Raw genomic sequence first — 57,671 nt, 5'->3', positions numbered from 1 at the left:
CCGGGTATTCTAGCTTTTCTTTTAGCCAAGCATAACGGATACTTTGCCAATTTCGTGGAAATGGACCGGATGTTGTTGATGGGAAAGAAGTCTCACCTGCTGATGTCGCTCGCCTTGGTCGCTACCCTGATCACTGGCTGTTCCAGCACCAAACCCAAGGTACCCGACGAACCGCCGGAGACCCTGTACCAGAAAGCACGCCTCAAGCTGGATGCCGGTAACTATGTGAATGCTATCGAGTTATTGGAAGCATTGGACTCTCGTTACCCCTTCGGCGCCTACTCTAATCAGGTGCAGCTCGACCTCATCTATGCCTATTACAAGCAGGATGATACCGCCCAGGCGACTGCCAATATCGACCGCTTTATCCGCCTCAATCCCGCGCACAAAAATATAGATTACGTCTTCTATATGCGTGGCTTGACCAACATGGCGGGCGATTACAATTTCTTCCAGGATCAGCTCGGCATAGCGCGGGATGACAAGGATCCCTCCTACGCCCGTCAGGCGTTCCAGGACTTCAAGACCCTGCTGCAGAACTATCCGAACAGCAGTTACGCCGCCGATGCCCGTGCGCGCATGATAGGCCTGAAAAACCGCCTCGCGCGCTACGATCTGAGCGTGGCCAAATATTATGTAAAGCGTGATGCGCTGATCGCCGCCGCCAACCGCGCCAAGCAGGTGGTTGAGACCTACCCGGACACACCGGAGACCGAAGAGGCACTGGAGATCATGATCGAGTCCTACGACACCCTCAAGATGCCAACTCTGGCCCAGCACGCCCGCGAAGTGCTTGGCAAGAACTACCCGGAAAACCGGCACGCCAAGGGCTGATCACCTCTACCCGAACAGAAACCGATGGCCCCGGCCATCGGTTTTTTTTTGCCTGTCGATCCGATGCTGCCCGGCAGTATCCTCTTCGAGTAGGGGCACAGCAGCCTACAACTCGCGCCCCGCCACACGACTGACTCAGTTGCGCTGCTTGGCTCGCATGATGTTGATGATCTCGATATCGGTATCCAGCATGCCCTTCCTGGATAGCTGACCCAGGTTGGCAATGGTCTGATCCACGTCGTCCGAGACGATGCCCTCGCTCTGAGGCACCCGCAGGTTGTTGATCGCCATCAGGGAGGATTTGACCGCCGCCGAGGTAGAGGTCGACACCTTCATGGAGCAGGCACTGCCGGCGCCGTCACAGATGATGCCGGAAACATCGCCAATCATGTTGTTGATGCAGTGGCTTATCTGTTCGAACTTGCCGCCCAGCAGCCAGGTGATGGCGGATCCCGCCCCCATGGCAGCGGTACTGGCCGCGCAGAGGGCGGAGAGCTTGTTCTGATGCATCTTGATGTAGATGGCCACCAGATGACTCATCACCAATGCCCGGATCAGCTGCTCCTCACTCGATGCGAGGAAGCGGGCGGCGGCGACCACCGGCATGGTGGCGGCAATGCCCTGGTTGCCCGAGCCCGAATTGGACATGGCGGGCAGCATGGCACCGTCCATGCGCGCATCGGAGGCGGCAGACGACAGTCGCATGGCCAGGGTCATCAGATCGTCGGAGAGCAGCTTGCGCTCCACCTGATCGGTCAGCATCTTGCCGATGCTCAGGCCATAGCCCTGCAACCCTTCGTCAGCCAGGGCCTGGTTCATGCTGGCCGCCTCGCCAATGAAGGTAATGTCGGCAAGCGGCACCTCGAGAGAAAACTCGACTATCTCCTTCAGGGTCAGGGCGGGTTTGGCCGATCTGGCTGGCTGGATCTGCACCCCGGGGGCGCTGGCTTGCTCCATCAACACCTCGCCATCCTTCTCCATCAGCACGATGCGGGTGTGATCCGTGCAAATCACCACCCGGGCACTGTGACCATCGGCCTCCGCCAGCACCTCGGCGTAGAGCACGTCCGGCACATCCTTCACATCGACCTTGATGAGAGGCAGCAACGCCTTGGCGGCTTCCACCTGGGCCGGAGTGAGTTGCTTGAGCACCTCCAGCCCACCATCGGGGTTACCCCCCGTGATGCCGACGGCGGCGGCGACCGGCAGACCTATCATGCCGGTGCCGGGTACCCCGACCCCCATGCCGTTCTTGAACAGATTGCCACTGACCCAGACGCTCAGGCGCTGCGGCGTCTGGCCCAGCAGACGGCGGCAATTGGCGGCGGCCAAGGCCACCGACATGGGTTCGGTGCAGCCCAGGGCCGGCACGACCTCACGCTTGAGCAGGGCAATAAATTCGATCCATTGTGACTTCATCTGCAAGTGCTCCATGGTCTGGCGCGGCGCCTCTTCTATGTCAGACATACTAAATATTGCGGGAAAACTAAAAATTAGTTGATAAACCCCGGCGTGATGGCAGGCATTATGCCCGACTTTTGAGCGATTACCACAACCAAGCCCAGGGAATAATGGCGGGATCAAATCTGAAGAATCGGCAGTGAGGGCCGAGTGGCTATCGCGTTTGGCCATCCACTTCAACGAGGCCACCACCTGGCGTCTGTCAGGCGATGAGACATGCTCAGGGCAAGGCACCACAGGGCCCGACGCCATCAGAACGCCAAACGGCAGGCACAGAAAAGGGGGCCTTGGCCCCCTTGAATACTCTTGCTGTGACCTGGATCAGAGCGCCTTGAGGATAGCCTCGACGCTGGCCTTGGCATCGCCAAACAGCATCTGGGTGTTCTCCTTGAAGAACAGCGGGTTCTGGACACCGGCATAGCCTGTGTTCATGGAGCGCTTGAAGCCGATGACGTTCTGCGCTTTCCACACTTCCAGCACCGGCATGCCGGCGATGGGGCTGCCCGGATCTTCCATGGCGGCCGGGTTGACGGTGTCGTTGGCACCGATCACCAGTACCACGTCGGTATCGGTGAAGTCGTCATTGATCTCGTCCATTTCCAGAACGATGTCATACGGCACCTTGGCTTCCGCCAACAGTACATTCATGTGGCCTGGCAGACGACCGGCAACCGGGTGGATGCCGAAGCGCACCTTGACGCCGCGATCCCGCAGCTTCTGGGTGATCTCGGCCACCGGGTACTGGGCCTGCGCCACCGCCATGCCGTAGCCCGGGGTGATGATGACGGAGCTGGCGTTCTTCAGCATGTCGGCCACATCTTCGGCGTTGGTTTCGCGGTATTCACCCATCTCCTGATCAGCCGTAGAGGCGACACCGTCGGAGCCGAAGCCACCGGCGATGACCGAGATGAAGGAGCGGTTCATCGCTTTGCACATGATGTAAGAGAGGATGGCACCGGAGGAGCCCACCAGGGCACCGACCACGATCAGCAGGTCGTTGGAGAGCATGAAGCCCGCCGCCGCCGCCGCCCAACCGGAGTAGGAGTTGAGCATGGAGACCACCACCGGCATGTCGGCGCCACCGATGGAGGCCACCAGATGCCAGCCGAACGCGAAGGCGATCAGGGTCATCAGCACCACCGCCATGGTGGAACCACCGGCGTTGACGAAGTGCACCATCAGCGCCAGCGAGACCAGCACGGCCAGCAGGTTCAGCTTGTGGCGATGGGGCAGCATCAGCGGCTTGGAGGAGATCAGGCCACGCAACTTGCCGAACGCCACGATGGAACCGGTGAAGGTCACGGCGCCGATGAAGATACCGAGGAAGACTTCCACCAGGTGGATGTTCAGCATGGCGCCGGTGAGGTGCTCGGCCTGAGCGGCACTGGCCGCCTGCTCGAACGCCGCCCGGGCCGCGGCCAGAGTCGCATCCAGATTGGAACCGACAGAGACCACGACAGCCGCCGGTGCGGAGGGGTGCAGATCGATGAAGCTGTTGAAGCCCACCAGCACCGCCGCCATGCCCACGAAGCTGTGCAGCACCGCCACCAGCTCGGGCATCTCGGTCATCTCGACCTTGAGTGCCAGCCGCACGCCGATGGCGCCGCCGATGACCATGGCCAGAATGATCCAGTGCACACCACTGGTTTCCGGGTTGAGTACGGTGGCGACGAGGGCGATGGCCATCCCCGCGATACCGAACAGGTTGCCATGCTTGGCCGTTTCTTGCTTCGACAGTCCGGCGAGACTGAGGATGAAGAGCACGGCGGCAACGATATAGGATGCTGTTACCAGTCCTTGAGACACGTTAAACCCCCTTAATCCTTACGGAACATCTTCAGCATGCGCTGAGTCACGGTGAAGCCACCGAAGATGTTGATACTGGCAATCAGCACGGCGACAAACGAGAGCGCGGTGACGAGTGTCGAACCCTGACCAATCTGCAGCAAGGCACCGACCACGATAATGCCGGAGATGGCATTGGTGACCGACATCAGCGGCGTGTGCAAGGAGTGAGATACGTTCCACACCACGTAGTAACCGACCACACAGGCCAGGATAAATACGGTGAAGTGGGACAAGAAGGCGGCAGGTGCCACGGCGGCGACCCAACCGAAGGCGGCGATGCCGAGGGCACCAAACACATACTTCTTGTTGGATGGCTTCTTGGCTTCGGCCTTCTTGAGCGGGGCGGCTGCCGGTTTTTGCGGCGCGGCAGAGACGGCAATGGCGGGGGGCGGGAAGGTCACGTCACCGGCCTGGATCACCGTCATGTTGCGCTGAACCACGTCCTCGAAGTCGATGGCAACCTGGCCGTCCTTCTCCTTGCACATCAGCTTCATCAGGTTGACCAGGTTGGTACCGTAGAGCTGGGAGGATTGGGCAGGCAGGCGGCCAGGCAGGTCGGTGTAACCTATCACCTTGACGCCGTTCGGGGTCACGAACAACTCGGTCGGCTTGGTGTATTCACAGTTGCCACCGGTGGCCGCTGCCAAGTCCACGATCACCGAACCCGGCTTCATGCTGTCGACCATCTCTTTGGTGATCAGCTTGGGAGCGGGACGACCCGGGATCAGGGCGGTGGTGATGATGATGTCCACTTCCTTGGCCTGCTGGGCAAACAGCTCCATCTCGGCCTTGATGAACTCATCGGACATGACCTTGGCGTAACCATCGCTGGAGGCACCATCTTCGCCGCCGAAGTCGAGCTTGAGGAAACTGCCCCCCATGGACTCAATCTGCTCGGCCACTTCCAGACGGGTATCGAAGGCACGCACTATGGCGCCCAGGGAACCGGCGGTGCCGATGGCAGCCAGACCGGCCACACCGGCGCCGATCACCAATACCTTGGCAGGGGGTACCTTGCCAGCTGCGGTGATTTGACCGGTGAAGAAGCGACCAAACTGGTGCGCCGCTTCGACCACGGCGCGATAGCCACCGATGTTGGCCATGGAAGAGAGGGCGTCGAGGGACTGGGCACGGGAGATCCGCGGCACCATGTCCATCGCCATCACATTGATGTTGCGTGTCGACAGCTTCTTGACCAGCTCGGGGTTCTGAGCGGGCCAGATGAAGCTCACCAGGGTGGCACCATCTTTAATTTCGGCGATCTCGGCGTCGGTCGGGGCGTTGACCTTGAAGATAAGGTCGGCTTGCCAGACGTTCGGCACCACGCTGGCACCGGCAGCCTCGAAGGCGGCGTCATCGAAGCTGGCCAGCTGGCCGGCGCCAGTCTCGACAGCAACCTCGAAGCCGAGCTTTTTCAGCTGCTCAACGGTGGCCGGGGTCGCTGCGACCCGGGTCTCACCGGCGAGACTCTCTCTCGGTATTCCAATCTGCATGACTATTCCCTGATGGTTAATAAATAATCGCGACCTAGTGTCTCATCTCTCGCGAAACAAGGCGCGGCCAAATTGCAGGCCAAGGACTCTTTGTTATGAAAATCAGCAGGCTCTTCCGCAACCTCCTGTCATGGTCAGGCCCCCGCTTTTCAGGTGCGAAGGTGATTAGTATCAAATTTTGGAGTTTTATTACAACCGCCGTCCGGATGGTACGCGTACAGAAATCAGCCCATCCAGGACCGTGATTTAAAAAAACAAACCAAATTAGCGACTTATACCAGTAAAAAGCACTGGAAAAAGTGATCCAACCAGTCAAAAAAAATGTTTTGCTGGCCCTCTATCTTAGCGCTTTTTGTTCTTACGAAATTCACTCCAATCGCAGATATCGGAGTGAACAGGGTAAAAGTAACGGTTTCGTAACAAGGAAGGGGCCGATCCCCCGCCAAAATGGCAGGATCCGGCCCCTACTGTCAGTCGTTTAGTGCGGTGGTAAGGTGAATGCTCCCCTTACCAGGCGGCTTCATAAATATGCCGGCTCTGCACCAGGTCGATGTCGCCGTGTTCCCCGAGCGCCGTCATGCCGTGCTCTTCGAGCTTGGCCAGCAGGGTGTCGATATTGGCGTCGGCCAGGCCGTAGTCCCGCAGCCGGGTCTTGACCCCCATCCGCTCGAAGAAGTCGCGGGTGGCTTTGATGGCGCCGTCGATGCGCTCTTCTTCGCTGCCGCTGCGCAGATCCCAGACCCGCTCGGCGTATTGCAGCAGCTTGGCGTGCTTCTGTTCACGCTTGGCAGCGAGCAGGGCGGGCAGCACCACCGCCAGGGTCTGGGCGTGGTCGAGGCCGTGCAGGGCGGTCAGCTCATGGCCCAGCATGTGGGTGGCCCAGTCCTGGGGCACGCCGGCCCCGATCAGGCCGTTGAGCGCCAGGGTGGCACTCCACATGATGTTGGCGCGCACCTCGTAATTTTCCGGCTCCACCAGCGCCTTGGGGCCATCCTCAGCCAGGGTCAGCAGCAGGCCTTCGGCAAAGCGATCCTGCACCTTGGCGTTGACCGGGTAGGTGAGGTACTGCTCCAGGGTGTGGATGAAGGCATCCACCACGCCGTTCGCCACCTGGCGGGCCGGCAGGGTATAGGTGAGCACGGGATCCAGCACGGCGAAGCGCGGCATCACCAACGGCGAGAAGAAGTGCTGCTTGTCGCCGCTGCTCCTGCGAGTGATGACGGCCCCCATGTTCATCTCGGAGCCGGTGGCCGGCAGGGTCAGCACGGCGCCCAGGGGAATGGCGGAAGCCACCTCGCCACCGACCGTCTCGAGGATGTGCCAGGGCTCCCTGGCCAGATCGTAGTGAGCGGCGGCGGCGATGAACTTGGTGCCATCGAGCACCGAGCCGCCGCCGACGGCGAGCAGAAAGTCGATCTGCTCGGCACGGGCCAGCTCGACCGCCCCCATCAGGGTCTCGTAAGCCGGGTTGGGCTCTATGCCGCCGAACTCGAACAGGGTCAGGCCCGCCAGCTCGCTGCGGATCTGCGCCAGCAGGCCGCTGCGCACCACGCTGCCGCCACCGTAGGTGATGAGGACACGGGCGTCGGCCGGGATCTGGCCGCGCAGCTGGGCCACCTGGCCCTTGCCGAACAGCACCTTGGTGGGGGTATGGAGAGTAAAATTGTTCATCGACATTGCCTTCTTCTGATAGTCCGGCGGCCTGGCCGCAAAATGTTGATTGCATTTTTCTACAGGCAACGCCTACCATCAAGGCAACATTCTGCACATTGCTTGCCTATTTCTACAAATCATCAGAATCCACCCGGAGCGACCATGTCCAACCGTTACGCCGATCTCGCCGCCAGGCTGGCCCGCCACGTCACCACCCCGGGCATCACCCCCTCCCCGGTGGATCAGGTGAACCTCATCTACACCACCGAGTATCACGGCCGCACGCCCGTGCTCTACCAACCCCGGATGATCGTCATACTGCAGGGACACAAGGTGGGCTATCTGGCGGATCAGGTGTTTCGCTACGACCCCAGCCACTACCTGCTGATGACACTGCCGCTACCCTGCGAGTGCGAGTGCTTCGCCTCCCCCGAGCAGCCCCTCATCGGCTTCTCCCTGGAGATCAACGTCGCCACCCTGCAGGAACTGCTGCTGGAACTGGGGGATGCCCTGCCCGCCCCGGCTGTGCAAAAGAGCGGTGTGCACTCTGTCCCCCTGTCCGAAGAAATGTTCTGTGCCGCCGAGCGATTGATCGATCTGATGGACAAGCCCCACCACGCCCGGGTGCTGGGGCCGCAGACGGTGCGGGAGATGCTGTTCTACGCCCTGCACGAGGGGGGTGGCCCGGCGCTGCAGGCGCTGGCCAATCGTCACAACCATGTGGGCCAGATAGCCCGGGTGCTGCGTATGATAGAGGCGCGCTACGCCGACACCCTGACCATGGAGGAGCTGGCCCGGGAGGTGAACATGAGCGTCTCCGCCTTCCACCACCACTTCAAGGCGGTCACCGCCACCTCGCCCCTGCAGTACATCAAGTCGTTTCGCCTGCACAAGGCGCGCATGATGATGCTGCACGACGGCATCAAGGCGGGGGCGGCGGCGGCCAGGGTCGGCTACGAGAGCAACTCCCAGTTCAGCCGGGAGTACAAGCGCTTCTTCGGCAGCACGCCGACGGATCAGGCCTCCCGCTTCCGGGAAGGCCAGTTGCACATCATCGAAGGCTAACAGAGAGGGATCCCCCATGCGTTCACTGCTTTGTCTGCTCACCGCCTGGCTACTGACGGCCTGTACCGGCCTCGCCGACGGCATCCGCCCCGTCACCGGCTTCCAGCTCGATCGCTACCTCGGCACCTGGTACGAAATCGCCCGTCTCGACCACAGCTTCGAGCGGGGGCTGGAGCGGGTGAGCGCCACCTACAGCCTGCGTGACGACGGCGGCGTCAAGGTGCTCAACCGCGGCCTGCAGAGCGATGGCAGCTGGCGCGAGGCCGAAGGCAAGGCCTACTTCGTGGACAAGCCTACCGAGGCGCGGCTCAAGGTGAGCTTCTTCGGCCCCTTCTACGGCGGCTACAACGTCATCGATCTGGACCCCGACTACCAGCTCTCCCTGGTGACCAGCTACAACCACGACTACCTGTGGATCCTCTCCCGCTCCCCCCAGCCGCCCAAGGCCAAGGTGGATGCGCTGATCGCCAAGGCCAGGGGGCTGGGCTTTGCCACCGACCAGCTTATTTGGGTCAGGCAGGCCCCTGCCCCGACGCCGAAATAGAACAGGGCAGCCCGCGGGCTGCCCTGTTTCTTGCTTGCCGGTTTAGAGCCGGAAGCGCCCCAACTCCTCGGCCAGGCGCTCGGTCAACGACTTGAGCTCGGCGGCCTGAGCCGCCTCTTCCTGCGCCTGCTCGGCCAGCTCCTGGGAGACATGGCGGATATTTTCGGTGTTGCGGCTGATCTCGCCGGTGACCGAGGTCTGCTCCTCCGCTGCCGCCGCTATCTGGGTCGCCATGTCGCTGATGGTGCCGATGGCCTCGTTGATCCGGCTCAGGCTCTGGTTGGCCGATTCCGCATCCTCGACGCTGGTGCCCGCCAGCTGACGACTGGTCTCCATGCCGCTCACCGCTCGGCGAGTGGTCTGCTGCAGTGTCTCTATCATCTGCTGGATCTCGTCGGTGGAGTCATGGGTCCGCTTGGAGAGTACCCGTACCTCGTCGGCGACCACGGCGAAGCCACGGCCCTGCTCACCGGCCCTGGCCGCCTCGATGGCGGCGTTCAACGCCAGCAGGTTGGTCTGCTCGGCGATGCCGCTGATGGTCGCCAATATGCCGCTGATCTTCTGGGCGTGGGCATCGAGCTCGTGGATGATCTGGCTGGCATCGGCCACCTCGTCCGCCAGCCCGGTGATGCTGCGCTGACTCTGACCGACTTGGGACTGACCGGCGACGGCCAGCTTGACCGCCTCCCCCGAGGTGGTGGCAGCAAATTCGGCATTACCCGCTATCTCCTGGGTGGCTGACGCCATCTCGGTCACGGCCGTGGCCACCATGACGATCTCGTCCTGCTGTTGACGCACCTGCTGGCTGCGGGCCTGGGCACCGGCTGCCTGACTGCGAGACTGTTCGGCCAGTTGCTGACCCACCTCCCGCAGCCGGCTGACGATACCGTGCAACCGGGCCACAAACTGGTTGAAGCTGCGGGCAAGCTGGCCCACCTCATCCTGGCTGCGAGTCTGGATCTGGACAGTGAGATCGCCCTCGCCATGGGCGATGTCATTGAGGGCGCTCGCCACCCGACCCAGATCCTGGAACAGGTACTTGAAGGTGCTGGTCAGGATCAGGCCAAACAGCAGCAAGAGGCCGCCGCCTATCATCACCAACTGCCAGAGCAGGCTGTCGAGGGGGGCCAGCAATACATCCCGCTTCATGACCATGGTCAGCAGCCAGTCGGTATTGGGAATAGCCCGCACCAGCACCATGCTGGCCTGGCCACCTATCTCGACCTCCTGCAGTGACCCCTGCTGACTCATGGCCTGCAGATGGGCGACATCCAGATTGGCATCCAGATCCTGGCTCCGCTTCAGGGTCAGCGCCTGGTCGGGATGGGCGACGATGAGGCCGCTCTTGTCCAGCAACATGGCGTAGCCATCTCCGTGCACCTGCATGGCCAGCACGTCCTTGATCAGCTTGTCCAATGCCAGGTTGGCACCGACCACGCCAGCCAGCCTGCCTTGCTGCATCACGGGCGCGGCCAAAGTGACCACCAGTTGCTGCATGGTGACGCTGACATAGGGCTCGGTGATGATGAGCCCGCCCACCTTGACCGCATCCTGATACCAGGGTCGCTCCCTGGGGTCGTAGTCCCCCTTGTTGAGGGCTGGGTCGTTGCGGGTCATCACCCCCTCGGTCGAACCATAGTAAGCCAGGCCGAAGCCACCGGAGCGCAGGGTCTGCTGCAGATGAGACACCAGATCCGCCTCCGGATAGCGGGCTATCACATCCACCTGGGCACTGAGGCTCTCCCGCCTGTCCTGCATCCAGTTGCCTATCCCTTCCGCGTAGGCGCCAGCGTAGTTGCGTGCCTCGCTGTCGATGGCATTCAGGGTCTGGCTCTTCAGGCTGAAGTAGACGATCGAGCCCAGCAGGCAGACAGTCAGCACTACGACCCCCAAACTGGTCGCCAGCAACTTGCCGCGAAGGGAAAGGTTCATGGAAACTCCTCATAACGGTAGAGAGGGTGTCAAATAAAAACTGCACACCTTATGTGGTCTATATCGACCGGAAACACCCGACCATGAACCGCCACTGCTTAATTTTTGATAGGTCAATAGGCGGTGCCCGCCACCACGCCCACCGAAGAGCAAAACGCACAATGAGGCCGCCCGCCCGCCTGCGGCTGGAGCAGCCAGGCCGACGAACCGCTCACGCAACCTCCCGGCACTGGGTGGCACAGTCCATGTGGTGTCGCGCAAGGAAACGGATGGCACCATTGCCGGAAACGGCAGGGTAGAAAACGGCAACAAGGACGAGCGAAGGGCGACCTGGCCTGAAAAGCAGGGGACACCGGGGGTGAGCAGCAGGCGTCAGGGGAGACAAACGAGCAAGGTCGCCCTGGAGAGCAGGAAACGCAGAAATGCGAAAGGCCAGCTCAATGAGCTGGCCTTTCTAAAAATGGCAGGGGCGGCAGGACTCGAACCCGCAACCATCGGTTTTGGAGACCGCTGTTCTACCAATTGGAACTACGCCCCTGCAACAAACGAGGCGAATTATACAAAGCCGGGATCAAAGGTAAAGGCTTTTTTTCTCACTTTCGATGCGATTGCACAAATGACGAGCAACTCAGGGTTATTTGCACAACTTCACCGGGTAACTTGCTGTATTTGCAGCCTTGCCAGGGTAGGAAAGGCCCACTAATGGGGGTAGGGTGGATCTTGGCAAGAGGAGGCTACTCATGCTCAATTACCGATTACTTCAACAACTTGCACCGCTCAACTTCAGGGATGAACGCAACACCGAGTCCTTGCCCGACTATCTCGATCGGGTCGCCCCACTGGTGCCCTTCATTCCCCAAAATGTGCTGGCCCAGTGGATTTACCGTCATTGGCGCGGTTTTGAGTCCAACTGGAGCTTTATCGACCTCGCCCAGCACCGATTCGAGTGTGAAGCCTGGCCCACGGCGCAGATTGTCACCCAGGTCGGCTCCCGCCACATGGAGGCGATCGCACGTTGGCAGGAGCTGCTCAACCACAACAGTTACGTGCGCCGCTCCTGGCTCGGTGACTACATGTTGAGTCAAGGCAGCTGGCCCGAGCCCATCATAGTGTTGGCGACCGATGAGCAGAGCCGGTACCCGGATGGCCGAGCCATGCCTGCCCCCTATTGTCTGCTGGAGGGACATCACCGGCTCGCCTATTTACGGGCCATGGCCTTCGAGGGGGCCTCGCAGCAGCCTCTGCACCAGATCTGGCTTTGTCGCCCCATTCGCAACAGTTAAACGTTTTTTTGCCGTAAAAGTGCCTCTGAAATAAATTTTTGACAATTCAAAAAGCGACTCTATAATCTGTCCGGTTTTGAAAAAGGTCGGGACATGACGATGCAGTTTTTGAACAAGAAAACAGCCTTGCAGACGGGTGGAGCGCACCAGAGCGGCCCCGTTGTTTCCGGTTCCCGACCCACAGATCCCCAACTTATTTTGAGAAGAGCCCCTGTTTCAGGGGCTTTTTTTTGTGCCAGAAAAACCTTCATAGATGCCAAAGGGAATGCAGACGATGACCAATCCACTCTATAACAAACACGTCATCTCTATCTCGGATCTGACCCGCGCCGAGATGGAACTGGTGGTCGAGACCGCTCAGCGGTTGAAGGCCGAACCCAACACCCAGCTGTTGCACAACAAGTTGGTCGCCAGCTGCTTCTTCGAAGCCTCCACCCGTACTCGACTCTCCTTCGAGACCGCTGTACAGCGCCTGGGCGGCAACATCATCGGTTTCGCCGACGGCGGCAACACCAGCGCCAAGAAGGGCGAGACCCTGGCCGACTCCATCAAGATCATCGGCTCCTACTCCGATGCCGTGGTGATGCGTCACCCCAAGGAAGGGGCTGCCCGCCTCGCCTCCGAGTTCTCCCGGGTGCCTGTCATCAACGGCGGTGACGGCTCCAATCAACATCCGACCCAGACCCTGCTCGATCTCTTCTCCATCCGGGAGACCCAAGGCAAGCTGGACGGCCTCAACGTCGCCTTCGTCGGCGACCTCAAGTACGGCCGCACCGTGCACTCCCTGGCCCAGGCCCTGAGCCTGTTCAACTGCCGCTTCTTCTTCATCTCTCCCGAGGCCCTGGCGATGCCGGACTACCTGTGCGAAGAGCTGGAAGAGAAGGGCATCCAGTTCAGCGTGCACGAGACCATGGAAGAGGTGATGCCGGAGCTGGACATCCTCTACATGACCCGGGTCCAGAAAGAGCGCTTCGACGAGACCGAATACAAGCACATGGCCGCCAAGTTCGTGCTGGATCTCAGTACCCTGGCCGGCGCCAAGCCGGGCATGAAGATACTGCACCCCCTGCCCCGGGTTGACGAAATAGACGTCGCCGTCGACAAGACCCCTCACGCCTACTACTTCCAGCAGGCGGAAAATGGGGTCTATGCGCGCCAGGCACTGCTTGCTCTGGTGCTGAACGAAACCGTTTAAGGAGCGCTTCCTGGCCCGGCCAGCGGCAATCCGTCACTCTATTGCGCGCCAGACACTGGTGCTGAATGAATTCGTCTGAGGGGAATATCATGCCTGACAAGAACCAACTGCAAGTCGAAGCCATCCGTCACGGCTCCGTCATCGACCACGTCCCTGCCGGTCAGGGCATCAAGATCCTGAAACTGTTCCAGCTGATCGAGACCCAGGAGCGGATCACCGTCGGCTTCAACCTCAAATCCGGTGCCCTCGGCAAGAAGGATCTCATCAAGATTGAGAACACCCGCCTGACCGAGCAGCAGGCCAACCAGCTGGCGCTGTTCGCCCCCAATGCGACCGTCAACATCATCGAAAACTTCAACGTGGTGAAGAAGCACCAGCTGGCCCTGCCGGAGTTCATCACCGGGGTGTTCCACTGCCCCAACTCCAACTGCATCTCCCACAACGAGCCGGTGGATAGCTACTTCAGCGTGCGCGAGGTCAAGGGTGCTGTACGCATGAAGTGCAAATACTGCGAGAAGTCCTTCACCCAGGATATCGTCAGCGAGCGTTACTGATATCCGGGCCACTGGGCCTGGCAAGAGGAATGTTCCATCTTCGACTGGGCCCCAAGGGGCCCATTTTTGATACGGGTCACAGCCCGCAGCTGTCGTTTAGCTATAATTTGCCATCTCAGCCATGGTTAGCCCCATGGATCCACTACCCGATACTTTCTTGTCAGTCGATCCCACCAGTGTTGTCACGCCCTGGCATAGATCTCACTGATGACAAGGGCAAAGGACATCCATCTTGGTCAAGACCCATTTCCACCCGTTGGAGCAGGAAACAGACACGGCTCAGCTCGATGCTTGCCGCCGCATCATAGGCCAACACTGCTTCAGCACCCAGGAAGAGATCCGCCACGAGCTTGCCAAACAGGGCTTCACCGACATCAGCCAGTCCACCATCTCCCGGCTGCTGCGCCGTCTCGGCGTGGCCAAGGCCCAGAATGCCAGCGGCAAGAAGATTTACACGCTAGTGGAGGATCAACTGGAGCCTGCCGGTTGCAGCCGTTCTGTGCACGACATGGTGCGCTCCGTCGACCATAACCGCCAGCTGGTGCTGATCCACACCACCCCGGGCGCCGCCACCGTGGTGGCTCGACTGCTGGATCGTCATGCGAATCCCGAGATCCTGGGCGCCGTCGCGGGCAATGATGTGGTGCTGGTCGCCCCGCGCCACATCAGTCGCACCCATCAGGCTCATGAAGCCGTGCTGCGCACCCTGGCCCAGGCGCGCTAAACCAGCCCCGAATGCAGCAAGGCGACCTCTGGGTCGCCTTTTTCTTGCCTGAGCGCCGCTCGTATCATCATCCGCCGCTGCCGTTTTCCCCCACGCCGTCCAAATTGCTCCACGGCAAATGGCCAGCCACTTTTTCCAGCCATAAAAAACGGGAGCCAGCGGCTCCCGTTTCATCACAAGGGTAAGGCTTAGGACAGCAGGGCCCCCAGGCTCAGGCAGACCACGATCAGCACAGTCAGTATGCCGAGCAGCGGTGCCACCCACTTCAGCCAGCGCACATAAGGCACCTTGGCGATGGCCAGGCCACCCATGACCACGGCGGAGGTCGGGGTCACCAGGTTCACCAGGCCGGAGGCGGACTGGTAGGCGGTCACCACCAGCTCGCGGCCCACGTTGGCGAAGTCGGCAAGGGGCGCCATGATCGGCATGGTCAGCACCGCCAGACCGGAGGAGGACGGCACCAGGAAGGAGAGCACCACTTCCAGCACGAACATCACGTTGATGAACACCACTGTGGAGAGGCCGGTCACTATGCCTTCCGCGCTGTTCAAGATGGTGTGGGTGATCATGCCATTGTCCATCACCACCACTATACCGCGGGCGATACCAATGATCAGAGCCACGCCGAGCAGGTCACGGGCACCGTCGATGAAGTTGGAAGTCAGCTCCTCCTCGCTCATGCGGGAGATGAGGCCGACTATGATGGCGGCGGCCAGGAAGACACCGGAGATCTGCGCCATCCACCAGCCGAGCACGGCCACCCCGTAGATCATCACGGCGAAGGCGGCCACAAAGATACCCAGCACTATCTTGCGGGTCAGGGTGAACTCCAGCATCTGGTCGCTCTTGTTGCCGAGGAAGTGGGCACGGTTCTCATCCCACTTGTCGGCCACCAGGGACTTGCTGGGGTCGTTGCGCACCATCTTGGCGTAACGCATCACATAGGCCACGCACAGCAGCCAGCCGGCCACCAGCATGGCGACCCGCAGCCAGATGCCGTCGGTGAAGGAGATGCCGGCCGCGTTGGCGGCAATCACGGTGGCGAACGGGTTGATGGTGGAACCCAGCGTCCCTATACCGGCGCCGAGCAATACGGTCGCGGCGGCGACCACGGGGTCGAAGCGGGCGGCCATCATCACCGGCACCAGCAGGGTGTAGAAGGGCAGCGACTCTTCGGCCATGCCGTAGATGGTGCCCCCTGCGGCGAACAACGCCATCAGGATAGGGATCATCCACTCCTCGCGGCCACGCAGACGATCGGTGACGCGCTCGATACCGGCATCGATGGCGCCAGTCTTGGTCACAATGCCAAGGAAGCCGCCGATGATCAGGATGAAGAGGGAGACGTCGATGGCGCCTGCCTCATAGGTGTCGTGGTTGTAGAGGCCATCGATGGGTGCCAGCAGCACGTCGACGATCCCCTGGGGATTGGCCTCTACCAGCTTGTAGGTGCCAGCCACCGGCACTTCCTTGCCGAGGGCTTCATTCATTACCATGTCGTATTTGCCGGCCGGCACTATCCAGCTCAGGGCGGCCACCAGGGCGATCAGCACAAACAATATGGTGTAGGCTGACGGGAACTTGAATTTGGTCATGGTCCAGCTTCCTTCTGTGGTGTGGTATCCATGTATCTGCGGGTCGTAGGGTTAGAGGTGTTATGCCGCCGTCACATGGTCGAAAAGCCGGGGGTCACCCCCCGGCACCACTACTGCGACCTTAGTCGCCCAGCGTAGCCACCATCACTGCCTTGATGGTGTGCATCCGGTTTTCGGCCTCGTCGAAGACTATGCTGTGCTCGGATTCGAACACGTCCTCGGTCACTTCCAGACCCTTCATGCCATATTTGTCAGCCACTTCCTTGCCCATGGTGGTCTCATCGTTGTGGAACGCCGGCAGGCAGTGCATGAACTTCACATCCGGGTTCTTGGTGGCGTTGATGACGTCCATGTTGATCTGATAGGGGGTCATCAGTTTCACCCGTTGATCCCAGGCTTCCTTCGCTTCACCCATGGAAACCCAGACGTCGGTGTAGAGGAAGTCGGTACCCAGCACGCCCTCTTTCACATCTTCGGTCAGGTGAATACGCGCACCTGTCTCTTCGGCGATCTGGCGGCACTTGGCGACCAGCTCCTCTTCCGGCCAGAAGGCCTTGGGAGCAACCAGACGAATGTCCATGCCCATCTTGGCGGCACCGACCATCAGGGAGTTGCCCATGTTGTTGCGAGCGTCACCCAGGTAGGCGAACTTGATCTGATCCAGACGCTTGCCCTTGCCGTGCTCCAGCATGGTCATGAAGTCCGCCAGGATCTGGGTCGGGTGGAATTCGTTGGTCAGGCCGTTCCAGACCGGGACGCCGGCATGGGCGCCCAGCTCTTCGACTATCTCCTGGCCGTAGCCACGGTATTCGATGCCGTCATACATGCGGCCCAGCACCCGGGCGGTGTCCTTCATGGACTCCTTGTGACCGATCTGGGAACCGCTTGGGCCAAGGTAGGAGACCTGGGCGCCCTGGTCGAAGGCCGCCACTTCAAAGGCGCAGCGGGTGCGGGTGGAGGTCTTCTCGAAGATGAGGGCAATATTTTTTCCGCTTAGATGCTTGCGCTCATAGCCACCGTATTTGGCTTTTTTCAGGTCGATGGCCAGATCGATCATGTATTGGATTTCGCGCGGGGTGAAGTCCAGCAGTTTCAGGAAGTTACGGTTACGCAGATTAAAAGCCATGATGAGTTCTCTCTATATTTGTTCAGACCAATTTGGGCAGTGTTATTGACTACGCATACACATTACAAAGTTGTTCAGGCCGCATTCGGGCGGTGTTACTGACTACGCAGTACACAGTTCAAAGTTGTTCGGTTACTCAGGCATTCACGGTATGGGTGGCGACTATATTGGTGCCCGCCTCGCCCCTGAGAATGGCCAGACCATCTTCCAGGGAACCGATCCCGACCATGCCGCCGGTCGCTTTGACAAATTCACAGGACGCCTCGATCTTCGGCCCCATGGAGCCTGCATCGAACTGGACGCCCGCCAGCTCGGCCGGGCTGGTGACCCGCAGCGGGTGCTGGGTCGGCTTGCCCCAATCCAGGTAGACGGCATCGGCGTCGGTCAGGATCAGCAGGGCGTCGGCCTTGATCTGTCTGGCCAGGTAGGCGGCAGACATGTCTTTGTCGATGACGGCTTCGATGCCGGTCAGGCACTGGCCATCCCAGGTCACCGGAATGCCGCCACCACCGGTACAGATGATGAGGTGACCCTGGGCGATCAGGGTTTCGATGGCGTCGCCTTCGACGATGCGCTGGGGCAGCGGGGACGGCACCACGCGGCGGAAGAACTTGCCGTCGGCCTTGACGCTCCACTGCTTCTCGGCCGCCAGGGCGCGGGCTTCGGCTTCTTCATAGACGGGACCGATGAACTTGGTCGGATTGGCGAAGGCCGGATCTTGCGGGTCGACCTGCACCTGGGTCAGCAGCGCGGTGACGTTGCGACTCGGCATCAGGTTTTTCAGCTCCTGGATCAGCATGTAGCCGATCATGCCCTGGGTCTCGGCGCCCAGCACATCCAGCGGATAGGGGGAGACCTTGGTATAGGCGCTGTTTTGCAGGGCCAGCAGACCGACCTGCGGGCCGTTGCCGTGCACCAGTACCACGTTGTACTCCTCGGCGATCCGGGCGATGGTCTTGGCGGCGGTGGCGATGTTCTTGCGCTGGATATCCGCTTCAAGTGGCTCACCGCGACGGAGCAGGGCATTGCCCCCCAGGGCGACGACGACAGTTGGTTTTTTCATGAGTGTTACTCTCGAATCTTGGGGTAGGTGGCGCCAGCCTCTGCCGGCGCCACGCCGTCTTGTTAGATGCCGTCACGTTCCATCGGGCAGCTCATGCAGCGGGCGCCGCCGCGGCCACGTCCCAGCTCTTCACCCGGGATGGACAGCACAGTGATGCCGGCCTTGTCGTATTTCTCGTTGGTGTAGGTGTTGCGCTCGTAACCCACGACCACGCCAGGACGCACGGTCAGCACGTTGTTGGCGTCGTTCCACTGCTCGCGCTCGGCCTCGAAGCTGTCACCACCTGTGGTGATGAGCTTGAGCTGATCCACGCCCAGTGCCTTCTCGATGGCGGTCACGAAGTAACCCTCTTCCTTGATGTTCATGCCGGTGGCGCCGCCAGGAGTCAGGCTCCAGCAGTTCACATCCTTGCGGATGACTTCCGGATAGACGGAGAAGGTGTCTATGTCCATGTGGGTCATGACGGTATCCAGGTGCATGCAGCTGCGGTGTTTCGGCAGTTGCATGGCGATGACCTGTTTGGCCTGACCGTGCTTGAACAGGCCGCGGGCCAGGTGCTCCACCCCTTGCGGCGTGGTGCGCTCGGACATGCCGATGAGCACGGCGCCACGGCCGATGACCAGCACGTCACCGCCTTCGATGGTGGAGTTGTCGTAGTCACGATCCTCGTCACCGAAGTACTTGATGAAGTCCTGACCGGCAAACTGCGGGTGCCAGCGGTAGATGGCCTTCACATGGTTGGTCTCGCGGCGACGGGCGGCCTTGGCCATGGGGTTGATGGAGACGCCACCGTAAACCCAGCAGGAGGTATCACGGGTGAAAAGGTGGTTGGGCAGCGGCTCTATGATGAAGTCGGTCGGAGCGTGCATGCCCACTACCATGTTGACGCCGCTGAAGGGCATCTCGGCGTAGGTCAGGCCGCCGGAGAGGATGCGGGCCAGCTCGCGGTGCGGCATGTCAGCCAGGAAGCAGCGCACGTCATTGGCCAAGGCGGTGCCGAGGCGATAATCGGAGACCTGATGTTGCAGCAGCCAGGCTTTGGCTTCTGGCACATCCAGGGTTTCGGCCAGCAGGTTGGTCAGCAGGAAGACTTCGACATTCTGATCGCGCAGCACTTGGGCGAACTTGTCATGCTCCTCGCCAGCCCGCTCAACAGAGAGGACATCGTCAAACAGCAGGTCCTGACAGTTGGAAGGGGTCAGACGCTTGAGACTGAGATTGGGGCGATGCAACATGACACGACGCAGTTGGCCAACTTCAGAACCTACATAAAATTTGCTCATGGTTATATTCCGTCTTTCTGGGGTCCATGCGAGTGATTGAATAGACTCCTTCTATTCTTTCTCATGGCCAAGGCGGGATATTCTTTTTGTAGGGTACTCGGCTTGTGTTCTATCCTGCCTCTGCCTTTCGAGGTAGAGATTAGGTCTGTGAAAACATGAAAAACCAGACTTAGATCACATCGAGCTATAGCTGAATAAAATGCAGCGCATTTATTTGACCCCACCGACATAACCAGCAATTAATCCCCTGGATGCATCGCATAATCATTCATTTCCATACGCTTTTATTCCTTTTCTCGGCCAGGTTGCCATGGGGTAAACTCATATTACATAAGTACCAAATACAATTTTAATTAAATTAATACAACAACTTAAATGTGACGCTCAGCCATGCCTGGCTTTATATGCAAGAGTTTGAATTTTTCACTCGCCATTGCGGGGAGCTCAGCGAGATAAAAAGTCATCTCCCTACGATTTCGTGCATAGATATTTTATTGTTCTGGATCAAAGCAAGGGACTCAGGATAGTGGGGGAAGGGCTGCTGGCCCCAAGAGAAATGGGGCTGTCCGGCTGACTATGCAATAAAACCGCATCTTGCGGCTTGTCCCTCCCATGACATCGACTTCCACTATTTTGAAACTTTTTTCATTAGTTGAATTTATGACAAATCCTTGCAGTGGGGGTTTGCTCAACTTAACTAGAAAAGTGATCCGGATCACAACGGTATCCATATGACGTTAACGCTTCCGTCATAAATGTCATCAAGGAGAGCTCCATGAACATCAAACCCCTGCTTCTGCTTGCCGCGCTGGTTCTGCCCATGACGCCAACCCTGGCTCAGGCAGACGGTGCCCCCGCCATGCCGCTGGTGGTATGCCATGTCGACAACATGCCGCAAATGCTGGTACCCGAATATGTCTGCATCTGGCGCGGTGGCACTCAACACTACTAAGCTGCAATGCAAGGGAAGGCGAGCCTTCCCTTGCATCTTCTCCCCATCCCCCAATAGCCATATCCGATCGTTACGCGCCTGCCCTGCCATTTGCTGCCAGAGCGCCCTGCGTCCCCCGACGGCTACCCCTCGCCTCCTGTCGCCATGGTGACCGGCATGGCACGGGCTGCATCGCTCGCCGTCCCCGTCTTGAGAGGCACTTTGCTGAAACTTGCCTGGCGGTTCACCCCGGTATCCTGAACAAGAACCCGGGCGCCAAGCCCCACAACCCATGTCGCCATGGCAGCTGCTCCCGACGTCATCACCCGCACCAACAGATGCAGATCCTGTGGCTTAATCCATTCGAGTGAGCCCGACTGAGACTGGCTTGAAGAGATTGTGAGATATTCGCCATTGAATGAGTGAGCAATACGCCCATTTCTGGACAGGTATAATCGGATTGATAGATCTTATAAACAGCACAAGTAAACTTTAATCGATTGATTTGTAATAAAAAAAACACAACAAAACATGAATGACAAGGCAACCAACTAAAACGTTTTTCAAGATGGCGTTGTGAGCCAGTCGAAAATCCTTATAGTTACTCCTGCACGGACGCAGTCGAAGTCAATCAGGAAGATTGGCTGCCAGGGTTGGGCAAATGGACTCACCACAGGATGTGGTAAAGGACACCTCCCAGGATGGAGAAAGTGCGACGGGAATGGATGACTCGTCAGGCCATGATGGCTAAAGGACACCCCAAAGGATTGGGAAGGGGAAACCTAAAGGAAGAGGTATAGTCAGGGATTGCAGGGAGCAACTTCGTTCACGGATATGAACGATAAGACTATCGGGGGCGACGCAAGTCGCCCCCATCTTTTTTGGATTTTTGCCATAAGCTCCCCGCATCAATAGTAAAGGGCGGCTTTCGCCACCCCGCTCATCACTCCGTGATGCCTACTCACTCTTCTGCTTATCTCCCCTCTGGCTACGCCAGACGAAAGTGCGCCACTATCCGGCCCAGCCGGTCATAAGTCTGCTTCATGGCCCCCGAGCTTGCCACCGTCGCCTCACCATTACCCTTCAGTTGGCGGATCACCTCGGCGATGGCACTCATGTTGCGATTGATCTCCTCAGCGACGGCACTCTGCTGCTCAGCGGCAGTGGCGATATGAGTGATGAGGCCATTGATCTCCACCACCTCGCCCATCATCGTATCCAGAGACTCATTGACCCGTGTCGTGTTCTCGGCGGCGCTCTGGCAGCGTTGCCTTGTCATGGACATGGCCTCAACCACCCCACTGCTGCCGCGCTGCAAACGGGTCAGCATGGCCTGTATCTCTGCCGTGCTCTGTTGAGTGCGTGCCGCCAGGGAGCGAACCTCATCGGCCACCACCGCAAATCCCCGCCCCTGCTCGCCGGCACGCGCCGCTTCAATGGCGGCATTGAGCGCCAATAAATTCGTCTGCTCGGCAATGCTGCCGATGACGCCCAAGACAGAGCCAATCTGCTGCACCTCTTGCTGCATGGCTTGTACCGAACCCGAGGTCGCTTCCACCTCGTCCACCAGGGCCATGACGCTGCGCATGGCATCATCCACCACCGCCCGTGAGGCATTGGCAAGCTGCTCGCTCTGGCGAGTGAGCGTGGCAGTATCGGCGGCGCTACGGGAGACTGAGACGGCGGTGGCGCTCATCTCGTTGACTGCCGTGACGACCTGTTCCGTCTCGCTGACATGGGTTGCCAGCAGCCGTTGAGCTGCCTGGGTTTGCCCGGTCAGTCCCCCTATCTCGCTATGCAACTGACCGCTGGCCTGGCTCACCTCCTGCATCATCTCCTGCAGCTGGGCGATGAAGCGATTGATGCCCGCCGAGATCTGACCGAGATCATCATGGCTTGTCACCTGTAAACGCCGGGTCAGATCCCCATTCCCCTCGGAGAGGGCCAGCACCAATCCCTTCAAGGACAAAATAGGTCTATAAGCCAGGTTGAACGCCACCATAGCCAGCACCATCACCACCAGAGCCACCCCCAGCAGAGCCAGGGTGATCTTGCCGTTGATGGCCTGGGTCATGGCCCGGATGTAGGCCTGGTCGACGAAGCCGGTCAGTCGCCATGGCTGACCGCGAATGTCCAGCTCATGCAGCTTGGGGAGGGACTCGCCATCCGGTTTGTCGCTATAGAGCAGCTGCCCCTGGCTATCGGCCAGTTCGAAGTGACGTCCTTCGCCACTCATCTTCTGCAGCAGGGCGCTGAATTCACTCATGTCGAGGTAATAGATGTAGGCAGAATCATCACCGCGCGGCACCAGGATGGAGATGGCAGGCTTGCCCTCTATCTGTTGCAAACCGCTCACCTGGATCTGATTGCGGGCCTGGGGGATCAGCTGGCGCAGCGCCTCGACCCGGGCCGGCTCCTTGATGACGCCGTTGGTGTCGAAGGCCATGTCCCCAATCACCTTGACGATGTTGAGGAACCCCGTCTCCTCCAAGGTCTTCTTGACGTTGGTCACCCCGAAGTTGAGGTTGGCCGCCAGCACTATCTTCTGATTGATGTCCCCCGCCAGCTTCTCTTTGACCAGGGTTATCTGCTCATCGATGTTGTGGCTTGCCTGGTCACGGATGTAACCGCTGATGAAGTGATTGACGCTCACCCAGGAGGTGGCGACCGTGATCAAAATGGCCAGAAGCAGGAGCGCATATATCTTGATCTTAAAAGCCATCGTACCTCCAAAAGAAAACGCAGGGCGAACCTGCGTTTTCTAGCTGCCAATCTGCTTACTTCTTCTTGGCGTACTTCATCGAGTCCAGCGCCACCGCCAAGATGATGATGCCGCCCTTGATGATGAACTGCCAATAAGGGCTGACGCCGATATAGGTCAGGCCGTAGTTGATCAGGGTGAAGATGAGCACCCCGGTGATCACCCCGGCAACCGTGCCCACACCACCGGCAAACGACACCCCGCCCACCACGCAGGCCGCGATGGCATCGAGCTCATACATGAAGCCGAGGTTGTTGGTGGCGCTGCCGACCCGACCCGCTTCCAGCATGCCGCCGAAGGCGTAGAAGACACCGGCCAGGGCATAGATCATCACCAGGTTGACGGCCACGTTGACGCCGGACACCTTGGCGGCTTCGGGGTTGCCGCCGATGGCGAAGATGTTTTTGCCAAAGCGGGTCTTGTTCCACAACACCCAGACGAAGACGCTGGCGATGGCCGCATAGAAGGTGAGATAGGAGAGCTTGAAGCTGCCTATCCTGATGAACCCCTGGGCGAAACTGGAGAAGCGGGGGTCAAAGCCCGCCACCGGAGAGGCGCCCACGGAATCGAAGTACAGCGAGTTGATGCCGTAGACGATGATCATGGTGCCCAGGGTGGTGATGAAGGGCGTCACGTTCAGGTAGGCCACGATCAGGCCATTGACGAGGCCTATCAGGGCACCCACGGCACAGACCAGCAGGATCACCATGGGAATGGGCACCTCCCCCAAGGCGGGGAACACCTTGTTGACGTTGGTCAGCGACTGCAGCATGGTGGCCGCGATCAGCGCCGCCAGGCCAACTTGACGACCCGCCGACAAGTCGGTGCCCTGGGTGATGATGATACCTGCCACACCCAACGCTATGATGACCCGCACCGAAGACTGGGTCAGGATGTTGCTGAGGTTGGTGAGGCTCAGGAAGGATGGCTCCTGGATCACGATGATCATGAGCAGCACCAGCAGCACCAAGTAGATGGCGTTCTCTTTGAGCGCCTGCATCAGATTGAAATTTTTAGCCGACTCCATAAATATCTTCCTGTCTCTAGAGGTACAGAGAGGCCAGGCGCAATATCTCGCTCTGGTCAGTCTCTTTGGTATTGACGATCCCGGCGACCCGGCCATTGCTCATGACAATGATGCGGTCTGTGATCCCCAGCAGCTCAGGCATCTCTGACGAGATAATGATGATGCCCTTGTCCTTCTTGGCCAGCTCCAGGATGAGTTGGTAGATCTCGAACTTGGCGCCCACATCAATGCCGCGAGTCGGCTCATCCAGCATCAGAATTTCCGGTTGAGTCAGCAGCCAGCGGCCGATGATGACCTTCTGCTGGTTGCCGCCGGACAGGGAGCCGATCTGCGTCTGTTGGGTCGGGGTCTTGACCCGCATGGAGTCGATGACCCATTGGGTGTCGCTCTTCATCTTGTTGTTGCTGAGCAGCCCCATGGAGCCCTTGTAGCTGTCCATGTTGGCGATCAGGGAATTGAAGGCGATATCGAGGCGCGAATAGATACCGGTGGAGCGGCGCTCCTCCGTCACCAGGGCGAAACCGTTCAAGATGGCCTCGTGGGCCGTATGGTTCGCCACTTGCTTGCCATGAAGCTTGATGACCCCTTCGCTGTGGTCGCGGATCCCGAACAGGGTCTCGACGATGTCGGTGCGCTTGGCCCCCACCAGCCCGGCGATACCGAGGATCTCGCCCTTGTGCAGGTTGAAGGTCACGTCTTGAATGGAGGGTTGGTTCTTGGCCGTCAGGTGCTCGACCTCGAGGATCACCTCTTTCGGCTGGTTGGTTTTTTCCGGGAAGCGCTGAGTCAATTCACGGCCAACCATCATGCCGATGATCTGATCCATGGTCATGCCCTTGAGCGGTTGAGTCGCCACCCATTGGCCATCCCGCAATATGGTGATCTCGTCACATAGCTGGAAGATCTCCTCCATCTTGTGGGAGATGTAGACGATGCCGCAGCCCTTCTCTTTCAGCTTGTTGATGATCTTGAAGAGGTGGTTGACCTCTTTCTCGGTCAGGGAGGAGGTGGGCTCATCCATGATGACAATCTTGGCATCGTAGGAGAATGCCTTGGCGATCTCGATCATCTGCATCTGGGACACCGACAGGGTGCCCACTTTGACCCGGGGATCGATGTCGATATCCAGCTCGTCAAAAATGTGTTTGGTGTCCTGGTACATCTTGTTGTGATCGACGAACCAACCCTTGGTGGGGTAGCGGCCGAGCCACATGTTGTCCATCACGGTGCGTTGCAATACCAGGTTCAACTCCTGGTGCACCATGGAGACGCCGTTCTCCAGCGCCTCTTTGGAGGAGGTGAAGTTGATCTCTTGTCCCTTGAAGAAGATCTTGCCCTGATCTTTCTCATAGATGCCGAACAGGCATTTGAGCAGCGTGGATTTACCTGCCCCGTTCTCGCCCATCAACGCATGCACAGAATGAGGACGGACCCGTAAATTGACATTATCGAGTGCCTTGACGCCAGGAAAACTCTTACTGACGTCAATCATCTCCAACAGCCATTCTGATTGTTGCTGTGTTGTCATATCAGCCATCACATCTGGTTGAAAAAAGGGCAAGGGGATCTCCCTTGCCCTGGAGGGGGGATTACTCGAATTGAGATAGGTTGTCTTTATCTACACCCACGTAGGCAACACGGACGACCTTGTCGACGATGTTCCACTTGGTACCTTCCCCGGCCGGTTTGCCTTCAGCCAGATTCTTGGTCAGATCGAAGGTGGCTTTCGCCTGGTTGGCCGCATCGTTCAGCACTGTACCTGCCATGGCACCGCTCTTGACCATAGCCAGCGCCTCGGGCAGCGCATCGACACCGAATACCGGAATCGCTGACTTGCCTTGCGCCTTCAGCGACTCGACGGCGCCCATTGCCATGCCATCGTTGTTGGCGATGACGACTTCAATCTTGTTGGCGTTGGGGCCGGAGATCCAGGCATCCATCTTGTCTTTGGCCATGGCGGTATCCCACATACCGGTATCCATGTGCAGTTGATCGGTCTTGAGGCCGCCATCGTTCAGGGTCTTGATGACGTAGGTGGTACGGGCTTCCGCATCCGGGTGGCCCGGCTCGCCCTTGAGCAGTACGAACTGGATGACGCCATCTTTGTTCAAGTCCCACTCAGGGTGAGCTTTCCAGTGTTTGGCGATCAGCTGACCCTGGATGATGCCTGACTCCTTGGAGTCGGTGCCCACGTAGTAGGCCTTGTCATAGCTGGCCAGATCGGCGGCACTCGGTTCCTTGTTGTAGAACACAACCGGGATCTCTTCGCCACGGGCCTTCTCAATCACGACAGGGGCTGCGGCCGGATCGACCAGGTTGATCGCCAGGGCCTTGACGCCCTTGGCCAGCAGCACGTCGATCTGGTCGTTCTGCTTGGACTGGTCATTCTGGGAGTCATTCATCAGCAGTTCCACACTCGGGGTCGCCGCCGCTTCCTTCTCGATCGCCTTGCGAACAACTGCCATGAAGTTATCGTCGTACTTATAGACGGTAACCCCGATACGGGTTTCAGCGTGGGCGGTGGCGCCTGCCGTCAGTCCCATCAGCAGGGCGGCAACTGTCGTGATTTTTCTCATTGTTATGCTCCGGTGTGTCTATCTGTTTTGTAGGAAAGCTGTACACCAATCGAGCTGGTGTAACTCTAATGTAATCAGGTTGTTGTCATTTAATCTGTGATCCTGACGACAAAATGAAAACGTTTACACTCTGTTACATTGTGATTTGTTTGATATAAAACAAATGGTTATATTAACTTGAGGCCTGTTTGAACCTTTCTGTCACTGGGGTAAATGTCAGCTTCTGTCGCCGAAGTCAGCTTAGTACAGAGTTCCAATAGTATCTCCCCGGTGTCAGCCAATATTCAGGGCGCACGCTCTGGCTCCAGGAGTCATCCCCCCCGATCCCCATATAGAAACCATCGAGGCACAGGTGCAGACCCCCCTCTGCAATCAGGTCGGTCTGATGGCGGGCCTCGGTCAGCTGCGACTGACGGTAGGGACTGATGCTGAAGTGAAACTCCCCCTCGACCCTGAGGTCGGCGAGCTGCAACTCCCGAACCTGAGTACGCAGGCCATTGTCGGTGGGGAAAATATAGGGGGTGTGCAACGCGGCAATGGGCAGTTGCCAACGACCGAGGTCCGCGCTCAGACAGCGATCCGGATAGTTCTCATGAGGGCCACGGCCTAGCCACTCGATACTGTCGACTGTCTCCGCCAGCCAGAGGCTGGCGCCAATCCGGGGCAAGGAGGGGAAGTCATCACTCACCAGGGCGTCGATGGCAAGCCTCATGGCGCCGCCTGCCTCGAAGTCGTGGCGCCAGTGAGTCAGGATCTTCAGTTGCTCGCCGACGAAGTAGCCATGTTCCACCTGCAAGCTGGCCTCCCCCACTCGCGTTATCCCCAGGCAACGGTGGCTCAGCTCGCCGAGCCCGGCCTGCTGCCAGCGAGCAATCCAGGAGTGGGGATCCTGATGATCCGCCTCGCTGGTGCCGATGTCGTTATCCAGTGGCGCACGGTAGAAGTGATCCGCCAGCTCCCCGAGGAGACGCTCACGGCCACCCTTGCGCCAGCCCGTGATGCGGCCACTCTCCTTGTCCAGACACCATTGGCTCTCACCGGCCAGCACGTGCCAACTCTCGGCCTGCTCCATCAATCGAGCCGATGTCCGGGGTTGAGGGAGTGCGAGAGGGGTCGGCAGGGAAAACTGCTGGCGCCCTACGTCATGATCCGGGGCTGACCAGGGGGTGGCATTCACTTGCTCGATGCAGAGATCCAGCCAGGCCAGCGTGCCGGCAGCGAAAGCAGGCAGAGTGGGCAGCAGGGTCAGGGTCAGCGCCGCCTGAGGCGCCAAGGTGAGTGGGCACTCACCCTCTTGCAGCACCACCCCTTGCTCGCACAACCGCCAACGTAGCCGCTCGTTATCCGTCACGCGAAACAGCAGATCGCTCTCGATGCGCACCACCAGAGGGCTGTGTGACAGCAGCTCGAAGCGGAATGGCTGCTGGGCCCGCTTGGCCTCGAACAATGCGGGATGGGGCGTCCTGTCCGGGAACAGCAAGCCGTTGATGCAGAACTGGCGATCGTTCTGCAGATCGCCAAAATCACCGCCATAGGCCCAGAAATGGCGGCCATCCTCGGTCAACTTGTCGAGTCCCTGATCGACCCAATCCCAGACAAAGCCACCCTGCAGGCGAGGATGGTCACGAAATGCCCGCCAATATTCGGCGAAGCCACCCAGGCTGTTGCCCATGGCGTGAGCGTATTCGCACAGGATCAGCGGCCGCTGCTCGCCAGGCAGGCCGATCCACTTGGTCAGCGCCCACTTGGGCACCGCCGGGAAGGGTTGATCCTGATGGGTACGGGCATACATGGGGCAGATGATGTCGGTGGCCGGGGTGTCGGCACCGCCCCCCTCGTACTGGACCGGTCGGCTCGGGTCTGCCCGCTTGACCCAGGCATACATGGCATCGTGGGCCGCCCCATAGCCGGACTCATTGCCCAGGGACCAGATGATGATGCTGGGGTGGTTGAAATCGCGAGCGACCAGCCGGGTGACCCGTTCCAAAAAGGCCCCGTTCCAGTCAGGATCCTGCGCCAGGCGCCCCATGGGACTCATGCCGTGGGTCTCCAGATTGGCCTCATCCACCACATAGAGACCCAGCCTGTCACAGAGCCGGTAGAATTCGGGATGGTTGGGGTAATGGGCACAGCGCACCGCGTTGAAGTTGTGCTGCTTCATCAGGGTCAGATCCCGCGCCATGCTGGCCACATCGATGGCATGACCCCGGGCGGGATCATGCTCATGACGATTGGCGCCACGGATCAGCAAGGGCTGACCGTTGAGCCGCAGCAGGCCGCCCTGGATCTCCACCGCCCGAAAGCCCACATCATGGGCCTCGCTCTCTATGGGGGTACCCCGCTCATCGAGCAGGGTCAGGGTCAGACGATAGAGATGCGGGGTCTCGGCGCTCCACTTGGCGGGATTGTCCACCTTCAGGATCAGTTCGGCACGGTCCTCAAAGCTCCCTTTCTCATCGATGATGGCCGTGCCCACTCCCTGCTCCAGGCTGGTCAACGGCTGATCACCCTGATAGAGGGTGGCTCTCAGACTCAGTCCGGCGCCACCCGCCACCCGCACCGCCAGCGTGAGCCGCGCATCCCGGTAGCAGGCATCGAGCAGCGGGGTGATGCGCAGATCGGCGATGTGGCGCTCAGGCTTATGGAGCAGCGTGACCGAGCGGAAGATGCCGGAAAGCCACCACATGTCCTGATCCTCGAGATAAGAACCATCGGACCAGCGCAGCACCAACAGGGCTATCCGGTTCTCCCCCTCGCGCAGACAAGGAGTCAGGTCGAACTCGGCGGGCAGGCGGCTGTCCTGGGAATAACCGACCCAGTGGCCGTTGCAAAACAGATGGCAGGCGCTGCTGACGCCATCCAGGATGATGCGCGTCTGTCCCGAGGCCAGCCAATTGGCGGGTAAATGCAGGTTGCGAGAGTAGCAACCGGTCGGATTCTGGCTTGGCACCCGAGGGGGATCACAGGGGAAGGGGTACTTGATATTGGTGTAGATGGGGCCATCGGTCTGCGGCCGTGTGCCCGGATAGGCACCATCTAGCTGCCAGTTGCCGGGCACCCGGATGAGGCAGGCATCGGCCAGATCCTGCTGAACCCACTGTTCGGGCACCAGCTCGGGAGTCTCGAAGAAGGAGAAGTACCAGTCGCCGTCGAGCAGCAAGCGGGAGTCGGAGGGCAGATCGGCACGTGCCGCCTCTTCGTCGCGCCAACTGGCGAGGGGGGTATGCGCCGCCAGGCGATTGACCGAGGTTACCCCTTGGTTCTGCCAGTCTCGGCGCGCCAGAATCTCCCTGAGCATGTTTCCTCTCCCTGATTATTCGGAAAACAGCTGCAGTGTAGTGAAGTTTTTATGGGGAAACGGCGATCTGCCTCACAAAGATGTAAACGATTACACTTCGATAGATAAGGCCAGAATAATGCGGGGTGAGAGTCACAATAGTCATCATGCGAGCAACCCGCATTGTCCTATCGATCGGGGGAGCTGACCGCAGATCCCTCAACCTCCTGCCACGGTGGCATCGCTGAATATGCCAGAAACAGCAGACCCGCCTGATGGCGGGTCTGCTGTCTAAACGAGGCCAAGGTCGGGATTTAACTGCGCAGGGGGGCGACCGAGTGACGATTGATCAGGGTCGGTGTATAGATGCGGCTCTGTTGCGCCTCACCTTCACCTGCGGCCAGCTGCAGCGCCAACTTGGCCGCCTGGGCCGCCATGAGCTCGATGGGGTAGCGCATGGTAGAGAGTTTGGGTCTCAGGTATCTGGCGTAGATGATGTCATCGAAGCCGACCACGGACACCTCCTCCGGCACCTTGAAGCCGTTATCGGCCAACACGGAGATGGCGCCGGCCGCCATGGCGTCGTTGTAGGCCACCAGAGCGGTCACCTTCAGCCCCTTGGCGAGCAGATTGAGCATGGCGCGCTCTCCCCCCTCTTCATTGGGGGTGCCACACTCCACCAGTTCGGCATCTGCCACCACCCCCGCATCGCTCAGGGCGTCGCGATAGCCCTGCAACCGGGAGCTGGCATCTTCGATGGCGTGATCCGAGCCGAGGAAGCCAATACGGCGATGACCCAGCTCCAGCAGATGGCGCGTGGCGGTGGCGGCCCCCAAGCTGTTGTTGAGGGAGATACAGCGCCCCTTCAAGGCGGGAATATCTCTATTAATCAATACCATGCCTGGTACTCGCATGGCGTAATCAATCAGCACTTCGTCACTGAGCACCTTGCTGTGAACCACCAGGGCCTCACAGCGTTTGCCGATCAGCAGCTCGATGGCGCCCCGCTCCTGCTCCGCATTGTGAAAACCATTACCCATCAGCAGGTGCAAGCCCCGCTCCACGGCGACCCCGGACACCCCCTTGATCAGGGCGCCGAAGAAGGGATCGGCCACATCATTGACCACCACTCCCATGGTGTCACAGGTACGGCTGACCAGGGCCCGCGCGTTGGCGTTGGGGGTGTAACCCAGCTCTGCCATGGCCTGCTGGACCAGGGCGCGCGAGGTGGCACTCGCCTTGGGAGAGTTGTTCATCACCCGTGAAACCGTTGCCACCGAGACATTGGCAAGACGGGCGACATCCTTGATGGTGCTCATGCTGTTTTCACTCTTTTCACTGACCGCGACCGGGCCATTATAACCAGCAATCCCTTTGATAACAGGGGAAAAGCGCACTGCCCCCGAGTCGGCTATAAACAAAAGAGTGTAATCGTTTACACGATATTGTTAACCCGCTCACAGTTTAGCCATCAGAGGCTCGGCTAGACTCCTGATCCACACCCCCTTTACCGGAGACAAGGGATGAAGGTATTGGTCACAGGCGGTTGCGGCTACATAGGCAGCCACACTTGCCTCGCACTGCAGGCCGCGGGTATCACACCGCTGATCCTGGATAATCTCTGCAACAGCAAGCTGGCCGTGCTGGATCGCATCGCCACCATTTCTGGTCAGAAGCCTGTTTTTTATCAAGGGGATATCAGGGATTCCGCCCTGCTGGCTCGCATCTTCACCGAGCATGAGATTGACGCCGTCATCCACTTTGCCGCACTCAAGGCAGTGGGAGAATCGACCCGGATCCCGCTGGCCTATTACCAGAACAATGTCGCCGGTACCTTGGATTTGCTACAGGCCATGGCGCAGGCCCAGGTGCACAACCTGGTATTCAGCTCCTCGGCTACTGTCTATGGCGATCCGGCCAGCGTGCCGATCCGCGAGGAGTTCCCCCGCTCGGCCACCAACCCCTATGGCAGATCCAAGCTGATCATCGAGCAGATCCTCGAGGATCTGCAGGCCGCCGAACCCCAGTGGAGCATGACGCAACTGCGTTATTTCAATCCGGTTGGTGCCCATGCATCCGGCACCATGGGGGAGGATCCCCAGGGCATACCCAACAATCTCATGCCCTTTTTGACTCAGGTGGCCATCGGCAGACGCCCGCAATTATCGGTATTTGGTAACGATTACCCCACCCTGGATGGCACAGGTGTTCGCGACTATATCCATGTGATGGATCTCGCAGAGGGCCACGTCAAGGCGCTGCAACACTGCGTCAGTCGCCCCGGCGTTCATGCCTATAACCTGGGAACGGGCCAGCCCCAGAGCGTATTGCAAATGGTTCAGGCATTCGAGCAGGCATGCGGCCGACCTGTTCCCTACGCCTTGGAACCAAGGCGCCCGGGAGACATCGCCGAGTGCTGGGCCGATCCCGCCAAGGCCGAACGTGAGCTGGGCTGGCATGCCACCCGGGATCTCCCGGCCATGTGCGCCGACAGCTGGCGCTGGCAATCCCTCAACCCCCAGGGTTATGACCAATGAGCCGCTTGCTGACCGCCGCTACCCGCTCGCTACGGCCCGGTGCCATAGCCTCCCTTTCCATGACAGACAGTCACGAGGTGTGATGATGTTCGATCCCCTGGATCACCCCCACCGCCGCTTCAATCCCCTGACCGGCCAGTATGTGCTGGTCTCCCCCCACAGGGCCAAGCGCCCCTGGCAGGGCCAGATTGAGAAGATAAGCGAGGCGCCGGGCCACGCCCATGATCCCGACTGTTTTCTCTGCGCCGGCAATACCCGTGTCAGTGGCGACAAGAACCCCGACTACAGCCACACCTTCGTCTTCACCAACGACTTCGCCGCCCTGATGCAGGACACCCCGGCTGCGCAGGAGGGCCAGGATCAGCTGCTGCAACTGGAGGCTGCCCGTGGCACCAGCCGGGTCATCTGCTTCTCGCCGGATCACGGCAAGACCCTGCCCGAGCTGGCCCTGCCCGAGATAGAGGCGGTGATCCAGACCTGGCGCGACCAGGTGGCCGAGCTCTCCCAGCAGTGGGATTGGGTGCAAGTCTTTGAAAACAAGGGCGCCGTCATGGGCTGCTCCAACCCTCATCCCCATGGTCAGATCTGGGGCAGCGATTTTCTGCCCAACGAGATAGCCAGGGAGCAGGAGCGCCAGCAGCAGTGGCTGGCCGAGCATGGCCGCCCCCTGCTGCTCGACTATGTGGAACGGGAACTGAAAGATAGATCCCGCATCGTGGTGGAGAGCGAACACTGGCTGGCGGTGGTGCCCTTCTGGGCCGCCTGGCCGTTCGAAACCCTGTTGCTGCCCAAGGCCCATGTGCCCTCCCTGCTGGATCTCACCCGGGAGCAGCAAGAGGATCTGGCGGTGGCGCTCAAGGAGCTCACCAGCCGCTACGACAACCTGTTCGAATGCAGTTTTCCCTACTCCATGGGCTGGCACTTCGCGCCGCCACACTCGACTTGCCCAGAGGCCTGGCAGCTTCATGCCCACTTCTACCCGCCCCTGCTGCGCTCTGCCACTGTGCGCAAGTTCATGGTGGGCTTCGAGATGCTGGCCGAGACCCAGCGCGATCTCACCCCGGAGCAGGCCGCCGAGCGACTGCGTACCTTGAGCCCCATCCACTACAAGATGCGAGGATCCACCCCATGAATCACCCCAGCCACAGGGCCAGCACCCTCTTCCACAAGGTGTTTGGCCGGGCCGCCGACCTGATGATACGCGCGCCCGGTCGGGTCAACCTCATCGGCGAGCACACCGACTATAACGGCGGCTTCGTGCTGCCCTGCGCCATCGATTACGAGACCTGCGTCGCCATCGGCCTGCGCCAGGATGCCAGGGTGAGGGTCATCGCCGCCGACTACGGGGAGGAGCACGACGAGTTCTCCCTGGATGCTCCCATCGAGCACCACCCGGACCAGCGCTGGAGCGACTATATCCGTGGCGTGGTGAAGTACCTGCAAGCGCGGGGCCAGCCCCTGCGCGGCCTGGATCTGGTGGTCTCCGGCAATGTGCCCCAGGGGGCCGGGCTCTCCTCCTCCGCCTCCCTGGAGGTGGCCATCGGCCAGGCCTTCAAGGAGGCGCTGAACCTCGACATCAGCCAGGCCGAGATAGCCCTCAACGGTCAGCAGGCGGAGAACCAGTTTGTCGGCTGCAACTGCGGCATCATGGATCAGATGATCTCGGCCTGCGCCAAGCCGGACCATGCCCTGCTGCTCGATTGCCGCAGCCTGGAGAGTCGGCTCATCCCCATGCCGATGGATCTCGCTGTGCTCATCATCAACTCCAACGTGCGCCGTGGCCTGGTGGACAGCGAATACAACCTGCGCCGCCAGCAGTGCGAGGCCGCGGCCCGTCACTACGGCGTCAAGGCGCTGCGCGACCTCGATGCCGCCACCCTGGAGGCGAATAAAACCGGGCTGGACGAGGCCTGCTATCGCCGTGCCCGCCACATCGTCGGCGAGAATGGCCGCACCCTGGCCGCCGCCGAGGCGCTCGCCTCAGGGGATCTGGTACGCCTCGGCGAACTGATGGCGCAGTCCCATGCCGCCATGCGCGATGACTTCGAAATCACAGTGCCCCCCATCGATGGCCTGGTGGAGATCATCAAGGCAAAGATTGGCAGCGAAGGCGGGGTGCGCATGACCGGCGGTGGCTTCGGGGGTTGCGTGGTCGCCCTGCTGCGCCCGGAGCGCTTGAATGAGGTGATCGCCGCCATCGACGTCGAATATCCCGCCCGTTTTGGCCTGCAGGCCGACAGCTATGTCTGCCGCGCCAGCGCCGGAGCGGGTCGGCTGTGAGATCCTTCGAGCTGGAAAATGAGTGCGGGCTGCGGCTACGCGGCCTCGATGTTGGTGCCACCCTGAGCTCCCTGAGCCTGCCGGTTGGTGGGATGAGGCGAGAGCTGCTGCTCGGCTGCTCCGACGCCGACTATCCGACCCAGCAGGTGTGGCTGGGGGCGGTGGCGGGACGTTTTGCCAACCGTATCGGGGGCGCAACCCTTGCGCGAGACGGCCAATGCTGGCCATTGGATGCCAATCAGCCTCCCCACACCCTCCATGGGGGGGCGGGGGGTTTTCATCGCCAACCCTGGCAGATTGAAACCCTGGAGGCCAGCCGGGTGCGGCTCAGCCTGTTCTCCCCGGATGGGGATCAGGGCTTTCCCGGCAACCTCAGGGTAGCGCTGGAATACCGGCTCGAGGAGCGGGATCTGGTGGTGGAGTGCTGGGCCAGTACCGATGCGCCGACCCCGGTCAGCCTGACCAGCCACGCCTACTTCAACCTCGATGGGGGGGGAGATGTGCGTCATCACAAGCTCACCCTGAAGGCGGACCGCTTCCTCGCCACGGATGCCAGCGGCCTGCCCTTGGCGCCCCACGCTGTCGAGGGCCCCTTCGATCTTCGTGGCGGTCGCCTCCTTGGGGATGAGTGGCTGAGCCACCCCCAGCAACGTCAGGCCAAGGGCTACGATCACGCCTTCCTGCTCAATGGGCCACCATCGGAATGGGCCGCCCTGCTGGTCTCGGGTGACGGACAGCTGGCGATGGAGGTGCATACCAATCAGCCCTCGCTGCAGCTCTACACCGGCAACTGGCTGGCCAAGACCCAGGGTCGTGACGGGCAGCGCTATCAGGATTACGACGGCCTCTGCCTGGAGGCCCAGCAGCTGCCGGACAGCCCGAACAGACCCGAGCTGGGGGATCCCTGGCTGCTGCCGGGTCAGCGCTATCACCACCTCACCCGCTACCGCTTTGAGCCTCGCTGAACCAGCACGGGTTTGAGCGGTCAGCGAGAGGCGCTGACCCTGAGCGAGCAGGAGAGGTCTGCCATGTCGGGCATGACTGGCCCGAGCCACTGAAATCGATGACATTGATATTCAAAAGGAACTTGTATGGATCAGCCCTATCAGGCCAACCCGGCTCGCTACCAGCAGCAGCCCTATCGCGCCGTCGGTCGCCACGGCTTGCGCCTGCCCGCCATCGCCCTCGGGCTCTGGCATAACTTCGGGGCAGAGGCTGCCCCCCAGCAGATGAGCGCCATGGTGCGTCAGGCATTCGACCTGGGTATCACTCACTTCGATCTGGCCAACAACTACGGGCCGCCGCCGGGCAGTGCCGAGACAAGCTTCGGTCGCCTGCTCAAGCAGGATCTGGCCGCCCATCGCGATGAGCTGATCATCAGTACCAAGGCGGGCTACGTGATGTGGGATGGCCCCTATGGCGATGGCGGCAGTGCCAAGTATCTGTTTGCCAGCCTGCACCAGAGCCTGCGCCGCCTCGGCCTCGACTATGTGGACATCTTCTATCACCACAGGCCGGACTCGCACACGCCCCTGGAAGAGACTTGTCAGGCCCTGGCACTCATGGTGCGTCAGGGCAAGGCGCTCTATGTCGGTCTCTCCAACTATCCCGCCGAGCTGGCCCGTCAGGCCGCGATCCGGCTGGCAGAGCTGGGCACTCCCTGCCTGGTCAATCAGCTCAAATACTCCCTGTTTCAGCGGGAGATTGAAGAGCAGACCCTGCCGGTCTGCCGTGAACAAGGCATGGGCGTGGTGGCCTTCTCGCCCCTGGCGGGAGGCCTGCTCAGCGACCGCTACCTGGCGGGCATTCCTGCCGATTCCCGCGCCGCCAGCCCTAGCCCCTTCCTCAAGCCGGACCAGCTCACGGCGGAAAAACTGGCCCGGATACGTGCCCTGCACACCCTGGCCGAGGAGCGCGGACAGAGCCTGTCACAGCTGGCGCTGCAGTGGGTGCTGCGCGATGCAGTGGTCAGCAGCGCCCTCATTGGCGCCAGCAGGCCAGAACAGATCGTCAGCGCCGTTCAGGCCCTGGCTCAGCCCCCTCTGGATACAGCCTGGCAGCAGCGGATCCTGACCGCCCTCGACTGAGCCAGCGGCAATATTCTCTGGTTGCCTGCGTGGTTTTCCGCCATCATTGGCGCGCCCCCGCTTGCGGGGGCGCATCATATCCAGACAACCAAGAGATCCGATCCATGACAGAGTACTACACCCTGTTTGTCGCATTCGTGTTAGGCGTAGTGGAAGGCCTGACCGAGTTTCTGCCCGTTTCCTCCACCGGCCATCTGATCATCGTCGGCCATCTGCTGGGCTTCGAAGGCCCCAAGGCCGCCACCTTCGAGGTGGTGATCCAGCTGGGCTCCATCCTGGCAGTCGTCGTCGTGTTCTGGCGCCGACTGTTCGGCCTCATCGGCATTCATTTTGGCCAGAAGCCCCCTCAGGATCACGCCACCCTCTCTCTGGTGCACATCATCCTCGGTATGTTGCCCGCCGTGGTGATAGGCCTCGCCATTCATAGCTGGATCAAGGCAAATCTGTTCGGCCCCCAGACGGTGATGTATGCCCTGGTCGCCGGCGGCATACTGCTGTTGATCGCCGAATGGAAACGCCCTGCGGTGCGCTCCGAAACCCTGGATGACATCAGCTACCAGCAAGCCTTTGGCATAGGTCTGTTCCAGTGTCTGGCACTCTGGCCCGGTTTCTCCCGCTCGGGAGCCACCATCAGTGGCGGCATGCTGATGGGGATCAGTCGCCAGGCGGCGGCCGAGTTCTCCTTCATACTGGCGGTCCCCATGATGATCGCGGCGAGCGGCCTGGATCTCTACAAGAGCCGGGACTTCCTCTCCATGACCGATTTCCCCATGTTTGCGGTCGGTTTTGTCACCGCCTTCGTGGTGGCCATGTTCGCCATCCGCACCTTCCTGGCGCTGATCCGTCGCCTCGATTTCGTGCCTTTTGCCATCTATCGCTTCGTCGTCGCCTTCGCCGTCTACATGGTGTTCGTGCATTAATCTGCCGTGACGAATCAGGCTTGAATGTGAAAAGGGACCCCAGGGTCCCTTTTTTGATGCGTGAATGGCGGTGCTGCCCCGCCGAGCCCTTGGCCTCAATAGAGATGCCCAGAGATACCATTGAGCAAGCGCGACAGCCCCTTGGTGAACTGGATGGGGGCATCCTGCACCGTGTAGCAGAGACAGCCATCGACCGTGTGCGGACTGTGTGCATGGCGACTATCTCGCCAGATGAAATCACCGGCCCCGTAGCGCTGATCGCCATCCTGCATGCTGCCCGCCAGCAGCAAGGTCAGTTCATAGCCCTGATGGGTATGCTCGGGAATGGCACCGCCCGCATCGATGTGCAACAGGCTGGCCCGCACCCCCAACTCCCCCAGGGGCAGGCTATGTTGGCGAACGGGTCCAAAATGCCGCCACTTGGGGGAGCGGTAACGGGCCAGCACCCTCGGCAACCGATAACACCGACCCGCTACCTCAAGCTGGGTGTCGGTGTGAGACACAGGGATGAGTTCGGGCAGGGGTTGCTGCACTATCATGGCCAGCATGGCGTCCAGCTCGGGGGCGACCTGATCCGGCAGGGGGGCGGCCTCGAGTGCCTCGGCCAGCTGCGCCTCCCACAACGTCACCCGGGCGGCACATTCGGGGCAGAGCTCGCAATGGGCCGATACCCCGACCGCCAGGGGCAGGGGGAGCTCGTTGGCCGCGAAGGCACGCAGCATCTGCTCGGTCGGATGGGATTTAATCATGATACTGCTCCATAAATATGTGCGATCGATATGAGCCTGGCCCCGGGGCACCACCCATCACAGGGTCGCTCCTGGTCATGACGAGGCTATGCATCATGACGTTCCACCTGCTCTTTGAGTTTCTGCAGGGCCAGTCGCAGCCGGGACTTGATGGTGCCAAGCGGTACGCCGAGTCGCTCGGCCAGCTCCTGCTGGGAGAGTTCCTGCAGGTAGATGCCACGCACTACCTGCTGCTGCGGCTCAGGCAGCACGCTGACGTAATGGGCCATCTGCCGTGTCAGCACCGCATCCTCGCCACCGGGTCCCTGGGGCAAGTCGGCCCCAAACTCCAGCAGGGGCCAGATCTCTTCGGCGCACAGATCTTCACGACTGGCACGGCGGCGGCGCAACATGTCGAAGCATTGGTTGCGCATGACGGTGTAGATCCAGGTGCTGGGCGCCCCTTTCTCAGGGTGATAGAGCCGTGCCTTCTGCCAGACCAGCAGCATGGTCTCCTGAACCAGTTCCATGGCATTGGCGTCACTGCCAAGATGGCGCAAACCATAGTTGCGAATACGCGGCGCGAAGTGACGAAACAGGGCGGCAAAGGCTACCTTGTCGGCAGACTCGGCGACCCTTATCAGCTGGGTTTTCAGGTCGGGAACGCCTATGACTGTGTCCATCTGGGGCGAGATCCTGCTGTGAGTCCGTTGTGACTGGCCAGTATATGTCATAGCCCTTACCCTGGTTGCTACCGTGCAGGTCAATACGGCCAGAGACTCCGTCTGGATCAGCGACGCCTGACTCTTTCTGGTCAAGGAGGGGACGCGCCCTCGCATCGGGCAAGCACCAACGGGGGAGATAAGTGATGGGCAAGGCCGCGATCAGTGACTGGCAACCAGCAGGTTGCTCAGCAAACTGAGGGCGGGGTGATAGTCCTCGCAGGCCATCAGCCACTGCTTCTGTTCCGGGGGAATGGGCAGTACCTCTATCCAGCGCTGGGCGACCCAGCAGGCATCGTCCCAGTCAGGTTCGCGATAGAGGGCGGCATATTCGGGGTAGTCACTGAACACCTCGCGCAGGGCCTGGGCCAGATTGCGCTGATCCCGTGGCAGACGGCCACACTGCCAGAGCGGCAACTGCTCCACCTCACCGACCCGCAGGCCGTCCGGCTCCTGCCAGAGACGCTGGATACGCAATCGCTCCACCCCTTGCACCGTGATGCCCAGCAGGCCGTCCGGTAGCATGTCAAAGTCGATGATGCGCACCCGGGTGGCGATGGGGTACATGTTGCGCAACTCATCCCCCTGGCGGCTATCCCACATGCAGAGCCCAAAGCCGGCGTCCCCCGCCTCGGCGATCATCCGCTGGTATCTGGGCTCGAAGATGCGCAGCGGCATGATGCCACCGGGCAGCAAATGAGCGGAGAGGGGAAAGAGCGCCAGTTTCATGTTTGCATCCCATTTCGTGTGCCTTCTCCTGATACGACACCCCAAAGTGGTCAGATCATTCAGACCGAGTAGGAATAAAAACCCCTATTACTATTAGGGGAAAATAGCCTGGACAAGCTGCTTCAATATGCAGTAGAAATGGATAAGCCGCAGACAACAACGCAATATTCTGCAAATCTGCGCACCAAGCAGTGAAATATCCGCCGCCTCAGGGGTGGAGGGTCATCCCTATAGTTTTCTCGGCCCGATGCGGGTAAAATTCACGCCCTTATATATCAGTCATATTTCGACGCATAACCTCGGTGGTCAGTCATGAAAGAGCATATTCATCATCTACTTGAACAGACGGTAGCCAACCTCAAATCCGCAGGCCTGCTGCCAGCGGAGCTGGAAGCCCGAGTGCTGGTAGATCGATGCAAGGATAAGGCTCATGGTGACCTGGCTACCAACCTGGCCATGCTGCTCGCCAAACCGGCCGGCAAGAACCCCCGTGAGCTGGCCGCCGCCATCATAGAACACTTGCCCGCCTCTGACCTGATCGCCAAGGTCGAGATTGCCGGTCCCGGCTTCATCAACTTCTTCTTCAATCAGCAGTGGCTGACCGGGCAGGTCGATGCCATGGTGGCCTGTGCCAACGCCAACGTGAAGCTGCCGACCCCGCAAACCGTGGTGGTGGATTACTCTGCCCCCAACGTGGCCAAAGAGATGGCGGTACACCACATTCGCTCCACCGTACTCGGTGACGTGGCGGCCCGCGCCCTGGAGTTCCTGGGTCACAAGGTGATCCGCGCCAACCACATCGGCGACTGGGGCACCCAGTTCGGCATGCTGATCGCCTATCTGGAGAAGATGGAGAACGAGCACGCCAGCGACATGGAGCTCAAGGATCTCGAAGCCTTCTACACCCAGGCCAAGCGCCTGTATGACGAAGACCAGGCCTTCGCCGAGCGCGCCCGCAACTATGTGGTCAAGCTGCAGGGGGGCGATGAGTACTGCCGCACCATGTGGAAGAAGCTGGTCGACCTGACCATGGCCCAGAACCAGCGCAACTACGACCGCCTCAATGTCTTGCTGACCAACAAGGACATCATGGGCGAGTCCATGTACAACGACATGCTGCCCGGCATAGTGGCCGACCTGAAAGCCCAGGGACTGGCGGTCGAGAGCGAAGGCGCTACCGTGGTGTTCCTCGACGAGTTCAAGAACAAGGATGGCGAGCCCATGGGCGTCATCATCCAGAAGAGCGATGGCGGCTTCCTCTACACCACCACCGACATCGCCTGCGCCAAGTACCGTTACGAGACCCTCAAGGCCGATCGGGTGATGTACTTCATCGACTCCCGTCAGCACCAGCACCTGATGCAGGCCTGGACCATCACCCGCAAGGCGGGTTATGTGCCGGCATCCGTGCCCCTCGAGCACCACGCCTTCGGCATGATGCTGGGCAAGGATGGTCGCCCTTACAAGACCCGCTCCGGCGGCACCGTCAAGCTGGTCGATCTGCTCAACGAAGCCGAAGAGCGCGCTGCCGCCCTGCTGGAGAACCGCAACAGCGATCTCAGCGCCGAAGAGAAAGCCGAGGTGGTGCACGCCATCGCCATCGGTGCGGTCAAATATGCGGATCTCTCCAAGAACCGCACCACAGACTACATCTTCGACTGGGACTTGATGCTGTCGTTTGAGGGCAACACAGCCCCTTACCTGCAGTACGCCTACACCCGCATCCAGTCCATCTTCCGCAAGGCCGGTGTCGATGTGAGCAGCCTCAGCGGCAACATCTCGCTCAACGAGGATGCCGAGCTGACCCTGGCTCAGAAGCTGATCCAGTTCTCCGATGCGGTCAACGGCGTGGCCGAGCGTGGCATGCCTCACCTGCTCTGTACTTACCTGTACGAGTTGTCCGGCAACTTCATGACCTTCTATGAAGCCTGCCCCATCAACAAGGACGGGGTAGAGCCGGAGGCACGTCAGAGCCGTCTGCTGCTCTGTGCCGCCACCGCCAAGGTACTCAAGCTGGGCCTGGGCGTACTGGGCATCCACACCCTGGAGCGCATGTAATTCATGGCGACACGGGATTATGTGGGGAGTGGCTCAAGGAGACGAGCCGGTGGTCGCAATACCAAGAAGGCGCCACCTCGCCGCCGCTTTCCACTGATCCCCGTCCTGCTGGCGGGGGCGCTGGTGGTCGGCTTTGGTGCCTTCCTCTACCTCATCAATGGCAAGGCCGCCGATGGCCCGACCATCGAGGAGCAGGTGCGCGCCAATAAACCCAAGTCCGATGGCCATGCTCTCCCCCAGGAGAAGTGGAGCTATATCGAACGACTCGAGAACAAGCAGGTCGACATAGTGGAGCCGCCACCCCAGCCCGGGGTGCTGCCCCCGCCGCCAGCGGCGACCCTGACCCTGCAACCCGAGAAGCTGCCCAAGCCGGTGGAAACCAGCATACCCCAGCCTGGTACCCCCATAGGCCAAGTGCAGCCCTATCAGCCCAAGCCGGTCGGCGCCCCTGTGGCCAGCGCCCAGGAGCAGGCCATCGACCGCAAGGCCGAACGGGAGCGCATGGAGCGTGAGTTGCGTGCCGAGCTGGCGCAGGATCAGGCCCAGAAAGCCAAAGCGGCCCAGACGGCTTCGACCGATGGCGGCCGTTACATGATGCAGTGTGCGGCTCTGCGTTCGCAGGATTCCGCAGAGTCTCTCAAGGCGCGTATTGCCTTCTCCGCCGGCCTGAGTGCCAGCTTGCAGAACATCAATACCGCCAACGGCGCCATCTACAAGGTGATGGTGGGCCCCTTCAACGGCAAGGCGGCGGCCGATGCGGCCAACCGCAAGCTGCAAGGTGCCGGCATCAGCGGCTGCATCCCCAAGAAGGGCTGACGACCCACCATAAAAAACGCGGCGCCGTGGCAACACGGCGCCGCGTTTTTTTATCCGTTTTTTACCCGCCCTGACGGCCGCCCTCCATCACAGACAGCCCAATCCCCTGCCAAACGTCGACCCACTCTCGAAACGGAATGAGGGTTGAAAAGCCGGATCGGCAACCCCATCTCTATTTTCATGCACAGTCATGGCCGTGAACCGGCTCAAGTGAGGTAAGTAAAGTGACGACCATAGTTTCAGTCCGCCGCAACGGCCAAGTCGTGATCGGAGGGGATGGCCAGGTATCCCTGGGCAACACCGTCATGAAGGGCAACGCCCGCAAGGTCCATCGTCTCTATAACGGCAAGGTGCTGGCGGGTTTCGCCGGTGGTACCGCCGACGCCTTTACCCTGCTTGAGCGCTTTGAAGCCAAACTGCAGGCTCATCAGGGCAATCTGGAGCGCGCCGCCGTGGCCCTGGCCAAAGATTGGCGTACCGACCGTGCCCTGCGCCGCCTCGAGGCCCTGCTGGCGGTCGCCGACGAGCACAAATCCTTCATCATCACCGGCAACGGTGACGTGGTGCAGCCGGAGCATGATCTGATCGCCATCGGCTCGGGCGGCAACTTCGCCCAGTCTGCGGCCACCGCCCTGCTGGAAAATACCGAGCTGGATGCCAAATCCATCGTCGAGAAGTCCCTCAAGATTGCGGGCGACATCTGCGTCTTTACCAATGGCAACCACACCATCGAAGTGCTGGACTATGCCGCTAAATAACGCGCCACTAGCCATGCCTGAGTAAAGCGACCCATTTTGCACGGGGTGGGCCCTGCCCGCCCCGGATACAGGAATTTCATCATGTCCGAGATGACCCCGAGAGAAATCGTCCACGAGCTGGACAGACACATCATCGGCCAGGCCGATGCCAAGCGTGCGGTGGCCGTCGCCCTGCGCAACCGCTGGCGCCGCATGCAGCTCTCTGAGGAGATGCGTCATGAAGTGACCCCGAAAAATATTCTGATGATAGGCCCGACCGGGGTCGGCAAGACCGAAATCGCCCGTCGTCTCGCCAAGCTGGCCAACGCCCCCTTCATCAAGGTGGAAGCGACCAAGTTCACCGAAGTCGGCTATGTCGGCAAGGAAGTGGACAGCATCATCCGCGATCTCACCGATGTGGCCATCAAGCTCATCCGTGAATCCGAGATGGAGAAGAACAAATACCGCGCCGAGGAAGCCGCCGAAGAGCGCATCCTCGACGCCCTGCTGCCCAACCCCCGCAACAGCTGGGGTGAAGAGGAGAAGGCCGACAACTCCAACAGCCGCCAGATCTTCCGCAAGAAACTGCGGGAAGGTCAGCTGGATGACAAGGAGATAGAGCTGGACTTGGCCGCCCAGCAGATGGGCGTCGAGATCATGGCTCCTCCCGGCATGGAGGAGATGACCAACCAGCTGCAGGGGCTGTTCCAGAACCTGGGCCAGGGTCAGAAGAAGAAGCGCAAACTCAAGGTCAAGGAGGCCATGAAGGCCCTGATCGAAGAGGAGGCCGCTCGTCTGGTCAACCCGGAAGAGCTGAAGCAAAAAGCGATCCATGCGGTCGAGAACAACGGCATCGTCTTCCTCGACGAGATAGACAAGATCTGCAAGCGTGGTGAATCCTCAGGTCCCGACGTCTCCCGCGAGGGGGTACAGCGGGATCTGCTGCCCCTGGTCGAGGGTTGCACCGTCAACACCAAGCACGGCATGGTGAAGACTGACCATATCCTGTTTGTCGCCTCCGGCGCCTTCCAGGTGGCGCGCCCCTCCGATCTCATCCCCGAGCTGCAGGGCCGTCTGCCGATCCGGGTTGAGCTGACCGCGCTGACCACGGGTGACTTCGAGCGCATCCTGACCGAACCGAACGCCTCCCTGACCGATCAATATCAAGCCCTGATGGCCACCGAAGGGGTCAAGATCGAGTTCACTCAGGATGGCATTCGCCGTCTGGCCGAAGCGGCATGGCAGGTCAACGAACGCACCGAGAACATAGGTGCCCGCCGTCTGCACACCGTGATGGAGCGTCTGATGGAAGACATCTCCTATGATGCCTCCGAGAAGTCCGGCGAGACCTTCGTCATCAATGCCGACTACGTCAATGCTCACCTCGGGGCCCTGATCGAAGATGAGGATCTGAGCCGCTACATTCTGTAAGCTCGCCCCCTCCCGTTAGACAAACGCCTCCCTTCGCGGAGGCGTTTTTTTGTGTCCCATGATCCTCACACCACCGCCAGCGTCTCCTCCCGGCGGCGCCCCACCAGCCATAGCGCCAGGCCAATCAGCAGGGCGCTCAGGGCAAAGAGGGCCTGGGTGCCGAACACCAGCTCGCTGGCCATATTCAGGCCCTGCTCTCCCACCAGGGCGGCGAACAGGCCGCCGAGCCCGGCCACCCCGGTCAACTGGCCCAGATTGCGCGACAGGGTCAGCAGACCGGCCACGGCGCCCCGGGTCTGCTCACTCGCCTCCCCCACCACGGCACTGTTGTTGGCGGTCTGGAACAATGCATAACCGACGGTCAGCAGCAGTATGGGCAGCAGATAGCCGAGCGGGCCGAACTGCCCCGCCGCCCCGGCCAAGCCGAGGGCCGCTGTCCCCATGACTGCCAGCCCCAGCCGGACCACCTGCCGCGCACCCAGCCTGTCTACCAGCCAGCCGGCAGGCATGCCCGTCAAGGCGGCCAGCAGGGGCCCCCCCGAGATCATGAGCCCGACCGTCGCCATATCGAGGTCAAACACACCGCGCAGGTAAAAGGGGCCGATCAGCAGGGTCAGCACCATGACACTGGCCACCAGCGCACTGGCGAGCAAGCCCCCCCTGAGCCGGGGGGCGGCCAGCAGCACCAGTGGCAACAGGGGAGAGGGGTCGAGGCGCTCGCGGCGAATGAACAGCGCAGTGACAAGCAAGGCCCCCGCCCCCCACCAGAGGGCCAGGGAGCCCCCCAGGGTCAATGCCAGGCCGTAGCAGAGCAGGGCAGCCACCAGCAGTGACAGGCTAGCGAGGTTCATCCTCTCCTTCTGTGGCGAGGAGCCGTCCCGGGGCAGACCGAGCCGGGCACAGCCCAGCGCCAGCAGGCTGAGGGGTACCAGCAGCAGAAAGGGAGCCTGCCAGCCCAACCCGTCGATAAACAGACCGCCAAACGAGGGGCCAAGGGCTGTACCGCAGGCCGACAGGGTACCGAGCAGTCCCATGCTCCAGCCACGCCGCTCTGGTGGCACCAGCTGGCCCACCATGGCCAGCGCGAGCACCAGCATGCAGGCCGCCCCGGCCCCCTGCAGGGCCCGCGCCGCAATCAGCCAACCTATGGTGGGTGCCAGGGCGCACAGCAGGGACGCCAATGCGAACAGGCCCATGCCCCAGAGCAGCAAACGCCGCCGGCCAAACCTGTCCCCAAGCCGCCCGGCCACCACTGTCAGGCAGGTGATCCCCAGCAGGTAAGCCACCAGCACCCACTGCACGCTGGCAAAGGGGACGGCAAACACCTGCCCCAGGGCGGGCAGTACCATGTTGGCCATGCTCCCCGCCAGCATGGGCAGCAGGGTGGCGAGGCCGAGTGCCAGCAAACCTGCACGGCGACTAGCGGATGAGGTAGGAGCGATGGAATTGGGCATGGGCAGAGTCTCGGCAGCAGAGGATATCGACAAGGCTAGCCGGAGGGATAAAGCAGCGGAAGACGCACGACTTGCAACTTATAGCTGCACGACACGCCATATGAAGAGCCGGATCCTCGCGTATGATGAGGCGAGAGGCACCGCCATGAGGCGGTCACCCTGAAGGCTAGGCGAGGCAAGATCATGAGCACACCCGATTTCAATCTGCTGCTAACCCTGGAGGCGCTGCTCGATGAGGGCAGCGTGGCCGGCGCAGCCAGACGGCTGAAACTCAGCCCCTCCGCCATGAGCCGGGCCCTGGCCCGGCTGCGCGCGACCACCGGGGATCCCCTGCTGGTACGCGCGGGCCGGGGGCTGGTGCCCACCCCCCGCGCCCTGGCCCTGCGCGAACGGGTCAGCCAGCTGGTGCAGGAGGCCGAGGCCGTGCTGCGCCCCCAGCAGGAGGTGGATCCGGCCAGCCTGGTGCGCACCTTCCGGCTGAGGGCCAGCGACGGTTTCGTGGAGAGTGTCGGGGCGGCCCTGCTGGCACGGCTCGCCACCGAGGCGCCCGGGGTGCGGCTGCATTTCATGGCCAAGCCCGACAAGGAGAGCCACGCCCTGCGCGGCGGTGAGCTGGATTTCGAGACCGGGGTGATCGGGGCCAACACGGCGCCCGAGCTGCACACCCAGGCGCTGTTTCAGGATCGCTTCGTCGCCGTGGTGCGTCCCGGTCACCCCCTGTGCGAAGGCCCACTGACCGCCGCCCGCTATGCCGACGCCCGCCATATTATGGTGTCACGGCGCGCTCAGGAGCACGGCCCCGTCGATGAGGCGCTCGCCGTCTTCAAGCTGGAACGCACCATCGCCACCCTGGTGCCGGGGTTTGCCACGGCGCTGGCGCTGGTGCGGGGCAGCGATCTGGTGGCGACGGTGCCCGCCCTGCACTGCGCCGCCCTGCACGCCGATCTAGTGACTCTGCCCCTGCCCTTCCCCTTGCCAAAAATCACCCTGGCCCTGCTCTGGCACCCTCGGCTGGACGCCGATCCGGCCCACCGCTGGCTGCGCACCCTCATCCGCGAAACCTGCGCCCGCGCCCCCTATCAGGCCAATCCGAAAAAGCAGTGATCTGCGCCGTCATAGCCAGGCGCACCAACCAGATGCCACACAGTGAAAGCACCTCTGCCGAGGTGTTTTTTTCATGATGCCTGGCCAGGCGAGCCAGCTCCTCTTGCACCTCCTGGCCTCATGACAGCCAAAGTCCAGAATGCACCACTGGTATACCTATTTATGCATAGCTTCCTATTTCACCAACTTACCCCTGAGGAGATATATAAATAGACACTTGATTTGCATCAATAGCCCACCACTGCTCACTGGTTAGCCTTGGCTCAGATATGACGTTTTATAACTCCAAATCAGAGGCACTCATGAGCAAAGTCAGGCTGGCCGTCATCGGCAACGGCATGGTGGGGCACCGCTTCATCGAAGAGTTGATCGAGCGATCCGATCCGGACCGGTTCGAGATCACCGTCTTCGGTGCAGAACCGCGTCCCGCCTACGATCGTGTCCATCTCTCCTCCTACTTCTCCCACCACACCAGCGAAGATCTCTCCCTCGTCAAACCCGGTTTCTACGAAAAGCACGGCATCCGCCTGCTGCTCGGCGAAGCGGTGAAAAAAATCGACAGGGCGGCCCGCGAGGTGCACTCCAACAAGGGCACTGTGGTCGGCTATGACAAGCTGGTGCTGGCCACCGGCTCCTACCCCTGGGTGCCACCCATCCAGGGCAGTCAGCACCACGAGTGCTTCGTCTACCGCACCATCGAAGATCTGAAAGCCATCCGCAGCGCCGCCAAGAGCGGCAAGAGTGGTGTGGTGGTCGGTGGCGGCCTGCTCGGGCTGGAAGCGGCAGGCGCCCTCAAGGCACTGGGCCTCGAGACCCATGTGGTGGAGTTTGCCCCGGTATTGATGGCGGAGCAACTCGACGGTCAGGGCGGCCAGCTGCTGCGCCGCAAGATAGAGTCCATGGGGGTGCAGGTTCACACCAGCAAGAGCACCAGCGAGATCCTGATGCACGGCGGCAAGGAGGCCAAACACCGCCTCGCCTTCGCCGACGGCAGCGCCCTTGACGTGGATGTGGTGGTCTTCTCCACCGGCATACGCCCGCAGGACACCCTGGGCCGTTATAGCGAACTGGCCATAGCAGAGCGCGGCGGTGTGCTCATCGACGATCACTGCCTCACCTCAGACCCTGACATCTACGCCATCGGCGAGTGCGCCGCCTGGCAGGGTCGCTTCTTCGGCCTGGTGGCACCAGGCTACAAGATGGCCCAGATCACGGTGGATCACCTGCTCGGCGGCGACAGCCGCTTCGAAGGGGCGGACATGAGCGCCAAGCTCAAGCTGCTCGGCGTCTCCGTCGGCTCCATCGGCGATGCCCATGGCCGCACCCCCGGTAGCCACAGCTATGTGTTCCAGGACGATCAGGCCGGGGTCTACAAGCGGATAGTGGTGAGCGAAGACAACAGCCGCCTGCTCGGCGCCGTGCTGGTCGGTGACGTGGATGACTACGGCAACCTGCTGCAGCTGATGCTCAACGCCATGCCGCTGCCAGCCCACCCGGATACCCTGATCCTGCCAGCCTACGCCGGTGCCAAGCCGACCCTGGGGGTGGACGCCCTGCCGGCCAGCGCCCAGATCTGCTCCTGTTTCGACGTCTCCAAGGGCGATATCGCCCAGGCGGTCGCCGAGGGGCACACCACCCTGGCCGCCATCAAGCAGCACACCAAGGCCGGCACCGGCTGCGGCGGCTGCGTGCCGCTCATCAGCCAGGTGCTCAACGCCGAGCTGGTGAAGCAGGGCATCGAGGTCAACAACCACCTCTGCGGCCACTTCTCCCATTCCCGTCAGGAGCTGTTCCACCTGGTCAAGGTGGAAGGGATCAAGAGCTTCGACGAGCTGCTGCGCAAGCACGGTCAGGGCTACGGCTGCGAGGTGTGCAAACCCACGGTCGGATCCATCCTCGCCTCCTGCTGGAATGACCATGTGCTGAGCCCGCAGAACACCCAACTGCAAGACACCAACGACATCTTCCTCGGCAACATGCAAAAGGACGGCAGCTACTCCGTCATCCCGCGCATGGCCGGTGGTGAGGTGACCCCGGAAGGCTTGTTGGCGGTGGCCGAAGTGGCCCGAGACTACCAGCTCTACACCAAGATCACCGGCGCCCAGCGCATCGGCCTGTTCGGTGCCCAGAAGGACGATCTGCCCGCCATCTGGCGCAAGTTGCTGGCCGCGGGCTTCGAGACCGGTCAGGCCTACGCCAAGGCGCTGCGCATGGCCAAGACCTGCGTCGGCAGCACCTGGTGCCGCTTCGGCGTGCAGGACAGCGTCGGCCTCGGGGTCTTCCTCGAGAACCGCTACAAGGGCATCCGCACCCCGCACAAGATGAAGTTCGGGGTCTCCGGCTGTACCCGCGAATGTGCGGAAGCTCAGGGCAAGGACGTCGGCATCATCGCCACAGACGCGGGCTGGAACCTCTATGTGGGCGGCAACGGCGGTATGAAGCCGCGCCACGCCGATCTGCTGGCCTCAGACCTAGACCGCGAGACGCTGATCAAGCTGATCGACCGCTTCATGATGTTCTACGTCACCAGCGCCGACAAACTGCAGCGCACCTCTGTCTGGCTCGGCAATCTGGAAGGGGGCGTCGACTACCTGCGCGAGGTGATAGTCGACGACAAGCTGGGGCTGGCCGAGACCCTGGAACGTGACATCCAGGTGCTGATCGACGGCTACGAGTGCGAATGGTCCCGCACCCTGAATGAAGAGGAGGCGCTCAAGCGCTTCAGCCACTTCATCAACAGCGGCAAACGCGACCCTGACGTGCAGTTCGTCAGCGAGCGTGACCAGCACAGGCCCGCCACCCCGGCGGAGCGCATCCCCGTCTACCAGATCGAAGTGGAGGCAAAGTGATGAAATTAGCCTGTCAACTCAATGACATACTCCCCGGCACCGGCGTCTGCGCCCTCATTGAAGGTCGCCAGAATATGCCTGTTTCGCTCGATGTGGAGGTTCAATCATGAAATTAGCCTGTCAACTCAACGACATACTCCCTGGCACCGGCGTCTGCGCCCTGATCGAAGGGCGTCAGATCGCACTGTTCCGCCCAAGCGCAGCGGCCGAGGTATTCGCCATCGACAACCGGGATCCCTTCTTCGCCGCCAACGTGCTGTCGCGCGGCATCGTAGGTGAACACGACGGCGCGCTCTGGGTCGCCAGCCCGCTCAAGAAGCAGCACTTTCGCCTGAGCGACGGCCACTGCCTCGAAAATGCCGCCATGTCGGTACAGAGCTATCCCGTTGAAGTGCGCGACCAGCAGGTTTGGGTCGCCGTCTAATCCCATACACATCAGGGCGGCCTGCGGGCGGCCCGCTTAAAGAGAACCAGCATGTATACCGAAACCATCAACAAGTGCGCCGCCAACGCGGCCCGCATCAACCGCTTCGAGCGCAGTGACAAGCTCGGCTTCTGGCTCAGCTCCGCCATGGCCGGGGCCTATGTGGGCCTTGGCATCATCCTCATCTTCACCCTGGGCAATCTGGTGGATCCCAGCATCCGTCCGCTGGTGATGGGGGCCACCTTCGGCATCGCCCTGACCCTGGTGATCATCGCCGGCTCCGAGCTGTTCACCGGCCACACCATGTTCCTCACCTTCGGGGTGAAGACGGGCAAGATCTCCATGGGGGATCTGCTGCGCATCCTGCCCCAGACCTGGGCCGGCAACCTGCTCGGATCCATAGCGGTGGCGCTGATCTACTCCTACGGCGGCAGCCTGCTGCCGGACGCGGGCAGCCTGGCCCACAAGGTGGCGCTGGCCAAGACCCAGGCCCCGGCCCTGACCCTGTTCATGAAGGGGGTGCTGTGTAACTGGCTGGTCTGCCTCGCCATCTGGATGGCGCTGCGCACCGAGGGCGCGGCCAAGTTCATCGCCATCTGGTGGTGCCTGCTGGCCTTCATCGCCTCCGGTTATGAGCACTCGATCGCCAACATGACCCTGTTCGCCCTCTCCTGGTTCGGCGCCCACTCCGAGGCCTACACCCTGGGCGGCATAGGCCACAACCTGTTGTGGGTGACCCTGGGCAACACAGTCTCCGGCGCGCTCTTCATGGGCCTCGGCTACTGGTATGCCACCCCCAAGGCGGAGCGTCCCGTCCCCGTGACCGACGCCGCCACCGCCAGCCAGACCCAAACCGCCTGATCCGGAGGCCCCATGGACTACTTGCCCATCTTTTGCCGACTCGACAACAAACCCGTGCTGCTGGTTGGCGGCGGTGACGTGGCGGAGCGCAAGGCGCGCCTGCTGCTGGACGCCGGCGCCCGACTGACGGTGGTCTCCCCCACGCTCGACCCCGAGCTGGCGGGGCTGGCCGCCGACGGGACCATCGACTGGCTCACCGCCGAGTTCGAGCCGGCGCAGCTGACGGGCAAGTGGTTGGTGGTGGCCGCAACCGATCGGCGCGAGGTCAACGCGCTGGTCTATCAGAGCGCGAACCAGGCGGGCATCTTTGCCAACGTGGTAGATGACCCGAAACGCTCCAGCTTCATCATGCCGTCCATCATCGACCGCTCACCCCTGATGGTGGCCATCTCCTCCGGCGGCAAGGCCCCGGTGCTGGCCCGCTTGCTGCGCGAGAAGCTGGAGGCCCTGCTGCCCCAGCACCTCGGCGCGGTGGCGGCCTTCGCCGGCGGCCTGAGAGACAGGGTCAAGGCCCGCTTCCCTAGCATGGGGGAGCGACGCCAGTTCTGGGAGCGGCTGCTCGGCGCCGACCGCCTCGGTCAGGCGCTGGCGCGCGGCGACAAGGCTGCCGCCAACCAGCTGGCCGACGCGCTCTTTGCCGAGGATGCCGGCGCCAAGGGCGAGGTGATCCTGGTGGGCGCCGGCCCCGGCGATCCCGGCCTGCTCACCCTGCACGCCCTGCGCCAGATGCAGCAGGCGGATGTGGTGGTCTATGACAGGCTGGTCTCGGACGAGGTGATGGCGCTGGTGCGGCGGGATGCCAGACGCATCTTCGTCGGTAAACAGGCGGGCAACCACTGCGTGCCCCAGGAGGGCATCAACCAACTCTTGCTGGAGGAGGCGAAGAAGGGGCAGCGGGTGGTGCGGCTCAAGGGGGGCGACCCCTTCATCTTCGGCCGCGGCGGCGAGGAGCTGGAGACCCTGGTGGGCAGCGGCGTGGGTTTTCAGGTGGTGCCGGGGATCACGGCGGCGAGTGGCTGCGCCGCCTACGCGGGCATTCCGCTGACCCACCGCGACCACGCCCAGAGCGTGCGCTTCGTCACCGCCCACGGCAAGGGCGGCGCCCAGGATCTCGACTGGCCTCTGCTGGCCCGGGATCGGCAGACCCTGGTGTTCTATATGGGGCTTTCATCCTGCGCCGTGATCCGCGAGCAGTTGCTGGCTCACGGCAAGGGGGGCGACACCCCGGTGGCGCTGATCGAGCGCGGCACCCAGCCGAGCCAGCGGGTCATCCGCGGCACCCTCGACCAGCTGCCGGAGCTGGCCATCGGCGTCGAGAGCCCGGCCCTCATCATGGTCGGCTCGGTCGTCACCCTGGCGGACAAGCTCGCCTGGTTCGGACAGTCGGCGTCTGAGGAAAAGGCCTCGGCCTGAGGATTAGCCACCTCGATTCGCGTCATAAAAAACGCGGCTCCCGTGGCCGCGTTCTATGCTGAACATCGCGACGCAGATGGCGCGATGGAAGCCGCCAGTCACTTGTTGTTCAAGGAATATTCATTGAAATGCCGGGCCCAGTCCCTATACTGGATCCACCTGTTTCCAGCGGTGGACTGACTCAATGGAATACAATACTTCAGAACTGTGCGACATCTATCAGGACATGGTCGATGTGCTCGAACCCATGCTCTGCTCCTTCGGCGGACGCGCCTCCTTCGGTGGTGTCATTACCACTGTCAAATGCTTCGAATCCAACGGTCTGATCCGTGAAATCGTCAAAGAGAACGGCATAGGCCGGGTATTGCTGGTCGATGGCGGCGGCTCCATGCGCAGGGCGTTGATCGACGGCGAGATCGCCACTACGGCGGCCCAGAATGAGTGGGAAGGGATCGTCTGCTACGGCTGCGTGCGCGAGGTCGATGTGCTGGAGGATCTGGATCTCGGTATTCAGGCCCTGGCCGCCATTCCAGTCGGCGCCGACAGCAAGGATGTGGGAGAAACGGATCTGCCGGTCAACTTCGGGGGGGTCACCTTCCTGCCGGACGATCACCTCTATGCCGATACCACCGGGGTCATTCTCTCCCCGGATCCGCTGGATATCGAATAAGCTGATCCATGTTTGCAGAATGGGGGCCTTGGCTCCCATTTTTTATGGGAAAATTCGGGGGAAATGGCTAGAAAATCGGGGAAAACAGACAAAAAAAGAGGGCCAGAAGAACTGGCCCTATAACTGGAAGCAATGTGAGCAATGTCGTGCTTTCACAAGAAGTCACCATGTTGGAACTGATGGGGCCTATCCCGGAACGCAAGTTAACAATAATCATTCTCATTTAACTTGGCAACTGTTATTTGCCGATATTTCAAAAAATGTGCAAAAAAATTGACCACCCTGGGGTGGCCAACTGGATCATCTCTGCTGACAAGCCGGGAACTCAGGCATTGCGCGCCTCGCCCTGCAGGGCAGCAGGATTGGGATCCCCCACCAGCTTGCGGCTGAGGTAGCGCAGCAAGACGCCATAGAGTGGTACGAACAAACCCAGGCTTATCAGCAGCTTGAATACATAGTCCACGGTCGCTATCTCGACCCAGTGCTCCGCCATGAAGGGATCATCACTGCGCCAGAAGGCGATGCTGAAGAAGGCAAGGGTATCGACCAGATTGCCGATCAGAGTCGATGCCGCCGGTGCCACCCACCAGGCCTTGAGCAGCCGCAGGCGGTTGAACACTATCACGTCCATGAACTGACCGATCAGATACGCCATGAAGCTGGCCAGGGCAATCCGGGCCACGAACAGATTGAAGGTCGCCAGATTGGCGATGCCCTGATAACTGCCCTCGAAGAAGAGCACGGACAGCACATAAGAGACCAGCAAGGCTGGCAGCATGACTCGCTGGATTATCTTGCGCGCCAGACCGGCGCCGAAGACTCGGACAGTCAGATCGGTGGCAAGGAAGATGAACGGAAAGCTGAAGGCTCCCCAGGTGGTGTGAAAGCCGAAAATGGTGATCGGCAATTGCACCAGGTAGTTGCTGCTGGCGATGATCAGGATGTGGAACAACGCGAGTCGCGTCAGCGCCGTCTGGTGCTGAGCAGGGGTCAGATTCATATTGTGACCTTTTTGGTTAATGGGGTTAGGGAACCCATAGCGCCACCATGGCGCTAATACGGCAGTGATCGAGGGGCGGCATTATACGCCCCCCGCGCCATAGTTCAATCCTTGTACCGTCGACTCAGCCAGCGCAGGGTTGCACGCCCCTCCTCGTCATCGGCGCTGAGCCAGCAGCCGCTATGATGCTCGAAGTGCAGCCAAATGCGGCTCTCTTCAAACGTCAGTTGCCAACTGTGGCGATCGGCGCCGCTATCTTGCTGTAGCAGCGCCAGCTCCCACTCATCCAGCAGACTGATTGCCAGCGCCGGAAAGTTGTCCCAATCGAGATCAGGATGGGTCAGCAGCAGGGTGCCGCTCGCCTCATCCATGCCCACCAACTGCCAGCTCAATGACATAGACGTCCCCATCCATGATCTCCTACCCGATTGAGTTGTCGGCTTGGGCACTGATTCAGCTGCTGCATGAGAGCGCCTCCCCCTGATACCAGCTGGGGTGCGGCGTGGCGAGATCTTCGAATTCGCTCTGCTCGGCATAGGGATGCTGCAACGCAGCATAAAGGCGCTCGAAGGGGGTCATATCCCCCCGCTCTGCCGCCTCTATCACCTGCTGGGCCAGGGCATTGCGCAGCACGTACTTGGGATTGAGCTGATTCATGCGCGCGCGACGCGACCCGCTCTCCTCCCCCTCCCGGGCGAGACGCTCACGATAGCTTGTCAGCCAACCTTGCCAGAGTGCGGCATCGGGCAGCAGGGCAAGCAGGGACGCAGGCCAGGGGCCGTTCGGCTCGACGAGCGCCAGACGGCGCAGGAAGAGGTGGTAATCAACCCCGTCCGCCGCCAGCTGCTGGAACATCTGGCGGAACAGGGCGGGATCCTCCTCCTCCCACTGCGTCAGCCCCAGCTTGCCGCGCATCAGCTCGGAGTAGTGCAGCATCAGATGATGTTCATACTGACCCAGTGCCGCGGCCATGGCCTCGCCGTCCACATGATCCGCCAGGGCCTGGGCCAGTTTCTGCAGGTTCCAGTAACCCACGGCAGGCTGCTGGCTCAGGGCATAACGGCCGCCACTGTCGGTGTGATTGCAGACAAAGTCGGGCTCGTAGCCATCGATGAAGCCGTAGGGACCGTAATCCAGAGTCAGCCCCAGGATAGACATGTTGTCCGTGTTCATCACCCCGTGGGTGAAGCCAACGGCTTGCCACTTGGCGATGAGCCGCGCGGTACGCCGCACCACCTCGGCGAACAACTCGGCGCCATTCTCAAGCTCGGGGAAATGGTGGCGCAGCAGGTAATCGATGAGAGCCGGGATCTTCTCCCCCTGGCCGCTCCAGGCGAAGTATTCAAACTGGCCGAAGCGGATATGGCAGGGAGCGGTGCGCAGTACCGTCGCCCCCGTCTCCACCGTCTCGCGATAGACGGGCTCGTCACTGCCGACCAGTACCAGGGCACGGGTAGTGGGGATGCCGAGGGCATGCAGCGCCTCGGAGGCCAGGTACTCGCGGATGCTGGAACGCAATACGGCGCGCCCGTCTCCGAAGCGGGAGAAGGGGGTCTTGCCAGCACCCTTCAGATGCAGGTCCCAAAGCTCACCGTCCGGGGTCTGCTGCTGGCCGAGCAACAGGGCGCGGCCATCACCGAGGCGCGCACTGTAGCCGCCGAATTGATGGCCAGCATAGACCTGGGCCACCGGCGCCATGCCCGGCAAGGGCTTGGCCTGACCGCAACAGGCAAGCCAGTCGGCATCCGTCACCCCCGCCAACCCCAGTTCGGCGAGCAGGGGGCGATTGAGGTGCAGCAGGCGAGAATTGGCCAGGGGCTGGGGGGTTACCGGCTCGCAGGCCCAGGGCAATTCGGTGGCAAAAGTATTGATAAGCTTCATGGTGGTGCGATTCGTCCCTGCGTATGCTCGTGTCACTCTGTTATACCGCCGTCGGCCCAATCCGGCCAACGGGCGATGGTCCAATTTCATTTCAAGGAGAAGAAGATGCACAAATGGCTATATGCCCTGCCCCTGCTGGCACTGGTATGGGGACATCAGGCCAAGGCGGCCGATGTCGAGGCGGGCAAGGCGAAGGCGGTGGTGTGCGCCGCCTGCCATGGCATCGATGGCAAGGCCAGTGTCGCCAGCTACCCGCATCTGGCGGGTCAGAACGCAGCTTATCTCGCCAAACAGATGGAGGCGTTTCGCGATGGCGATCGCAAGGAACCCTTGATGGCACCCTTCATGGCCATGCTCAGCGATGCGGATATCGACAACCTCGCCGCCTACTACGCCAGCTTGAAGTGACCTTGTGCGCCCGGTAGACGGGCGCCTCATCCCTGTCGCTACATCAATCAGACCCGGCACTTTTGCGGTCGATTACGCTGCGCTAATCGACCCTAGCGCCGGCAGTAGTCGATGATCAGATCCATGAAGGCCTCGCCGAAGCGCTCCAGCTTGCGCTGACCGACCCCATTGACCGCCTGCAGCTCCATCTCGGTCATCGGCATCGCCGCTGACCCAATCTCCACCAAGGTCGAGCCTAGCGACGGCAGTAGTCGATGATCAGATCCATGAAGGCCTCGCCGAAGCGCTCCAGCTTGCGCTGACCGACCCCATTGACCGCCTGCAGCTCCATCTCGGT

49 protein-coding genes, 1 tRNA gene and 1 pseudogene are annotated in these 57,671 nt (G+C 61.1%); 25 read left to right on the top strand and 26 right to left on the bottom strand.

Annotation, left to right across the window (positions count from 1 at the left end; genetic code table 11):
- Positions 1-78 precede the first annotated feature (78 nt).
- On the top strand, positions 79-834 hold the full coding sequence (locus M2366_RS15930; protein ID WP_042042677.1) for an outer membrane protein assembly factor BamD: 756 nt from the start codon (positions 79-81) through the stop codon (positions 832-834).
- Positions 835-969: 135 nt separating this feature from the next.
- Here M2366_RS15930 and M2366_RS15925 read toward each other — a convergent pair whose 3' ends face one another.
- From M2366_RS15925 to yqhD, 4 genes are all read right to left on the bottom strand, one after another.
- A complete protein-coding gene (locus M2366_RS15925) occupies positions 970-2,253 on the bottom strand; it encodes a serine dehydratase subunit alpha family protein (RefSeq protein WP_396021404.1) in 1,284 nt (427 codons plus the stop codon).
- 363 nt (positions 2,254-2,616) lie between these two features.
- Positions 2,617-4,101 (bottom strand): Re/Si-specific NAD(P)(+) transhydrogenase subunit beta, encoded by a 1,485-nt coding sequence (gene pntB, locus M2366_RS15920; protein ID WP_042042613.1) that lies wholly within the window; start codon positions 4,099-4,101, stop codon positions 2,617-2,619.
- Between the two features lie 11 nt (positions 4,102-4,112).
- Positions 4,113-5,636 carry a Re/Si-specific NAD(P)(+) transhydrogenase subunit alpha gene (locus M2366_RS15915; RefSeq protein ID WP_259237106.1) on the bottom strand — a complete coding sequence of 508 codons (1,524 nt, stop codon included), beginning with the start codon at positions 5,634-5,636 and terminating at the stop codon, positions 4,113-4,115.
- A gap of 507 nt (positions 5,637-6,143) precedes the next feature.
- Positions 6,144-7,307 (bottom strand): alcohol dehydrogenase, encoded by a 1,164-nt coding sequence (gene yqhD, locus M2366_RS15910; RefSeq protein WP_259237105.1) that lies wholly within the window; start codon positions 7,305-7,307, stop codon positions 6,144-6,146.
- 144 nt (positions 7,308-7,451) lie between these two features.
- On the opposite strand from yqhD, the gene M2366_RS15905 reads away from it, so the two are divergent.
- Both M2366_RS15905 and M2366_RS15900 read left to right on the top strand, forming a co-directional pair.
- Positions 7,452-8,354: an AraC family transcriptional regulator gene (locus M2366_RS15905; RefSeq protein WP_139743809.1), complete on the top strand. Its 903-nt coding sequence runs from the start codon at positions 7,452-7,454 to the stop codon at positions 8,352-8,354.
- 16 nt (positions 8,355-8,370) lie between these two features.
- A complete protein-coding gene (locus M2366_RS15900; protein ID WP_259270153.1) occupies positions 8,371-8,898 on the top strand; it encodes a lipocalin family protein in 528 nt (175 codons plus the stop codon).
- A 42-nt stretch (positions 8,899-8,940) separates the two neighbouring features.
- Here the strand turns inward: M2366_RS15900 and M2366_RS15895 are convergent, their stop codons facing one another.
- Complete coding sequence (locus M2366_RS15895) at positions 8,941-10,830, bottom strand: methyl-accepting chemotaxis protein (protein WP_259270152.1); 1,890 nt, start codon at positions 10,828-10,830, stop codon at positions 8,941-8,943.
- A 461-nt stretch (positions 10,831-11,291) separates the two neighbouring features.
- Positions 11,292-11,368: transfer RNA gene (locus M2366_RS15890), tRNA-Trp, on the bottom strand.
- Between the two features lie 202 nt (positions 11,369-11,570).
- Here M2366_RS15890 and M2366_RS15885 point away from each other — a divergent pair.
- From M2366_RS15885 to M2366_RS15870, 4 genes are all read left to right on the top strand, one after another.
- Positions 11,571-12,113 (top strand): hypothetical protein, encoded by a 543-nt coding sequence (locus M2366_RS15885; RefSeq protein WP_259237102.1) that lies wholly within the window; start codon positions 11,571-11,573, stop codon positions 12,111-12,113.
- 274 nt (positions 12,114-12,387) lie between these two features.
- The gene (pyrB, locus tag M2366_RS15880) at positions 12,388-13,308 is read left to right on the top strand and encodes an aspartate carbamoyltransferase (protein ID WP_259237101.1); all 921 of its coding nucleotides are present in this window, start codon (positions 12,388-12,390) and stop codon (positions 13,306-13,308) included.
- Between the two features lie 89 nt (positions 13,309-13,397).
- Complete coding sequence (gene pyrI / locus M2366_RS15875) at positions 13,398-13,862, top strand: aspartate carbamoyltransferase regulatory subunit (RefSeq protein ID WP_005890729.1); 465 nt, start codon at positions 13,398-13,400, stop codon at positions 13,860-13,862.
- A gap of 232 nt (positions 13,863-14,094) precedes the next feature.
- Complete coding sequence (locus M2366_RS15870) at positions 14,095-14,586, top strand: arginine repressor (RefSeq protein WP_224431487.1); 492 nt, start codon at positions 14,095-14,097, stop codon at positions 14,584-14,586.
- A 188-nt stretch (positions 14,587-14,774) separates the two neighbouring features.
- On the opposite strand, the gene M2366_RS15865 is transcribed toward M2366_RS15870, so the two are convergent.
- The 4 genes from M2366_RS15865 to arcA form a co-directional block, all read right to left on the bottom strand.
- Entirely contained in the window at positions 14,775-16,181 is a 1,407-nt protein-coding gene (locus M2366_RS15865) for a YfcC family protein (protein WP_025328664.1), read from the bottom strand.
- 121 nt (positions 16,182-16,302) lie between these two features.
- The gene (argF, locus tag M2366_RS15860) at positions 16,303-17,307 is read right to left on the bottom strand and encodes an ornithine carbamoyltransferase (RefSeq protein ID WP_171275235.1); all 1,005 of its coding nucleotides are present in this window, start codon (positions 17,305-17,307) and stop codon (positions 16,303-16,305) included.
- Between the two features lie 136 nt (positions 17,308-17,443).
- Positions 17,444-18,370, bottom strand: coding sequence for a carbamate kinase (arcC, locus tag M2366_RS15855; protein WP_259270151.1), 927 nt, complete (start codon positions 18,368-18,370; stop codon positions 17,444-17,446).
- Between the two features lie 62 nt (positions 18,371-18,432).
- On the bottom strand, positions 18,433-19,653 hold the full coding sequence (arcA, locus tag M2366_RS15850) for an arginine deiminase (RefSeq protein ID WP_259270150.1): 1,221 nt from the start codon (positions 19,651-19,653) through the stop codon (positions 18,433-18,435).
- Positions 19,654-20,428: 775 nt separating this feature from the next.
- On the opposite strand from arcA, the gene M2366_RS15845 reads away from it, so the two are divergent.
- Complete coding sequence (locus M2366_RS15845) at positions 20,429-20,605, top strand: hypothetical protein (RefSeq protein ID WP_198135285.1); 177 nt, start codon at positions 20,429-20,431, stop codon at positions 20,603-20,605.
- A gap of 122 nt (positions 20,606-20,727) precedes the next feature.
- Here the strand turns inward: M2366_RS15845 and M2366_RS15840 are convergent, their stop codons facing one another.
- The 7 genes from M2366_RS15840 to M2366_RS15810 form a co-directional block, all read right to left on the bottom strand.
- Complete coding sequence (locus M2366_RS15840) at positions 20,728-20,886, bottom strand: hypothetical protein (RefSeq protein ID WP_259270149.1); 159 nt, start codon at positions 20,884-20,886, stop codon at positions 20,728-20,730.
- A 686-nt stretch (positions 20,887-21,572) separates the two neighbouring features.
- A complete protein-coding gene (locus M2366_RS15835) occupies positions 21,573-23,306 on the bottom strand; it encodes a methyl-accepting chemotaxis protein (RefSeq protein WP_224431493.1) in 1,734 nt (577 codons plus the stop codon).
- 55 nt (positions 23,307-23,361) lie between these two features.
- Positions 23,362-24,372 (bottom strand): galactose/methyl galactoside ABC transporter permease MglC, encoded by a 1,011-nt coding sequence (gene mglC, locus M2366_RS15830; RefSeq protein WP_042042592.1) that lies wholly within the window; start codon positions 24,370-24,372, stop codon positions 23,362-23,364.
- Between the two features lie 16 nt (positions 24,373-24,388).
- The gene (mglA, locus tag M2366_RS15825; protein WP_259270148.1) at positions 24,389-25,909 is read right to left on the bottom strand and encodes a galactose/methyl galactoside ABC transporter ATP-binding protein MglA; all 1,521 of its coding nucleotides are present in this window, start codon (positions 25,907-25,909) and stop codon (positions 24,389-24,391) included.
- A gap of 52 nt (positions 25,910-25,961) precedes the next feature.
- Positions 25,962-26,948: a galactose/glucose ABC transporter substrate-binding protein MglB gene (mglB, locus tag M2366_RS15820; RefSeq protein ID WP_224431496.1), complete on the bottom strand. Its 987-nt coding sequence runs from the start codon at positions 26,946-26,948 to the stop codon at positions 25,962-25,964.
- 235 nt (positions 26,949-27,183) lie between these two features.
- The gene (locus tag M2366_RS15815) at positions 27,184-30,246 is read right to left on the bottom strand and encodes a beta-galactosidase (protein WP_259270147.1); all 3,063 of its coding nucleotides are present in this window, start codon (positions 30,244-30,246) and stop codon (positions 27,184-27,186) included.
- A gap of 293 nt (positions 30,247-30,539) precedes the next feature.
- Complete coding sequence (locus M2366_RS15810) at positions 30,540-31,544, bottom strand: substrate-binding domain-containing protein (protein ID WP_042042586.1); 1,005 nt, start codon at positions 31,542-31,544, stop codon at positions 30,540-30,542.
- Between the two features lie 204 nt (positions 31,545-31,748).
- On the opposite strand from M2366_RS15810, the gene galE reads away from it, so the two are divergent.
- The 6 genes from galE (at position 31,749) to bacA (ending at position 38,049) form a co-directional block, all read left to right on the top strand.
- Complete coding sequence (gene galE / locus M2366_RS15805) at positions 31,749-32,762, top strand: UDP-glucose 4-epimerase GalE (protein WP_259270146.1); 1,014 nt, start codon at positions 31,749-31,751, stop codon at positions 32,760-32,762.
- 85 nt (positions 32,763-32,847) lie between these two features.
- Positions 32,848-33,894: a UDP-glucose--hexose-1-phosphate uridylyltransferase gene (locus M2366_RS15800; protein WP_259270172.1), complete on the top strand. Its 1,047-nt coding sequence runs from the start codon at positions 32,848-32,850 to the stop codon at positions 33,892-33,894.
- Positions 33,891-35,042 carry a galactokinase gene (gene galK, locus M2366_RS15795; RefSeq protein ID WP_259270145.1) on the top strand — a complete coding sequence of 384 codons (1,152 nt, stop codon included), beginning with the start codon at positions 33,891-33,893 and terminating at the stop codon, positions 35,040-35,042. Before M2366_RS15800 ends, galK begins: the two co-directional genes overlap by 4 nt.
- A complete protein-coding gene (locus M2366_RS15790; protein WP_259237093.1) occupies positions 35,039-36,007 on the top strand; it encodes a galactose-1-epimerase in 969 nt (322 codons plus the stop codon). Before galK ends, M2366_RS15790 begins: the two co-directional genes overlap by 4 nt.
- Positions 36,008-36,133: 126 nt before the next feature.
- The gene (locus tag M2366_RS15785; protein WP_259237092.1) at positions 36,134-37,129 is read left to right on the top strand and encodes an aldo/keto reductase; all 996 of its coding nucleotides are present in this window, start codon (positions 36,134-36,136) and stop codon (positions 37,127-37,129) included.
- Between the two features lie 104 nt (positions 37,130-37,233).
- Entirely contained in the window at positions 37,234-38,049 is an 816-nt protein-coding gene (gene bacA / locus M2366_RS15780) for an undecaprenyl-diphosphate phosphatase (protein WP_224431502.1), read from the top strand.
- A gap of 95 nt (positions 38,050-38,144) precedes the next feature.
- Here the strand turns inward: bacA and M2366_RS15775 are convergent, their stop codons facing one another.
- From M2366_RS15775 to M2366_RS15765, 3 genes are all read right to left on the bottom strand, one after another.
- On the bottom strand, positions 38,145-38,798 hold the full coding sequence (locus M2366_RS15775) for a ChrR family anti-sigma-E factor (RefSeq protein ID WP_224431503.1): 654 nt from the start codon (positions 38,796-38,798) through the stop codon (positions 38,145-38,147).
- Between the two features lie 86 nt (positions 38,799-38,884).
- The gene (locus tag M2366_RS15770; RefSeq protein WP_224431504.1) at positions 38,885-39,460 is read right to left on the bottom strand and encodes a sigma-70 family RNA polymerase sigma factor; all 576 of its coding nucleotides are present in this window, start codon (positions 39,458-39,460) and stop codon (positions 38,885-38,887) included.
- Between the two features lie 201 nt (positions 39,461-39,661).
- Entirely contained in the window at positions 39,662-40,228 is a 567-nt protein-coding gene (locus M2366_RS15765) for an LON peptidase substrate-binding domain-containing protein (protein ID WP_259237091.1), read from the bottom strand.
- A 312-nt stretch (positions 40,229-40,540) separates the two neighbouring features.
- Between M2366_RS15765 and argS the strand changes: the two genes are divergently transcribed.
- The 4 genes from argS to hslU all read left to right on the top strand — a co-directional run bounded on the left by argS (position 40,541) and on the right by hslU (position 45,270).
- Positions 40,541-42,286, top strand: a complete 1,746-nt coding sequence (gene argS, locus M2366_RS15760; RefSeq protein WP_042042567.1) for an arginine--tRNA ligase — start codon at positions 40,541-40,543, stop codon at positions 42,284-42,286.
- Between the two features lie 3 nt (positions 42,287-42,289).
- Complete coding sequence (locus M2366_RS15755; protein WP_259270144.1) at positions 42,290-43,102, top strand: SPOR domain-containing protein; 813 nt, start codon at positions 42,290-42,292, stop codon at positions 43,100-43,102.
- 224 nt (positions 43,103-43,326) lie between these two features.
- Positions 43,327-43,860, top strand: a complete 534-nt coding sequence (gene hslV / locus M2366_RS15750; protein ID WP_042042565.1) for an ATP-dependent protease subunit HslV — start codon at positions 43,327-43,329, stop codon at positions 43,858-43,860.
- 81 nt (positions 43,861-43,941) lie between these two features.
- Positions 43,942-45,270 (top strand): HslU--HslV peptidase ATPase subunit, encoded by a 1,329-nt coding sequence (gene hslU, locus M2366_RS15745; protein WP_042042563.1) that lies wholly within the window; start codon positions 43,942-43,944, stop codon positions 45,268-45,270.
- A 65-nt stretch (positions 45,271-45,335) separates the two neighbouring features.
- On the opposite strand, the gene M2366_RS15740 is transcribed toward hslU, so the two are convergent.
- Entirely contained in the window at positions 45,336-46,724 is a 1,389-nt protein-coding gene (locus M2366_RS15740) for an MFS transporter (RefSeq protein WP_259270143.1), read from the bottom strand.
- Positions 46,725-46,907: 183 nt separating this feature from the next.
- Between M2366_RS15740 and M2366_RS15735 the strand changes: the two genes are divergently transcribed.
- The 6 genes from M2366_RS15735 (at position 46,908) to rraA (ending at position 54,045) form a co-directional block, all read left to right on the top strand.
- Positions 46,908-47,828 (top strand): LysR family transcriptional regulator, encoded by a 921-nt coding sequence (locus tag M2366_RS15735; protein WP_259270142.1) that lies wholly within the window; start codon positions 46,908-46,910, stop codon positions 47,826-47,828.
- A gap of 302 nt (positions 47,829-48,130) precedes the next feature.
- The gene (nirB, locus tag M2366_RS15730; RefSeq protein ID WP_259270141.1) at positions 48,131-50,677 is read left to right on the top strand and encodes a nitrite reductase large subunit NirB; all 2,547 of its coding nucleotides are present in this window, start codon (positions 48,131-48,133) and stop codon (positions 50,675-50,677) included.
- A 106-nt stretch (positions 50,678-50,783) separates the two neighbouring features.
- A complete protein-coding gene (gene nirD, locus M2366_RS15720; RefSeq protein WP_259270140.1) occupies positions 50,784-51,101 on the top strand; it encodes a nitrite reductase small subunit NirD in 318 nt (105 codons plus the stop codon).
- 51 nt (positions 51,102-51,152) lie between these two features.
- Positions 51,153-51,962 (top strand): nitrite transporter NirC, encoded by an 810-nt coding sequence (gene nirC / locus M2366_RS15715; protein ID WP_259270139.1) that lies wholly within the window; start codon positions 51,153-51,155, stop codon positions 51,960-51,962.
- Between the two features lie 12 nt (positions 51,963-51,974).
- Entirely contained in the window at positions 51,975-53,375 is a 1,401-nt protein-coding gene (gene cysG / locus M2366_RS15710; RefSeq protein WP_259270138.1) for a siroheme synthase CysG, read from the top strand.
- A gap of 184 nt (positions 53,376-53,559) precedes the next feature.
- Positions 53,560-54,045: a ribonuclease E activity regulator RraA gene (gene rraA, locus M2366_RS15705; protein WP_042042553.1), complete on the top strand. Its 486-nt coding sequence runs from the start codon at positions 53,560-53,562 to the stop codon at positions 54,043-54,045.
- 325 nt (positions 54,046-54,370) lie between these two features.
- Here rraA and M2366_RS15700 read toward each other — a convergent pair whose 3' ends face one another.
- The 3 genes from M2366_RS15700 to M2366_RS15690 all read right to left on the bottom strand — a co-directional run bounded on the left by M2366_RS15700 (position 54,371) and on the right by M2366_RS15690 (position 56,926).
- Positions 54,371-55,045, bottom strand: coding sequence for a 7-cyano-7-deazaguanine/7-aminomethyl-7-deazaguanine transporter (locus M2366_RS15700; protein ID WP_224431516.1), 675 nt, complete (start codon positions 55,043-55,045; stop codon positions 54,371-54,373).
- Between the two features lie 104 nt (positions 55,046-55,149).
- Positions 55,150-55,443, bottom strand: coding sequence for a DUF3630 family protein (locus M2366_RS15695; protein ID WP_259270137.1), 294 nt, complete (start codon positions 55,441-55,443; stop codon positions 55,150-55,152).
- A 55-nt stretch (positions 55,444-55,498) separates the two neighbouring features.
- Positions 55,499-56,926 carry a YdiU family protein gene (locus M2366_RS15690; protein WP_259270136.1) on the bottom strand — a complete coding sequence of 476 codons (1,428 nt, stop codon included), beginning with the start codon at positions 56,924-56,926 and terminating at the stop codon, positions 55,499-55,501.
- A 105-nt stretch (positions 56,927-57,031) separates the two neighbouring features.
- On the opposite strand from M2366_RS15690, the gene M2366_RS15685 reads away from it, so the two are divergent.
- Positions 57,032-57,334, top strand: coding sequence for a cytochrome c (locus M2366_RS15685; RefSeq protein ID WP_042042549.1), 303 nt, complete (start codon positions 57,032-57,034; stop codon positions 57,332-57,334).
- Positions 57,335-57,426: 92 nt separating this feature from the next.
- On the opposite strand, the pseudogene M2366_RS15680 reads toward M2366_RS15685, so the two are convergent.
- Positions 57,427-57,567: pseudogene (locus M2366_RS15680) on the bottom strand (HRDC domain-containing protein); the annotation flags it as partial.
- Between the two features lie 2 nt (positions 57,568-57,569).
- Positions 57,570-57,665 carry a hypothetical protein gene (locus M2366_RS19925; protein ID WP_404972804.1) on the bottom strand — a complete coding sequence of 32 codons (96 nt, stop codon included), beginning with the start codon at positions 57,663-57,665 and terminating at the stop codon, positions 57,570-57,572.
- Between the last annotated feature and the right edge of the window lie 6 nt (positions 57,666-57,671).

Origin of the sequence: Aeromonas sp. BIGb0405 (assembly GCF_024807335.1) — a bacterium.
GTDB classification, from domain to species: domain Bacteria; phylum Pseudomonadota; class Gammaproteobacteria; order Enterobacterales; family Aeromonadaceae; genus Aeromonas; species Aeromonas rivuli.
Note: the sequence above shows the minus strand (reverse complement) of the source record. Positions and strands in the feature narration are given on the sequence as shown.

What these genes read in the sequence shown, in the direction of transcription:
- mglA (WP_259270148.1), bottom strand. Translation starts at nt 25,909, where the DNA reads ATGGCTGATATGACAACACAGCAACAATCAGAATGGCTGTTGGAGATG.
- M2366_RS15915 (WP_259237106.1), bottom strand. Translation starts at nt 5,636, where the DNA reads ATGCAGATTGGAATACCGAGAGAGAGTCTCGCCGGTGAGACCCGGGTC.
- M2366_RS15810 (WP_042042586.1), bottom strand. Translation starts at nt 31,544, where the DNA reads ATGAGCACCATCAAGGATGTCGCCCGTCTTGCCAATGTCTCGGTGGCA.
- M2366_RS15775 (WP_224431503.1), bottom strand. Translation starts at nt 38,798, where the DNA reads ATGATTAAATCCCATCCGACCGAGCAGATGCTGCGTGCCTTCGCGGCC.
- M2366_RS15840 (WP_259270149.1), bottom strand. Translation starts at nt 20,886, where the DNA reads ATGGCGACATGGGTTGTGGGGCTTGGCGCCCGGGTTCTTGTTCAGGAT.
- yqhD (WP_259237105.1), bottom strand. Translation starts at nt 7,307, where the DNA reads ATGAACAATTTTACTCTCCATACCCCCACCAAGGTGCTGTTCGGCAAG.
- M2366_RS15695 (WP_259270137.1), bottom strand. Translation starts at nt 55,443, where the DNA reads ATGTCATTGAGCTGGCAGTTGGTGGGCATGGATGAGGCGAGCGGCACC.
- M2366_RS15735 (WP_259270142.1), top strand. Translation starts at nt 46,908, where the DNA reads ATGAGCACACCCGATTTCAATCTGCTGCTAACCCTGGAGGCGCTGCTC.
- arcC (WP_259270151.1), bottom strand. Translation starts at nt 18,370, where the DNA reads ATGAAAAAACCAACTGTCGTCGTCGCCCTGGGGGGCAATGCCCTGCTC.
- M2366_RS19925 (WP_404972804.1), bottom strand. Translation starts at nt 57,665, where the DNA reads ATGGAGCTGCAGGCGGTCAATGGGGTCGGTCAGCGCAAGCTGGAGCGC.
- M2366_RS15895 (WP_259270152.1), bottom strand. Translation starts at nt 10,830, where the DNA reads ATGAACCTTTCCCTTCGCGGCAAGTTGCTGGCGACCAGTTTGGGGGTC.
- argF (WP_171275235.1), bottom strand. Translation starts at nt 17,307, where the DNA reads ATGGCTTTTAATCTGCGTAACCGTAACTTCCTGAAACTGCTGGACTTC.
- nirD (WP_259270140.1), top strand. Translation starts at nt 50,784, where the DNA reads ATGAAATTAGCCTGTCAACTCAACGACATACTCCCTGGCACCGGCGTC.
- M2366_RS15770 (WP_224431504.1), bottom strand. Translation starts at nt 39,460, where the DNA reads ATGGACACAGTCATAGGCGTTCCCGACCTGAAAACCCAGCTGATAAGG.
- nirB (WP_259270141.1), top strand. Translation starts at nt 48,131, where the DNA reads ATGAGCAAAGTCAGGCTGGCCGTCATCGGCAACGGCATGGTGGGGCAC.
- nirC (WP_259270139.1), top strand. Translation starts at nt 51,153, where the DNA reads ATGTATACCGAAACCATCAACAAGTGCGCCGCCAACGCGGCCCGCATC.
- argS (WP_042042567.1), top strand. Translation starts at nt 40,541, where the DNA reads ATGAAAGAGCATATTCATCATCTACTTGAACAGACGGTAGCCAACCTC.
- M2366_RS15865 (WP_025328664.1), bottom strand. Translation starts at nt 16,181, where the DNA reads ATGACCAAATTCAAGTTCCCGTCAGCCTACACCATATTGTTTGTGCTG.
- M2366_RS15845 (WP_198135285.1), top strand. Translation starts at nt 20,429, where the DNA reads ATGAACATCAAACCCCTGCTTCTGCTTGCCGCGCTGGTTCTGCCCATG.
- M2366_RS15700 (WP_224431516.1), bottom strand. Translation starts at nt 55,045, where the DNA reads ATGAATCTGACCCCTGCTCAGCACCAGACGGCGCTGACGCGACTCGCG.
- mglB (WP_224431496.1), bottom strand. Translation starts at nt 26,948, where the DNA reads ATGAGAAAAATCACGACAGTTGCCGCCCTGCTGATGGGACTGACGGCA.
- M2366_RS15800 (WP_259270172.1), top strand. Translation starts at nt 32,848, where the DNA reads ATGTTCGATCCCCTGGATCACCCCCACCGCCGCTTCAATCCCCTGACC.
- M2366_RS15755 (WP_259270144.1), top strand. Translation starts at nt 42,290, where the DNA reads ATGGCGACACGGGATTATGTGGGGAGTGGCTCAAGGAGACGAGCCGGT.
- M2366_RS15785 (WP_259237092.1), top strand. Translation starts at nt 36,134, where the DNA reads ATGGATCAGCCCTATCAGGCCAACCCGGCTCGCTACCAGCAGCAGCCC.
- cysG (WP_259270138.1), top strand. Translation starts at nt 51,975, where the DNA reads ATGGACTACTTGCCCATCTTTTGCCGACTCGACAACAAACCCGTGCTG.
- pyrI (WP_005890729.1), top strand. Translation starts at nt 13,398, where the DNA reads ATGCCTGACAAGAACCAACTGCAAGTCGAAGCCATCCGTCACGGCTCC.
- M2366_RS15925 (WP_396021404.1), bottom strand. Translation starts at nt 2,253, where the DNA reads ATGAAGTCACAATGGATCGAATTTATTGCCCTGCTCAAGCGTGAGGTC.
- M2366_RS15690 (WP_259270136.1), bottom strand. Translation starts at nt 56,926, where the DNA reads ATGAAGCTTATCAATACTTTTGCCACCGAATTGCCCTGGGCCTGCGAG.
- M2366_RS15905 (WP_139743809.1), top strand. Translation starts at nt 7,452, where the DNA reads ATGTCCAACCGTTACGCCGATCTCGCCGCCAGGCTGGCCCGCCACGTC.
- mglC (WP_042042592.1), bottom strand. Translation starts at nt 24,372, where the DNA reads ATGGAGTCGGCTAAAAATTTCAATCTGATGCAGGCGCTCAAAGAGAAC.
- M2366_RS15900 (WP_259270153.1), top strand. Translation starts at nt 8,371, where the DNA reads ATGCGTTCACTGCTTTGTCTGCTCACCGCCTGGCTACTGACGGCCTGT.
- bacA (WP_224431502.1), top strand. Translation starts at nt 37,234, where the DNA reads ATGACAGAGTACTACACCCTGTTTGTCGCATTCGTGTTAGGCGTAGTG.
- hslU (WP_042042563.1), top strand. Translation starts at nt 43,942, where the DNA reads ATGTCCGAGATGACCCCGAGAGAAATCGTCCACGAGCTGGACAGACAC.
- M2366_RS15815 (WP_259270147.1), bottom strand. Translation starts at nt 30,246, where the DNA reads ATGCTCAGGGAGATTCTGGCGCGCCGAGACTGGCAGAACCAAGGGGTA.
- M2366_RS15835 (WP_224431493.1), bottom strand. Translation starts at nt 23,306, where the DNA reads ATGGCTTTTAAGATCAAGATATATGCGCTCCTGCTTCTGGCCATTTTG.
- rraA (WP_042042553.1), top strand. Translation starts at nt 53,560, where the DNA reads ATGGAATACAATACTTCAGAACTGTGCGACATCTATCAGGACATGGTC.
- M2366_RS15685 (WP_042042549.1), top strand. Translation starts at nt 57,032, where the DNA reads ATGCACAAATGGCTATATGCCCTGCCCCTGCTGGCACTGGTATGGGGA.
- pyrB (WP_259237101.1), top strand. Translation starts at nt 12,388, where the DNA reads ATGACCAATCCACTCTATAACAAACACGTCATCTCTATCTCGGATCTG.
- M2366_RS15740 (WP_259270143.1), bottom strand. Translation starts at nt 46,724, where the DNA reads ATGCCCAATTCCATCGCTCCTACCTCATCCGCTAGTCGCCGTGCAGGT.
- galE (WP_259270146.1), top strand. Translation starts at nt 31,749, where the DNA reads ATGAAGGTATTGGTCACAGGCGGTTGCGGCTACATAGGCAGCCACACT.
- M2366_RS15885 (WP_259237102.1), top strand. Translation starts at nt 11,571, where the DNA reads ATGCTCAATTACCGATTACTTCAACAACTTGCACCGCTCAACTTCAGG.
- arcA (WP_259270150.1), bottom strand. Translation starts at nt 19,653, where the DNA reads ATGAGCAAATTTTATGTAGGTTCTGAAGTTGGCCAACTGCGTCGTGTC.
- M2366_RS15765 (WP_259237091.1), bottom strand. Translation starts at nt 40,228, where the DNA reads ATGAAACTGGCGCTCTTTCCCCTCTCCGCTCATTTGCTGCCCGGTGGC.
- M2366_RS15930 (WP_042042677.1), top strand. Translation starts at nt 79, where the DNA reads ATGGGAAAGAAGTCTCACCTGCTGATGTCGCTCGCCTTGGTCGCTACC.
- galK (WP_259270145.1), top strand. Translation starts at nt 33,891, where the DNA reads ATGAATCACCCCAGCCACAGGGCCAGCACCCTCTTCCACAAGGTGTTT.